The organism is Ruminiclostridium herbifermentans (assembly GCF_005473905.2).
Lineage (GTDB): Bacteria > Bacillota > Clostridia > Acetivibrionales > DSM-1351 > Ruminiclostridium > Ruminiclostridium herbifermentans.
The window spans coordinates 288,357-346,027 of sequence record NZ_CP061336.1 but is presented as its reverse complement, the minus strand read 5'-3'; the positions used below and the strand labels follow the sequence as shown (position 1 = coordinate 346,027).

Annotated in this window: 59 protein-coding genes, 2 tRNA genes and 1 pseudogene (1 of these 62 only partly in view); 10 read left to right on the top strand and 52 right to left on the bottom strand. The window is 33.5% G+C overall.

Annotation, left to right across the window (positions count from 1 at the left end; translation table 11 throughout):
• The 10 genes and pseudogenes from EHE19_RS01550 to EHE19_RS01505 form a co-directional block, all read right to left on the bottom strand.
• Positions 1-577, bottom strand: the 5' portion of a protein-coding gene (locus EHE19_RS01550; protein ID WP_244648309.1) for a prohead protease/major capsid protein fusion protein. 1,385 nt of this gene lie to the left of the window's left edge; the window shows 577 of its 1,962 coding nt (coding positions 1-577); its start codon is at positions 575-577; the stop codon falls past the left edge of the window.
• Positions 525-2,354 carry a phage portal protein gene (locus EHE19_RS01545; RefSeq protein WP_137699037.1) on the bottom strand — a complete coding sequence of 610 codons (1,830 nt, stop codon included), beginning with the start codon at positions 2,352-2,354 and terminating at the stop codon, positions 525-527. The genes EHE19_RS01550 and EHE19_RS01545 overlap by 53 nt, the downstream gene beginning before the upstream one ends.
• 29 nt (positions 2,355-2,383) lie before the next feature.
• Positions 2,384-2,584 (bottom strand): peptidylprolyl isomerase, encoded by a 201-nt coding sequence (locus tag EHE19_RS01540; RefSeq protein WP_137699038.1) that lies wholly within the window; start codon positions 2,582-2,584, stop codon positions 2,384-2,386.
• Complete coding sequence (locus tag EHE19_RS01535) at positions 2,581-4,461, bottom strand: phage terminase large subunit family protein (RefSeq protein WP_205314720.1); 1,881 nt, start codon at positions 4,459-4,461, stop codon at positions 2,581-2,583. The genes EHE19_RS01540 and EHE19_RS01535 overlap by 4 nt, the downstream gene beginning before the upstream one ends.
• Positions 4,394-4,939: a hypothetical protein gene (locus EHE19_RS19520; protein WP_205314719.1), complete on the bottom strand. Its 546-nt coding sequence runs from the start codon at positions 4,937-4,939 to the stop codon at positions 4,394-4,396. The genes EHE19_RS01535 and EHE19_RS19520 overlap by 68 nt, the downstream gene beginning before the upstream one ends.
• A gap of 752 nt (positions 4,940-5,691) precedes the next feature.
• Complete coding sequence (locus EHE19_RS01525; RefSeq protein WP_137699039.1) at positions 5,692-6,048, bottom strand: hypothetical protein; 357 nt, start codon at positions 6,046-6,048, stop codon at positions 5,692-5,694.
• A gap of 1 nt (position 6,049) precedes the next feature.
• Positions 6,050-6,619: a site-specific integrase gene (locus tag EHE19_RS01520; RefSeq protein WP_137699040.1), complete on the bottom strand. Its 570-nt coding sequence runs from the start codon at positions 6,617-6,619 to the stop codon at positions 6,050-6,052.
• On the bottom strand, positions 6,606-6,755 hold the full coding sequence (locus EHE19_RS01515) for a hypothetical protein (RefSeq protein ID WP_171003652.1): 150 nt from the start codon (positions 6,753-6,755) through the stop codon (positions 6,606-6,608). The genes EHE19_RS01520 and EHE19_RS01515 overlap by 14 nt, the downstream gene beginning before the upstream one ends.
• A 135-nt stretch (positions 6,756-6,890) precedes the next feature.
• The gene (locus tag EHE19_RS01510; RefSeq protein ID WP_137699041.1) at positions 6,891-7,328 is read right to left on the bottom strand and encodes a sigma factor-like helix-turn-helix DNA-binding protein; all 438 of its coding nucleotides are present in this window, start codon (positions 7,326-7,328) and stop codon (positions 6,891-6,893) included.
• Positions 7,329-7,346: 18 nt separating this feature from the next.
• A pseudogene (locus tag EHE19_RS01505) lies at positions 7,347-7,679 on the bottom strand (nucleotide modification associated domain-containing protein).
• Positions 7,680-7,903: 224 nt separating this feature from the next.
• Here EHE19_RS01505 and EHE19_RS01500 point away from each other — a divergent pair.
• Positions 7,904-8,119, top strand: coding sequence for a hypothetical protein (locus tag EHE19_RS01500; RefSeq protein WP_137699042.1), 216 nt, complete (start codon positions 7,904-7,906; stop codon positions 8,117-8,119).
• A 491-nt stretch (positions 8,120-8,610) separates the two neighbouring features.
• On the opposite strand, the gene EHE19_RS01495 is transcribed toward EHE19_RS01500, so the two are convergent.
• From EHE19_RS01495 to EHE19_RS01430, 14 genes are all read right to left on the bottom strand, one after another.
• Positions 8,611-9,720, bottom strand: coding sequence for a phosphoadenosine phosphosulfate reductase domain-containing protein (locus tag EHE19_RS01495; RefSeq protein WP_171003653.1), 1,110 nt, complete (start codon positions 9,718-9,720; stop codon positions 8,611-8,613).
• A 101-nt stretch (positions 9,721-9,821) separates the two neighbouring features.
• A complete protein-coding gene (locus tag EHE19_RS01490) occupies positions 9,822-10,661 on the bottom strand; it encodes a DUF7768 domain-containing protein (protein ID WP_190530451.1) in 840 nt (279 codons plus the stop codon).
• Complete coding sequence (locus EHE19_RS01485; protein WP_342343337.1) at positions 10,654-11,049, bottom strand: VRR-NUC domain-containing protein; 396 nt, start codon at positions 11,047-11,049, stop codon at positions 10,654-10,656. Before EHE19_RS01485 ends, EHE19_RS01490 begins: the two co-directional genes overlap by 8 nt.
• Positions 11,042-11,953, bottom strand: a complete 912-nt coding sequence (locus EHE19_RS01480; protein WP_190530449.1) for a rolling circle replication-associated protein — start codon at positions 11,951-11,953, stop codon at positions 11,042-11,044. Before EHE19_RS01480 ends, EHE19_RS01485 begins: the two co-directional genes overlap by 8 nt.
• Before the next feature lie 247 nt (positions 11,954-12,200).
• Entirely contained in the window at positions 12,201-12,440 is a 240-nt protein-coding gene (locus EHE19_RS01475) for a hypothetical protein (RefSeq protein ID WP_190530448.1), read from the bottom strand.
• A 2-nt stretch (positions 12,441-12,442) separates the two neighbouring features.
• Positions 12,443-12,865 carry a hypothetical protein gene (locus EHE19_RS01470; protein ID WP_137699294.1) on the bottom strand — a complete coding sequence of 141 codons (423 nt, stop codon included), beginning with the start codon at positions 12,863-12,865 and terminating at the stop codon, positions 12,443-12,445.
• Between the two features lie 26 nt (positions 12,866-12,891).
• A complete protein-coding gene (locus EHE19_RS01465) occupies positions 12,892-13,830 on the bottom strand; it encodes a hypothetical protein (protein WP_190530446.1) in 939 nt (312 codons plus the stop codon).
• Positions 13,831-13,840: 10 nt separating this feature from the next.
• On the bottom strand, positions 13,841-15,187 hold the full coding sequence (locus EHE19_RS01460; protein WP_190530444.1) for a ParB/RepB/Spo0J family partition protein: 1,347 nt from the start codon (positions 15,185-15,187) through the stop codon (positions 13,841-13,843).
• Positions 15,188-15,243: 56 nt separating this feature from the next.
• On the bottom strand, positions 15,244-15,435 hold the full coding sequence (locus EHE19_RS01455; RefSeq protein ID WP_190530442.1) for a hypothetical protein: 192 nt from the start codon (positions 15,433-15,435) through the stop codon (positions 15,244-15,246).
• Positions 15,407-15,742, bottom strand: coding sequence for a hypothetical protein (locus EHE19_RS01450; protein ID WP_137699298.1), 336 nt, complete (start codon positions 15,740-15,742; stop codon positions 15,407-15,409). Before EHE19_RS01450 ends, EHE19_RS01455 begins: the two co-directional genes overlap by 29 nt.
• A gap of 33 nt (positions 15,743-15,775) precedes the next feature.
• Positions 15,776-15,973 (bottom strand): hypothetical protein, encoded by a 198-nt coding sequence (locus EHE19_RS01445; protein ID WP_137699299.1) that lies wholly within the window; start codon positions 15,971-15,973, stop codon positions 15,776-15,778.
• 4 nt (positions 15,974-15,977) lie between these two features.
• Positions 15,978-16,229: an AbrB/MazE/SpoVT family DNA-binding domain-containing protein gene (locus EHE19_RS01440; protein ID WP_190530440.1), complete on the bottom strand. Its 252-nt coding sequence runs from the start codon at positions 16,227-16,229 to the stop codon at positions 15,978-15,980.
• A 28-nt stretch (positions 16,230-16,257) separates the two neighbouring features.
• Positions 16,258-16,443, bottom strand: a complete 186-nt coding sequence (locus EHE19_RS01435; protein WP_244648308.1) for a helix-turn-helix domain-containing protein — start codon at positions 16,441-16,443, stop codon at positions 16,258-16,260.
• A gap of 95 nt (positions 16,444-16,538) precedes the next feature.
• Positions 16,539-16,760, bottom strand: coding sequence for a helix-turn-helix domain-containing protein (locus tag EHE19_RS01430; protein WP_137697306.1), 222 nt, complete (start codon positions 16,758-16,760; stop codon positions 16,539-16,541).
• 193 nt (positions 16,761-16,953) lie between these two features.
• On the opposite strand from EHE19_RS01430, the gene EHE19_RS01425 reads away from it, so the two are divergent.
• From EHE19_RS01425 to EHE19_RS01415, 3 genes are all read left to right on the top strand, one after another.
• Positions 16,954-17,304: a helix-turn-helix domain-containing protein gene (locus tag EHE19_RS01425; RefSeq protein WP_137697305.1), complete on the top strand. Its 351-nt coding sequence runs from the start codon at positions 16,954-16,956 to the stop codon at positions 17,302-17,304.
• Positions 17,305-17,706: 402 nt separating this feature from the next.
• Complete coding sequence (locus tag EHE19_RS01420) at positions 17,707-18,438, top strand: LytR/AlgR family response regulator transcription factor (RefSeq protein ID WP_137697304.1); 732 nt, start codon at positions 17,707-17,709, stop codon at positions 18,436-18,438.
• Complete coding sequence (locus tag EHE19_RS01415) at positions 18,429-19,727, top strand: GHKL domain-containing protein (protein WP_137697303.1); 1,299 nt, start codon at positions 18,429-18,431, stop codon at positions 19,725-19,727. The genes EHE19_RS01420 and EHE19_RS01415 overlap by 10 nt, the downstream gene beginning before the upstream one ends.
• A 6-nt stretch (positions 19,728-19,733) precedes the next feature.
• On the opposite strand, the gene EHE19_RS01410 is transcribed toward EHE19_RS01415, so the two are convergent.
• Both EHE19_RS01410 and EHE19_RS01405 read right to left on the bottom strand, forming a co-directional pair.
• A complete protein-coding gene (locus EHE19_RS01410; RefSeq protein ID WP_137697302.1) occupies positions 19,734-19,874 on the bottom strand; it encodes an AgrD family cyclic lactone autoinducer peptide in 141 nt (46 codons plus the stop codon).
• Positions 19,875-19,885: 11 nt separating this feature from the next.
• Entirely contained in the window at positions 19,886-20,470 is a 585-nt protein-coding gene (locus EHE19_RS01405; RefSeq protein WP_137697301.1) for an accessory gene regulator ArgB-like protein, read from the bottom strand.
• A 98-nt stretch (positions 20,471-20,568) separates the two neighbouring features.
• On the opposite strand from EHE19_RS01405, the gene EHE19_RS01400 reads away from it, so the two are divergent.
• Positions 20,569-21,840: a tyrosine-type recombinase/integrase gene (locus tag EHE19_RS01400; protein WP_137697300.1), complete on the top strand. Its 1,272-nt coding sequence runs from the start codon at positions 20,569-20,571 to the stop codon at positions 21,838-21,840.
• A 124-nt stretch (positions 21,841-21,964) separates the two neighbouring features.
• Here the strand turns inward: EHE19_RS01400 and EHE19_RS01395 are convergent.
• From EHE19_RS01395 to EHE19_RS01340, 11 genes are all read right to left on the bottom strand, one after another.
• Positions 21,965-22,040: transfer RNA gene (locus EHE19_RS01395), tRNA-Thr, on the bottom strand.
• 3 nt (positions 22,041-22,043) lie between these two features.
• A tRNA-Gly gene (locus EHE19_RS01390) sits at positions 22,044-22,117 on the bottom strand.
• An 82-nt stretch (positions 22,118-22,199) separates the two neighbouring features.
• Positions 22,200-22,844 (bottom strand): RNA polymerase sporulation sigma factor SigH, encoded by a 645-nt coding sequence (gene sigH, locus EHE19_RS01385; protein ID WP_137697299.1) that lies wholly within the window; start codon positions 22,842-22,844, stop codon positions 22,200-22,202.
• Between the two features lie 583 nt (positions 22,845-23,427).
• Positions 23,428-24,240 (bottom strand): 23S rRNA (guanosine(2251)-2'-O)-methyltransferase RlmB, encoded by an 813-nt coding sequence (rlmB, locus tag EHE19_RS01380; protein WP_171003549.1) that lies wholly within the window; start codon positions 24,238-24,240, stop codon positions 23,428-23,430.
• Positions 24,241-24,638: 398 nt separating this feature from the next.
• Positions 24,639-25,061, bottom strand: coding sequence for a Mini-ribonuclease 3 (locus EHE19_RS01375; RefSeq protein ID WP_137697297.1), 423 nt, complete (start codon positions 25,059-25,061; stop codon positions 24,639-24,641).
• A gap of 582 nt (positions 25,062-25,643) precedes the next feature.
• Entirely contained in the window at positions 25,644-26,399 is a 756-nt protein-coding gene (locus EHE19_RS01370) for an exodeoxyribonuclease III (protein WP_137697296.1), read from the bottom strand.
• Between the two features lie 212 nt (positions 26,400-26,611).
• The gene (locus EHE19_RS01365; protein ID WP_244648306.1) at positions 26,612-27,457 is read right to left on the bottom strand and encodes an NlpC/P60 family protein; all 846 of its coding nucleotides are present in this window, start codon (positions 27,455-27,457) and stop codon (positions 26,612-26,614) included.
• A gap of 360 nt (positions 27,458-27,817) precedes the next feature.
• A complete protein-coding gene (cysS, locus tag EHE19_RS01360) occupies positions 27,818-29,203 on the bottom strand; it encodes a cysteine--tRNA ligase (protein ID WP_137697295.1) in 1,386 nt (461 codons plus the stop codon).
• A 127-nt stretch (positions 29,204-29,330) separates the two neighbouring features.
• On the bottom strand, positions 29,331-30,059 hold the full coding sequence (gene epsC, locus EHE19_RS01355) for a serine O-acetyltransferase EpsC (protein WP_137697294.1): 729 nt from the start codon (positions 30,057-30,059) through the stop codon (positions 29,331-29,333).
• 871 nt (positions 30,060-30,930) lie between these two features.
• Positions 30,931-31,185 (bottom strand): putative Se/S carrier protein, encoded by a 255-nt coding sequence (locus EHE19_RS01345; protein WP_137697293.1) that lies wholly within the window; start codon positions 31,183-31,185, stop codon positions 30,931-30,933.
• A 479-nt stretch (positions 31,186-31,664) separates the two neighbouring features.
• Positions 31,665-32,564 (bottom strand): DNA-3-methyladenine glycosylase family protein, encoded by a 900-nt coding sequence (locus EHE19_RS01340; protein ID WP_483313994.1) that lies wholly within the window; start codon positions 32,562-32,564, stop codon positions 31,665-31,667.
• Positions 32,565-33,447: 883 nt separating this feature from the next.
• Here EHE19_RS01340 and EHE19_RS01335 point away from each other — a divergent pair.
• Entirely contained in the window at positions 33,448-34,224 is a 777-nt protein-coding gene (locus tag EHE19_RS01335; protein WP_137697292.1) for a DUF6062 family protein, read from the top strand.
• A 186-nt stretch (positions 34,225-34,410) separates the two neighbouring features.
• On the opposite strand, the gene metA is transcribed toward EHE19_RS01335, so the two are convergent.
• Both metA and EHE19_RS01325 read right to left on the bottom strand, forming a co-directional pair.
• Positions 34,411-35,340, bottom strand: coding sequence for a homoserine O-acetyltransferase MetA (gene metA / locus EHE19_RS01330; RefSeq protein WP_137697291.1), 930 nt, complete (start codon positions 35,338-35,340; stop codon positions 34,411-34,413).
• Between the two features lie 289 nt (positions 35,341-35,629).
• Positions 35,630-36,910, bottom strand: a complete 1,281-nt coding sequence (locus tag EHE19_RS01325) for an O-acetylhomoserine aminocarboxypropyltransferase/cysteine synthase family protein (RefSeq protein ID WP_137697290.1) — start codon at positions 36,908-36,910, stop codon at positions 35,630-35,632.
• Between the two features lie 408 nt (positions 36,911-37,318).
• On the opposite strand from EHE19_RS01325, the gene EHE19_RS01320 reads away from it, so the two are divergent.
• From EHE19_RS01320 to EHE19_RS01305, 4 genes are all read left to right on the top strand, one after another.
• Positions 37,319-39,469 (top strand): glycoside hydrolase family 3 C-terminal domain-containing protein, encoded by a 2,151-nt coding sequence (locus EHE19_RS01320; RefSeq protein ID WP_137697289.1) that lies wholly within the window; start codon positions 37,319-37,321, stop codon positions 39,467-39,469.
• Positions 39,470-39,779: 310 nt separating this feature from the next.
• Positions 39,780-40,634: an AraC family transcriptional regulator gene (locus tag EHE19_RS01315; RefSeq protein ID WP_171003548.1), complete on the top strand. Its 855-nt coding sequence runs from the start codon at positions 39,780-39,782 to the stop codon at positions 40,632-40,634.
• A 442-nt stretch (positions 40,635-41,076) separates the two neighbouring features.
• Positions 41,077-41,766 carry a cytochrome c biogenesis CcdA family protein gene (locus EHE19_RS01310; protein WP_425314297.1) on the top strand — a complete coding sequence of 230 codons (690 nt, stop codon included), beginning with the start codon at positions 41,077-41,079 and terminating at the stop codon, positions 41,764-41,766.
• 154 nt (positions 41,767-41,920) lie between these two features.
• Positions 41,921-42,505: a peroxiredoxin family protein gene (locus EHE19_RS01305; RefSeq protein ID WP_137697287.1), complete on the top strand. Its 585-nt coding sequence runs from the start codon at positions 41,921-41,923 to the stop codon at positions 42,503-42,505.
• A 362-nt stretch (positions 42,506-42,867) separates the two neighbouring features.
• Here EHE19_RS01305 and EHE19_RS01300 read toward each other — a convergent pair whose 3' ends face one another.
• The 13 genes from EHE19_RS01300 to nifH form a co-directional block, all read right to left on the bottom strand.
• Positions 42,868-43,932, bottom strand: coding sequence for a sulfate/molybdate ABC transporter ATP-binding protein (locus EHE19_RS01300; protein WP_137697286.1), 1,065 nt, complete (start codon positions 43,930-43,932; stop codon positions 42,868-42,870).
• Complete coding sequence (gene modB, locus EHE19_RS01295; protein ID WP_137697285.1) at positions 43,932-44,609, bottom strand: molybdate ABC transporter permease subunit; 678 nt, start codon at positions 44,607-44,609, stop codon at positions 43,932-43,934. The genes EHE19_RS01300 and modB overlap by 1 nt, the downstream gene beginning before the upstream one ends.
• Positions 44,610-44,821: 212 nt before the next feature.
• Positions 44,822-45,676: a molybdate ABC transporter substrate-binding protein gene (modA, locus tag EHE19_RS01290; protein ID WP_205314718.1), complete on the bottom strand. Its 855-nt coding sequence runs from the start codon at positions 45,674-45,676 to the stop codon at positions 44,822-44,824.
• A gap of 36 nt (positions 45,677-45,712) precedes the next feature.
• Positions 45,713-46,519 carry a beta/alpha barrel domain-containing protein gene (locus EHE19_RS01285; protein WP_137697284.1) on the bottom strand — a complete coding sequence of 269 codons (807 nt, stop codon included), beginning with the start codon at positions 46,517-46,519 and terminating at the stop codon, positions 45,713-45,715.
• 237 nt (positions 46,520-46,756) lie between these two features.
• Positions 46,757-47,743, bottom strand: coding sequence for a homocitrate synthase/isopropylmalate synthase family protein (locus EHE19_RS01280; protein WP_137697283.1), 987 nt, complete (start codon positions 47,741-47,743; stop codon positions 46,757-46,759).
• 181 nt (positions 47,744-47,924) lie between these two features.
• Positions 47,925-48,233 (bottom strand): 2Fe-2S ferredoxin, encoded by a 309-nt coding sequence (locus tag EHE19_RS01275; RefSeq protein WP_137697282.1) that lies wholly within the window; start codon positions 48,231-48,233, stop codon positions 47,925-47,927.
• A 141-nt stretch (positions 48,234-48,374) separates the two neighbouring features.
• A complete protein-coding gene (locus tag EHE19_RS01270; protein WP_137697281.1) occupies positions 48,375-51,065 on the bottom strand; it encodes a nitrogenase component 1 in 2,691 nt (896 codons plus the stop codon).
• A 144-nt stretch (positions 51,066-51,209) separates the two neighbouring features.
• A complete protein-coding gene (gene nifE, locus EHE19_RS01265) occupies positions 51,210-52,565 on the bottom strand; it encodes a nitrogenase iron-molybdenum cofactor biosynthesis protein NifE (protein WP_137697280.1) in 1,356 nt (451 codons plus the stop codon).
• Positions 52,566-52,643: 78 nt separating this feature from the next.
• Complete coding sequence (locus tag EHE19_RS01260; RefSeq protein WP_137697279.1) at positions 52,644-54,008, bottom strand: nitrogenase component 1; 1,365 nt, start codon at positions 54,006-54,008, stop codon at positions 52,644-52,646.
• Entirely contained in the window at positions 54,008-55,600 is a 1,593-nt protein-coding gene (gene nifD / locus EHE19_RS01255) for a nitrogenase molybdenum-iron protein alpha chain (protein WP_137697278.1), read from the bottom strand. Before nifD ends, EHE19_RS01260 begins: the two co-directional genes overlap by 1 nt.
• Positions 55,601-55,619: 19 nt before the next feature.
• Positions 55,620-55,994: a P-II family nitrogen regulator gene (locus EHE19_RS01250; RefSeq protein WP_137697277.1), complete on the bottom strand. Its 375-nt coding sequence runs from the start codon at positions 55,992-55,994 to the stop codon at positions 55,620-55,622.
• A gap of 12 nt (positions 55,995-56,006) precedes the next feature.
• Positions 56,007-56,333 (bottom strand): P-II family nitrogen regulator, encoded by a 327-nt coding sequence (locus EHE19_RS01245; protein WP_137697276.1) that lies wholly within the window; start codon positions 56,331-56,333, stop codon positions 56,007-56,009.
• Positions 56,334-56,523: 190 nt separating this feature from the next.
• Positions 56,524-57,345 carry a nitrogenase iron protein gene (nifH, locus tag EHE19_RS01240; RefSeq protein WP_137697275.1) on the bottom strand — a complete coding sequence of 274 codons (822 nt, stop codon included), beginning with the start codon at positions 57,343-57,345 and terminating at the stop codon, positions 56,524-56,526.
• Positions 57,346-57,671: the final 326 nt, after the last annotated feature.

Sequence of the window (57,671 nt, the reverse complement as noted above, 5' to 3'; positions counted from 1 at the left end):
CATCCTCCATATTGGTATTATCATTACGGCCATAAGCCGATTCAGATTCAAAAAAATCTCTTCCTACACCTACAGAATCATCCGCAGGTACTGATACAATTGATATTTCATAAGGTGACCATCTAGTAGCCACTTCGCATGGACCAACAAACCTTCCATTACTTGATAATTTATTAGGTGCAACCTCTTCCCATACATCAACAGAGTAGCCTACTGAGACACCTTTAAGCGTTCCGCTTTTTACTTTCTGATAGATTCTTTCTGATTCCTCATCAGTATCGAAAATAATATCTGCATAAGTTTTCTTTTCAGCATCGTTACATACTGCATTTTCAATTCTACCTATTACAACGTCCTTGTTATGATTCCATAAAGCTACTCCGATTGTATTGATTCTAGTCATATCAATACTACCAGCATCATGACAAAGTATTTCTTGACCAAACCATCTACGTACTGGCTGTTCGCTTGAAAAAGATATTCTTACGCGCCTTTCTTCATCTTTTATTTCTCTAATGGCTATATCAACTGTCCTCTTCATTTGAAGCCCCGGTTTCGGTTTCTTCGTTTTTGGCACTGTTACCACCTCCATCTTTTTTGATTCCTAGAATTTCTTTTGCTTGTTCTTCTGTAAACGGAAATGAATAAACAATTAAAGCAACTGCAGAATCATAAGTTAATGTGTTATTATTTACAGCTTGTACAATTTCAAGTAAGCTACTAATTTGGGCTCCATTAAGAATAATCTCTTCTTTCTCAGTAGTTTCCTTGGGCTTGTCTTCGTTAGCTTCTTCTGTCTTTTCGCTCTCAATTTTGCTCTGAGAATTGCTTTTATTGTCATCTTCTTTAGCTAAATTTTTCTCTATTTTATTCTCTTTTTCTTTTTCACTCTCTGAATTATTGTCTGCATTTGATTGTTTTAGTGCCAGTTCTTTTTTATATGCCTCTTCTGCAGCTCTTTGTTTCAGAACGTCTCTCCAATCCTGTCCTCTCTCAGCACATATGCGTGCAAGAGTATCTTGTCCTGTATTAAGTGCCGTTTCATTTGCTTTAACCTCTTTTAGAGGATCTATCCAGCTCCATCCCGGAGATACCCACTCATGACGCATATATTTTTTCTTGTTCTGCCAAAAATCTTTAATATCTAACTGTTTAGAGAGTACTGCTGAAATAAGAAATTCAGTATAAACCTCGTCACATATATGGTCTATAATAAATTGCTGCCACATTGCATATGAGCGTTGGTCTTCAAGTAGTCCTTGTCTTGCACTGCTATAATTCACCTGTGACATATCTCTTGAAACTGCTTCATATGATAAACCCTGTCCTGAACCTGCAAGCCTTTGCTGTGTAGAAATAAAATCTTTAGCATTACTTGATTGTCCTGAAGGATTAACTGCAGATACAGTTTCACCAGGCTGTAATTCTTGAATCATACCAGGTGATATTGTTTTTGATTTATATCCGCTTTTAGAGTCAATACTGTTTGTCCCTCTTCCAATTCCCGTTCCTGGCGATACTTTAGTTATAAACACTGATAAACAGGCAAGTATACGTTCCTTTACTGAAATTGCTTCCACAAATTCATTAACATCCCTAACCCTACGAATAGTTTTAGACATTGATGATATTTCTCTTATTTGTGAAGGTCTTGTTTTTTTCCATGCATAAATAACATTTTTAGCCTCAATCCGCTCTGTCTCTCCGTTCCAAAAACCTTCAGGAGTATATTTTTTAAACCAGTATGCAACTGGCTTATTATATCTGTTTAGTTCAATTCCACTAATTATTTTATTACCACCTACGCCCGAAGCATTTGACATTGATGTATCAAGTTCATCAATTTCTCGTGCCTGTAAACTGAATGGAACTATACCATCAGATGTATAAGCCTTTATAAAAATAACAGCACCATCAACAATAAGCCTTCTAATGGCCATTTGTTGCATCTCTAAAAAAGTTTGAGTTCCTGTCACATCACAGTTTCTCGCTTTGCACCATTCTTTCCACAATTCCTCAATTTGCGTATTCAGTTCATCATTATCACTGCCATCTGGTTTAAGGACTTTAGCTTGAACTTGCATTCCAGTTCCAATAACATTTCTCTCAAATGCTCCGATTATGCTTTCAGAAATATCAGAGTTTCGCTCTAAATCTCTAGCTCTTGCCCGGATTATATCTCTACTGCCTTGGTCTGTCTGCTCAGCCATAGTATTTACAGCAGTCCATCCATGATTTAATCTGTCATTACTACCCGAATCATAAAATCTATGTTTAAGTGCTTCTCTCCATTCGCCTCTTTTATATGCCCAAGAAGGACTAAAAGCAGCTATTGTTTTATCAATAAAATTCAATCTTCTCACCCCCTTTCAGAAAGTGTTTATTATCTTCTATCGAATACTGCAACATATGTACTATTTTCATTTTGCTCATAAAGCTGTTGTGTCAACTTTCTTCTTTCTTGATATAGAGTATTTAAATCCGCGCGTCTTATTTGTTTAGATCCAATTCTATATTCCTGAGCTCCATTTTCTATTGCTGCTATTGCAGTATTAATTTGATTAAGCTGTTCATCTACTGTCACTTTATCCACCCGCCTTTGTCATTTATCCAGCTACTATTAGATTTAATAAACCCACCGGAATCCTCCTGTGGGTTTGATTTAACTTGTTGTGTTTCTGTTTCAAATTGTTGTTCCTGTAGATATCTAATATGGAGTAAATCAGCTGCACATCCTGCATAAACTTCACAATCTAAGTAGTGATTTGCAGTATGTGAACCTTTAGGTCTCCAAACCTCTACATCTCTTCCACCTTTTTTTTCAATTGTTTTTTCCTCTGAGCATATTTGCTCAGCATAATCAATATCACACCCTTCATATACCATCCAGCTTCCGTATCCGTTTTCCCTTTTAAGTCTTCCGGCTATCATATCTTTATATTGTCCACCATCTACTATATACAAACGCATTCCAAAAGCTTTGCTGTCAGACTTATCAATGGTACTTATCTTATATCTGGATACCAGCGGTGTAGATGAACCCTTCATCGGCACAGCCCATTCTTGATTGACTGCACAGAATTCATAAACCTCATCAGTCCTTGCACCTGAGTCTATTCCACATAAATTGACTTGATAAGTATTTCCATTGGTATCGTAAAATACAGAATTCATTATAGTTTCTATATCATCCCATGTTTCAGCTCGTCCATGTGCAATATTCCAGCTTGTCAATCGCTCTCCCCAAGCTCTAATAGTAAAATAGAAATAATCCTTCTGAACATCAACCCCACCTGTTAATAGAATAGTTCCTAAAGGTACTTCGTTTTCAGGTACTCCTGATTGTCTTTTCAAAACTATATCAGAATTCATTTTTACCTCTGTGTTTTCCCAAGGTTCTGCAAGCCATGAATTTACGAAGTTCATCAATAGTTCTGGAGTATCTTTAGAAGTCAAGAATGTATATACAACATCTCCAAACCTAACCCAGCGTGAATAAATCGCATTTATATGAAAAGCTGTTTTTTTTGTACCATTACTCTTTTCTGTTCTCCATTCACCAGCTCTTACCATCGCTTGTTTATGTGCATCAGTAATCACTCCTCTACATTTCTCACATTCATAATATGCAGAAGCTGCCGACTCTTCTGGTGAAGCTGACTTTTCCCATTTTATTTGTTTAAATCTAAATATTTGATAGTGTCCACAATAAGGGCATGGGACGTAAAATTTAAATTGACTATCAGCATTCTCCCACTCCTGCCATATAGCTCCAAACTTTTTTGTTGGGGTTGAAGTTTGAAATATCTTTTTATTATGAGCAAAAGTTTTTGTTCTCTCCCTTGCCAAACTTCTAGGTTCTGCCTCTTTTCCTGCACTCGCTGGAAACTTATCAACTTCATCCATCAGTAAATATCGTATTGGTCTTGATGCAAGAGAAGCTGGGCTATTTGCACCTGACAGAACAACATACATTCCATCAAATTGCAGTTCAAGCATTTTACTTTCTTGTTCTTGATACCTGTTTTTAATTTCTGGACATAAGTTAACCATTGGCTGTATTCGATTTTTACTTGTATATTCTGCAAGATCTAAAGTTGGATACACAATCAATGTTGGGCTTGGATCCTGAGCTATTATATATCCAATAATATTGTTTAGGCCTTCTGTTCCTCCTACCTGTGTAGGCTTAACAAAAATAATTTCTTCTATATCTGGATTATTGAACGCATCCATTACTCCTTGCAAATATGGTGTTTTTGATGTATCCCATTTACCAGGTTCTGCTGATGTTTTGGCATCTAGTATTCTATGCTTATCAGCCCACTGTGAAACAGTCAATCTTTCAGGAGGTTTTAATATTTTTAAAGCTTTATCAAGCCATTCTGACCACTCATGTTTTTTCTTTCTTTTTCTTCGTGGCCGTGTATACTCCATCAATTGATAATTGTTCAAGTGCATCTGATGTCAACTCCGTAATCATTTTTTCTATCCTCCTGGCTTCAATCGAATCAACAATACCTGATAATTCATTTGCAATTTTTCTACTAAATCCAAACATAGACCTTTTTAGAATAACAAAAAACCGCTGTAATTCAGCGGTCACATCTTCTTTTCTTATATACTCTCCTCTAATAACAGCATTAGCAAACTCTGCTTTTTCTGCCTGTTCTCTTTTGAGGTCCATTTCATACTTTAACTTTTTGGTTGCGATTGACATTCCAGCAACATCTTCTTCATCTTTAATTCCATTGCCTATCAATCCCCTCCATTTAAGAATTTCCCATAATGGCCACCAGCCTCTAGCTGATTTTGGACAACCTTTTGATTCCCACTCAGTTAATGTCTTTCTGGCAATACCCAGTTTTTCACAAATCTCCTGAGTACAAACACAAATCTGTCCATCAATTTCTTTGTAAGAATCGTTTAAATTTTTCATGCTTTTCTCCTACTTGTTACCCTGAAAAAAGTTTTTATACTGGGTGATATTCCGGGGTTCGCTAGACCCGCACCTCCCCACCCCCATAGGAAGGACCCAAATAATAATTTATTAATAATATAATATTTTAACACTTTTAGCGAAAATAAAAAATCCTGTATCAATTGATATCACTGCATTTCAGCTTGCATTATTCTTTTCAATGTGATATTATGTATTAAACAATGTAAAATTGTTTGATACGTATGTAAACTTATATAGCTATATTTGTTTACCGCCATACAGGAGGTGAACAATAATGAAAAGAGACAAATTATTTCTTTATGTCATAATACTATTACTAATCTCAGTAATTATTATGTTTGAGATCATTTTATTACGTAAGTAGCTAAACCTAAACATTCCTTTAGTCGTCAATATATATTGGCGACATCCACAACTGATAATAATATAATTTATTACAAATATAATATCAGTAAATTCCAATAAAATATCTCTTAAAAATCCATTAACTTTTATAACAAATCCCAATTTCAATAGGGTTTCAAGATTTTAAATGTTACCTTCTTGCTAGAAGTATGTTTTTACCCCTCAACTTTTGACATAAACACCTCTACATTTGACACATTGTTATATGTATGATTGTGTCAATGTCATTTTAAAAAGTTTCTTCTAATAATGCACAAAAAAATATATACATCAGTTGGACATTTCTCTGATATGTCAACGTCAGTATATATTTAAGTTAGAATCTATACTTTTTTTAGTCTGCTAATAAGACCTTTAATCTTATATTTGCTTTTATTAAAATCAAAAAATATCTTTGCAACTTTAAAAATATAACCAGCATTGTTTTTATTTTCAATAATATCTCTGATATCATTTGAAGTGTATTTTCTTTCACCTGAAGCTGACTTTATTCTAAACCCTTTTTCATTTGCAAAAGATGCTACTTCAGTTATACTTTGAATTTCTATAAATTTTTGAACAATAATACCTTCAGCAGTTACAGGCTTTTCTTTTATACATTTGATAACAACATCTCTTACTAAAGTTAAATCTTCAATTTGAGTGTTTAATTCATTAAGTGTTAATGCTTTAGAATACATATCACTTTTTCCCCTTTGTCAAATTTAGTATTCTCAATTTTTTAACCGCTTGGTCTTTAGTTTCCTGAATTACCCCAATATATCTTAATGTTGTCCCTATATCAGAATGATTAAATAACTCTTTGACAATTACAATGTCTTTTGTTTGCTGATATAAAAGAAATCCAAATGTTTTTCTCATGGAATGAGTTCCAAGAGAATCAATGTTATATTGTTTAGCAACTTCTTTTAGTATATCATATGCTCTAGCTCTGCTAATCGGTTTGTTTGTTCCTTGACGAGAAGCAAATAAATATTCATAATCTTTCATATTTTCAGTATATTTTTTTATTTCTGGCTTAATATCTGGATGAATTAGGAATCTTTTTTCTTTGCCTGTTTTTTGCTCATAAAGTGTAATATATTCTTTATTTCTAACATCTTTTACTCTAAGTTTCAATATATCAGATATTCGTAGTCCACTATATATCCCAAATAAAAACATTATGTAATCCCTAATATTTTTTTCTTTAAGATCATTTGCAATCTGACGTATAAGTTCTATATCTCTAATAGGCTCAACTGTTCTCATCAGATTCCACCTTCTTTGCTTCAGATAACCTTTCACAATTATTACACTTTTTACAGCTTTCTCTCTCTGAAATTAATAATTTTCGCTTTTTTTCTGGAGCTGATTTAAAATCAAAAATGCAGCTCCTACAGTCCACAGAATGTATCCACCTAATTGTTTGTATAAATATCAGCTCCTTTTTGCATAAATAAAAACGAGGCAGGTGTCTTTCTCCCTGTCTCGTTTCGTGTGTTCAAAATTAAAAGATATTTTTCTATTATACTATTATACTTTACTTTTTCGCGACATTCACCGACAAACTGTCACTCCACTTCTTAAGCCTTCTTTCAATTGTTCTGCTTGTCCATCCCATTTCTTCTGCAATCTCTCTAGTCTTTTTTCCATTTATATATTTATATATAAGTATCTGCCTTAATTCACTATCAGTAATATCATTGTATATGTACTCAGTAATTTTATCTTTAGTATCTAAAAGCTCATTGAGCTTTGTATTAAGCCTATTTTCTATCCTTCTAATTTTTCGAAAATAGCTATTATAATCATATCCCTCAATTTTTATTTGATGTGCAATGTATGGATATGTTGGTTGTGAGCCTGTTACAGAATCTTTTGTATATTCCGGCTCTAATTTCTTAATTTCATTCTTTATTTGCTCTATCTCACTCTCGATTTTTGTAAATCGTGTTAATTCTTCTTTAGTCATACTCATAAGTTCAAACCTCCATTCCTATTTTGACATGCACCTGTGAAATATTTGTTTTTTATGCTGTTCTGAAAGTGAAGCATATTCTTGTATTTCAATTTCTATCAAGGTCATTAAGCAGTAATTAGCCATGTCTTTAAGTGTATCTCTTAGGCTCTCATCTTTGACTTTATTTTCTGCTCCTGTTGCAAGTGCTTTAATTCTATTCCATTTGTCTGACATTCTTGTAACTGCAGAAATCAGTCCAAGTTCATTAAAAGTTTTTCAAAATGAATCCCCATAAGCTACATTTTTAGATTTATAAATCTCGTTTAATTCCTCACATAATATTTTGTGCTTAATGTGCTTTTCTTTCATTATCATCATCCTTCCTCATTTATATGAATTTTTCTGTAAACTTTGTTTTATTATACTTTTACCTTCTGCAAAAGTATATAGATATTTCACGTTTTGTAAAAAACATTCAACAATTCTTAACCTTGGTTTTCTATCTTTGATTATTGCGTTTAAAAAACATTATCCATTTATATACCTTCTTTCATTTTTATGGTATAATTTTCTTCAAGATGGAGGTGATGTTTATGGCGATAGATTTACAAAATTTAACTAAAATCGATTTATATTGTCCTTTTAGACATGATTACTGTGTAATGGAATGTGCTTTATTCCATAAAGAGTCTGCATTTTCTGGTCATTGTTCTATATTTAACACTAAAGATTTATTAATCATTCAAAGAAAAACTTATGATTTGTTAGAATGCATCAATGATAATTTGCAGAATATTAATAATAGCTAATTACAGTAACTTAGTTCAATCTTAGGTTTGAGTTAGATTTGTATTCTAACTCAAACTTTGGACGAGCCGACCAAATCTATTTTTTTATTTGTAAATCGTGTTAATTCTTCACTAGTCATGCTCATAGTTGCAACGCCTCCTTTCTTCACGCTTTAAAGGTTGCTATTTAAATATTTTCATTTTTTGCCTTTCTCAAGTTATACCAACTTTTGACAAATAGTTTTCTATGTAGTACAATAGATAAATAAAAGTACCTTGAGCGAGGACTAACAGCACCCCCTGTTGTTTATCCTCACCACTCTCCGAGAGGGGTAGAGAAGATAAATCCATGCAAGGAAATATTATAAAGGGGGTATGCCATATGATGCTAAATAAAGTTGGTAATTTCTTTAAATCATTTAGTTTTAAGGGTTTGTCTCTAAATTTTGGTATTATTAAGCTAGATCTTGCATGGTGTTCTCGCTGAGGGTGCTTTTTATTTTTATTGCGAATTAAATCAGATTCATTTGCTCTGACAAAATAAGATTTTTCTCTTCGGTGTTCCTTTTTTTCTTATAATCGTTATACTGCTGACGATACCTGTAGCTGTCTCCAAAAACTTTCCATGCAGCCTTTACTAGATTTGGTTCAAAAGGACGTATTTTTTCTAAGTCCTCTATCGCCTTAGCAGAAATAGAACAACCACAACAACCTGTTCGTTTCAGCCCATACACCTCATATGCATCTGAATATTTAATTTTGTGAAAGTCCTTGTACCACTGCTTGTCTGCGTCCGACACATAGTATAAGGGTCTTAATCTATATTGACCTCCTGCCGTTTCTGAGAAGCACATAGATGTATTGTCTTTGCGTGGAACAGACCTCATGCCTCCTTCATCTCTGCTCTCACCTGTGATTACCATGTCAAAGTCCTTTTGCACTGCGTGGGCTACATGTTTTTTGCAGTAGTCACAGCACTTGTTGCTTACTTTAAAAGGGATTGGATTTTCTTTAATAAAGTCAAGCATATATTTTGAGGAGTTTATGACAAGTTGGATGTCAGGTCGTGGCTCTCCTGCGGAATTACATCCGCACAAAAAGTTAATTGTTGTTTCACACCCAGGGTATCTTGCTTTTAGTTCTGCCCGCTTAGCTGCTTTATCTTCTGCATTTGCGTATTCATCAGCTATTGTCAACGGAATGTTTTTCTTTTGCACCCCCTCCAACCCAGCCGACATAATCTTTGAAACGAACGGTAGCCCATGTTCCCTTGTAGCCAGAACGATATTTTTTTTAGGTCTGTGTTCGGTGATTGTTATACCGTAAAGCTTTTCCATGTTACGAACATGGCGCTTAATTGCCTCCATTTCAAGCCCTGTGTTAAAAAAGCAGTATTGGACAGGTGGAAGATTAAATGTTTGACGTACTGTCTCAATCAAGTGAAGCATGATGTCACTATCGCTGCCTCCTGAATAAGAACATATTGCATTCGGATGCTCTATCAGCCTTTTTGCTATGATGCTTTTAATTGCCTCAAATTTGCGCGGTGATTCAAAATCTGCATATGTAGGTCTGTCGGTGTATACTTTGCTTTTGTATTCAATCTTCTTGTTTGTTTTCATAGTCATAAGTCCTCTCTCGTCAGAGAGGCGGCGCGCCTTTAAAAGCTTACCTATGACGTTTAAAATTTATTTTTTAGTTCACATTTATTTAAATGGTGAAACTATTCTTCCCAATATGATATTTCAGTTTCTATTGTTTCATTTAGCTCATCAATAGTCTTTATGTCTGGGTTTTCTTGATCAAATATATTAAACTCTTCTTCGAGCATTCCAGTCTCTTGCAAAATCTGTATGTTATACAAAAGCCTTAAAAGACTACTCATTTTATTCTTATCTTTCCATTTATAAGCCTTGCATAATACTCTAAAATCAGTTGCTAACGCCCATACTGTTTTACCCTTAATATCAGTAATTACATTGTCTTTCTTTATCCCTAAGAAGGTATTTTCTATCGGATAAACGCTGTCAATCCATACTTTTGTACCATTCGATAAACCCTGTACTTCCTCAAAAATTTTTAGTTTATGGGTTATTTTATGTTCTGGCTTTATGGTGTCCGTTTCGGACACTTCTTTACTTAACATTGCTGTTTCTGCAGCTCTTTCTGCTTCAACTGTTGCTTGCAGTGCTCTTACTGTTGCATGTTCCGCTTTCTTTACCGCCTGCTCTACCTCCTCCGTTCCATCAGTATGTAAAACTGACTTTACTGGTATACCTATTTGTTTTGCTAATTCTATCTCTCCCTGCATTCCTTCGCTTATGACATTTCCAAATACCCATACTTCATCACAATGTTTCACAAGCTCAAGCCCTAAAGCTAATGCTGTTTCCCTCTCCTGCTGTACTTTATCGTTAAGTATCCCGTTGAATGTAACGTGTGGAGCTATTGGAATATACCCCATTATTAAAACAGTCTTGCAATACTCTTTTGCTCTTGTTATATTTTCTTCTATATCTCCCTTAACTGGAGAACATACATAAACTAACTTTTTATTAAACATTTTCTCTGCTACCTCCATTTTTCAAGTAATTTGTAATAACCTTTGAGGCTTCCTCCCAGCCGTAACATACTGCTGTAAAATATCCGTTATTATCTAATGCCTCTAACCATTCGTTTTGTTTTCGTGTCGTTTTATTCTCGCCTGCCTTTAGTTCTATATATAGTCCATGATATACACCCCTAGGTACTGGTAAGCATATATCCGGTACACCTGCTTTTACTCCTTCCGCTTTGAGTCTCTTCGCTGTAGCAATATCCCTCTTTCCACCATTAGGTATATGGTACATTAGATCAAGCTCTGGCATAGCACCAGATGATAATGTAGCCCATCTAAACAAATATATTTGCTCTACGCTCTCACTTGCTGTTGGAATTTTGCTTTTAGGCAATCTCTAAACCTCCTTTGCTTTTCCGATTCTTTTCCCTCATATGAGGCTTATCCCTCTGCCGCATCCTTACATACAGATAAGCCCCACTCACAAATTTGCTATACTTTATATCAATGTCATTAAATATGTATCCCTCATATAACTTTTCGAATATGTCACTTGCTAAATTCTGATCTCTGGCTATCCTCTCCGCTTTCCTTTTTGTCATTTTGCTATCTGCTATAGTAATTTTAGGTTTTTCTAAATTTCTGCTTGTTGTATATCTCTTTGAATTTTTAGAATCTTTTGTTATGTATCTGGCTAGTCCTTCCAGACCATAATCATCAGTCTGCAATCGTCTACTGTGTGTCCTACCTCCCTTATCCCAAATTTTTTCCGCTGCATCTCTATCTCGGAAATTCATTACTATGTGATGGTGTACCCTTTTTTTACCTTTCTTCTCATCCTCTTCATACTCGGTTACATAAATGTATTTAAGAGCAGGAAGTTTATTTTTTCTTACATATCTGTTTAAACGTCTAATGTAATTTTGCATATCCTTTTTGGCCTGCTCCGGACTGCCCGGTAAATGTTTACTATCGTATGTAAATGTAGCCCATATATCCTCATTAGTGAAATTTGTATTTATTAACCTTATAATTTTTTTCTTTGTGTTTTTGTCATTCAAATTTTTTTGCACTTCTCTACTAGGCTTTTTTTTCTTCATCCTGATATCTTTATTACCTGTTTTCCATATAGGATATATTTCACATTCCAGCATTTGACCGCTCTTTATTGTTTTTACTCTATATTTCTTAATATTTTTATCTCTCAGAGCTTCTATTTTTTCCTCTATGCTATCTTCATATTGAATGTCATATATGACCTCATAATTTTCTAGGGTATAGCTGTTACTATACGGCACATATTTAACCCCCTTTATGTTAATAATTTTTGTGTCATATTAATTAACTAATAATGGTAATTTCTTGTTTATGGTTGTTAAGTTAATACCTATTACGAGCCCGTAAACGCCTATCAGCGTTGACTTTGACTTATGCCGTTAAGTATGCTATACTGTTATTGTATTTGTTTGGCAATTAGTCAAATTTAAGGTTACGCCTTGTGTACTACTGGAATAGCATACAAGGCGTTTTTTTCTGTTTTCTTTATCATTTATGTAGCTCACCTACCGACCTTTTAACATAGCGGTTTTTCCTCTCCCTTTGTCTTTCACTTGTACAATATGGGCAAATATAGCCTCTCTTTGTAACTTTTTTATACCTGCTTATATTCCACGTCTTCCCGCAATCATTACATATTGCAAAATAGGCTATATACGTATGATCTAGCATAGAGGATAAATCAGTACCTGTATTAAACAAAGGCATAACCTTATTTAATAATCTCATTGCTATACCTCCTGTTTAAATACCGCTGCATCTGACCTCATAAAAGTTAACTTCCCTTTTGTTGATTTAGAAATTTTCACTTTTAGACAAGAAGTAATATTAACTGATACATCTTTTAATAAGCCGTCATAAATCATTATTGCTGAGTTTAAAATAAGCTCTTTTATAATGTTCTCTACTGGTAGCAATCCATATGAAGCTGAGCCACCACCAAATAAATTTTCTATTTGCTCCTCTGCTCGCTTTATTGCTTGTCGCCTATTCTCTTCCGCTTTCTTTTGAAACTGATACTTTGTAGCTTCAGCACAATTACAATGAAGCGTTGCACATTCATTAGCCTGTTCTATTGTTTCAAAATCTTCCTTATCATGCAGGCTGTTTTGTCCGCAGAATCGGCAACTGCCAAAAGATATAACTTTCTTCATAGCTTTTCTCCTTTCATAATTTTGTTTTATGTCCTCTTGTTTAATACAGCCCATTTTTTCTGATATTGTTTCTTCCTAGCTTTTTTGCATAAATCGCAAATGTCTTGAATCTGTCTGCTATAAAATGTACCTCCGCAACGCTTACAGTATTGTGGCTTCATTCTTATAAAGCTGCTACATTCGTCACAGTTTATTTCTCCAGAAGTACAGCCCTTGACTGGATTCCATTTCATACATATATCTTTCTGCCAAAATCCATCCCAGTTAAGCTGATTAAATCTTGTCTTCAATGTTGCAATTAACCTAGCTTCAAGTGCTTTGTGTTCAAAAGCTCTTCTATTCTTTTTCCGTTCATTTTGACGATTGTTGCCAATGTAAGCACCCGAACCCCAAACATCCAGCCGAGCTACTCTGTGTTCTACTCCTGAAAGTGACCTACCTAATTTATCAGCAATATCCTTTATCTTTTCTCCTTGTCGATATAGATAAATAAGCTTTGCATCTTCTTGCGGTGTCCACTTAATGCAACCTTTAGGCTTATTAGCAGAATCATTTTTTCTCTTTTGTTTTAGCCATTCTGGCTCACTTCCAAAAGCATATAATTCTACTCTACGGCTATCCCATCTATCAGGATTATTTTTAAGCCAGGTAATGAGTGACGATATTCTGATGTAAGTAAACTCTTTTTTACCTCTTGGAGCTATATGTTTGAATGGAAGACCTAGTCTGGGAATCCAGTAGTCTGTGATAGTGTGTATGTCTATTCCTAAAAGTTTTGATACTTGGAGCGCCGGTATATATTCACTATGATCTTTGAAAGCACCAAGCCCAATCCTTTTGGATTTTACTGTTATGGCGTTTTGACTTCTACCCATGATTTTAGCTATCTGAGGAATTGTTTTTGAACCCCATAAGTCACGAAGCAGTTCTATTTCACTCTGAGTCCAGTTTTTTTTGCATCCCATTGCTATTCCCTCAACACTCGCTATTTGAAAATAGTTTATGCGTTCCGTCTCGAAGTGCTTTTTCCTCTTCTGACATTTCATATCCTAGCTTTGTTAAAAAATCATAGACTAAGTTTGAATCTTCATCATTTTCATATTCTCCATTCCAGTTATAATAGCGGTTTTGAGTTGATTCAAGTGATAGATATACCATCGCAAATAAACTAAGTTCCGGCTGTTTTGCAATATCATCTGCTATGTCGTCATATTTTAATTCCTCTTCATCATCTCCATCAACCTCTATATTGAAATATTCTTTTATAGAATTAAGATCAATGCCAAAATCAAAATATTCGGCTGTTCCTTTACGTAGTAAGTACTCAACTATTGTTCTAATATTTTTTTTAGCCTTAGTGCTAGTTATTTGTTTTGCAAAGCTAAGTCTTAGATTATAAGCTTGATGTGTCAGTTCTCTTAATTCAACTAGCTTTTTTTCTCTGTCTTGTCGCATTCTTTGCGCTTCGTCATCTTCATTGTCTCTCTCATTAATTTCATCTTGTCTTCTGCATAGTTGAATTGCTCCCCAACCAGTTTCATAGTAGAAGTATTCTGTGTCTTGAGCATCGTCGGGTACTTCAATTTTCTGATCGTATTCAGATGGGAAGTAGTTTTTTATAGTGATAAGATCTGCTGTATCTTCTGTCTTTTTTGCAAATTTCTGAAGCTCAGAAATAATAAATGTCCTCTGTTTTTCCTTTTTTTCTTTTTCGATAGCACTCTGCAGCTCCCATTTAAAATTAGGTGTACCTATTTTGTCTAATACACTGTTTCTTAGTGATATATCATGAATCTTATCTAGTTCCATGTAGTCTAGAAGTGAAGCACCACGCTCTACTGATTTTTTTAATTTATCGCTATCAAGTTCTAGTAACTTTACTCTTCGCCTTACTGTTGATTCTGAGAATCCGGTCTTTTCTGATATGTTGTTTATTGACTCTCCAAGGTCGAGCATCATTTGAAAACCTTGCGCCTGCTCGTATATATTTAAATCGCTACGTTGCATATTTTCAAGCAGCATTGTTGCTAACTGTGTCTTGTAATCCATATCTGATACTATACAAGGTAATTCTGTTAGCCCTGCAAGTTTTGCAGCTGCAAGACGTCTATTCCCAATTACAACGAAATACCCCATTTCCTCTTGTACCTTTGGGTCATCTGCTCCGACACCTGTATCAAAGCAGAACCAAGGCACTACCGTCAAGTTTTGTAAAACTCCCCTAGTTTTAATACTTTCTGCAAGCTCCGTCAAATCCCCAAGTTCTTTTCGTGGATTTTTTGGGTGATTTCTCAGCTTATTTATATCAATGTTTTGTAACATACTTTTTACTCCTTCCTCATAGTTGCCTAGCAATTCAAGATTTTGAATTTCCTCTCCTACTTAATACACAAAGGGCAGCTCCAATCATAACAACTACCTATCTTTTGTCCCTCTTCTGTGACTATTTCCTCCTGCTCAGGATGCCTGCAATTATACCCGCTGTTAACCAAAATACCATGCTCTAAATATGCACTATAGAAATAACTACAATTCCGATATTTAATTTCTTTTTGGCGTAGTTCTGGCATATGAATCATCCCTTTCTGCTACAGCACTAATTTTTTTATTAGCTTGCTGCCTTTGCCTTTCGCAATCCGCTTCGTATTTCTTAAATCTTTTAAGCACTCCGCTTTCACTCAGCCCAAATAACTCACCTATGTACTTCCACGATAATCCGTTGTTTTTATGTTCTCTTATCCCTTCAAAATCTTCTTTGCTTAATTTTATTGCAGGCTTCTTTTTGCGATTATTTCCAAATTCAAAAATCACTACAGCTTGCTCCGGCGTACAGTCCGTTAAAATACTAATTGCTAGACAGCACCAGTTTTCTTCCATTGTCCTCCCTCCCGCTTTTGTATATTTGCAGATTTAATTTTGATAAATTGTATTAGCTATTTTCTTACTATAAATTTCGAATTCTTCGTGACTAATCACACCACACTGGCTGTATGCAAGTAGCATACCTAGATAAATTCCGTAGCTTAGGCTCTTCCCGCCATCACTTTTAGTTTCTTTGTATTCGATAAGTTTTTCAGCGAGATTTTTTAGTGCTGTTTGCTTGTCCATTCTGTTAACTTCCCCTCTTTAATTCACTTATGCAGTTACAGCAGATATTCTTTCCCTTGTATGCTTCAACGTTTTTTGCTTCATTGCAGAAGATACATGCAGGCTCGTATTTCTTCAAAATAATTGTTTCTTCATCAACATAAATTTCTAAAGCGTCCTTCTCCTCAATTCCAAACGTTCTACGAAGCTCAATTGGCAATACTACTCTTCCTAAGTCATCTACTTTTCTAACTACTCCTGTTGCTTTTCTAGTCATAAATAAATCCTCCTTAAATTTTAATTTTTTAATTATTTTCAACTCCAAGCCATTTTAGAAATCTTGGCTTTGGGATTATGTATTTCCCTTTACCTGACCGTTCTGCAGGAAACTTTTTACTTCTAAATAGCCTATAAACTTGATCATGGGATATATCAAGATATTCCTTTACATCTTTAGGTGTCAGTAACATTGGTAGTTCATCATTTTTCAATTACTATCCCTCCTTTTGATAAACAAAACTTACTTTTTTATATTTTTAATAATCAAATCTGGAATTTTGATAAAGATATATCGGTTTTGACGATATTATGCTATAATTTCATTAGATTCATCTAAATTGTTTTTTATTAATTTGGATACAGGGATGTTTAATTTTAGTGATAGTTGTTCTAGCTTATCTCCGCTTGGGAAACTCTTTCCGTTTTCCAGTTCGCAGAGATAATTTTGTGAAATTCCTAACATTTCTGCAAATTGTGATTGAGTTAGTCTTTTTCTTTTGCGGATTTGTTTTAAGTTTAGTTTTAACATTAAATCGTCTCCTTTACGTTTGATGATTTAATGTTATCGCAATATGCGATTATTTTCAAACAATAAGTATCGCTATATGCAATATTGGCAAATAAATGTACTGATAATCCTTTATTTTAGTAACTTTTTCTTTATCATACTAATTATTTCAAATTTATTTTATCGCTTTTAGCGATACTAGAGGTTATACGCTATGAAAATTGGTGAACAGATTAAAAAAATAAGAAAAGAAAAGCAGCTTTCTCAGAAAGAAGTATCTAAGAGGGCTAATATATCTCAAAACTTTCTCAGTGAAATAGAAAATGGCAAATCATGTGGAATATCTACTATTGAAAGTATTTGCTCTGCTTTAGGAATAACATTGTCGTTCCTCTTTAAAGAAGAATATGAAGATATGAATTATAGTATAACTACTGATATTTCATCTGAGTTACAAGAAATCGGCATTGAATATATAGCACTAGCCAAAGAATTTAAAGATAAAAACATACCACCTGAGGTGGTTAAAAAAATACTTGATGCATTTTCTTCATATGATAAATAATGAAAATATATCATCGCTCCATGGATAATCTAAGTTTATAAATAATATACCTTTAATTGATATAAAAGGTATATTATTTATACCAAGTCTAATAGTATGTAACATAAGTCCATCCTTTATTGTCTTTTTTTATTTCCATTATACTATTAATTGTATTATATTCCATAGTAAAATAATTACATTTAAATCCAATTAATATCAATATGTGCCATATATCATCATTTTGTTACAATCATATTATAACTCTTACTTAATATGTAATTGGTTGAATTTTGAAGCAATCTAGACAAAATTTCAAATACTCACGCTTTATTATCGTAATAAGCGATATTTAACCATTGCATATTATCGCTTAAAATAATAACATATACTTAGAAATTATTAGTGTTGGGGGATTTGAAAATGATTAATTTAGCAATATTAGATGATGAACTAAGAGTTCTTGGGGAATATGAAAAAAAATTCTCGAAAAGCTGGTTTGAAAAAAATGATGTTGATGGTGAAATACTCTTGGTAACATCATCACCAAATGAATTTATATCAACAGTATTAAAAGGGTTAGTTAATGTATGCATTATTGATGTTAATTTAAATAGTAATACAAATGGCATGTCTCTAGCTAAGCATTTAAGAAAATTGGGGTATAGTTGCGAAATTATTTTTATGACAGGTTGCCTAGAATATATTCAGCAAGCTTTTGAAGTACAGGCATATAACTTTATTCCAAAACCAGGATGGTCAATGCTTGAAAAAACCTTAATAAATCTCTCAAAAGAAAATAAAACTACTAAGAGGAATATTATAGATATTAAATGTAACCACGAAATATTTTTTATTCCCATTGAAGACATAACTCATATTGAGAGAGTTCAAACAAAAACAAATGTTTATACACAATCAAATAGTAGTATATATTCAACATATGAAGGATTAGAACAACTAGTAAACAGGATGAATGACTCCCGTTTTAAGCGATGCCACCGTTCAACATTTGTAAATGTTGAATTCGTATTTAGTTTAGATCAAAAAAGAAAAGTTTTGACATTAACAAATGGGGAATACTGCGATATTGGCCCCAAATATTATGATAATTTTAAAACACAACAAAATTGGAGGAATTTCTTATGTTTGTAATTGCAAATATAGTGTTCACTACATTAAGTGCTTTACTTATTTATTTATTTCTTCATAACGCATATGATTTGAAAGTTACTCCTAAGAGAAGACTATTCTTTATAACCATATTTTCTGTAACTAATACGTTATTATCTTCATCTACATTTCAAATTATTAACAGTAATTTTATATTAAGAATAACAGATACTATTCTTCTATTTGTGTTAAGTACTTTAATTATAAAATATTCGTTAAATACTACATATTTAGAATCCATTTTTTCTTTCTGCATTATGGGTATTGGACTTGGCTTTGGAAACGCAATATCAATATTGATTTTTAGTTTGTTTAACTTTAAATTAACCATAACTCAGACAGCATCAAATATATCTTTATATATTGCTGTTAATTTTGCAATTTATGCTGTTGCAGGAATATTTGTATCACTTGTTTTGCTATTCAAGAAAAAAACTGCTATTTCAAACAAAACCATATATTACATGGTATGCCTAGTCTTTCTAATATTTTGTATTTATATAGGTATATATTTCTTTCAGAATTCATTTGAAATTAGAAATTTTATAATAATGTTGGTAATCGCATTAATCTTTTGTATGTTTACTATATGGTATATTCTATCCTTAAATGAGAATGAGAAACAAAAAATAGACCTTCAACACCAAAAATTTTATAATGAATCTTTAGGTAATGCTCTACAGGATCTAAGACGTTTTAAACACGACCAAGTAAATCATCTATCTGTAATTAATACTTTACTTCATACTAATAAGTATACTGAAGCTACAGGCTATTTGGATGAGATTATAGGTACTGCTCAAGGGCTTACAACCACAGCAATATATAATATTAAAAATGCTGCTCTTTTTGGAATTATATACTCTAAAATGAATAGTGCTAATAAATTAGGTATAACATTTGATTTACAAGTAGTTGGAGTGGTAGAGTCAATCCCTAATATAAAGATATCAGAACTTTGTGAAATAATTGGAATACATTTAGATAATGCAATTGAAGCTACTCAAAATAGTAATGATAAGATAATCGAAATGTTTATTTTAGGAACAGATACTGATATACAATTTACAATTAAGAATAGTTGTAGTATTAAGCCTATTATGAGTAAAATCAAAGAAGATGGCTACTCTACAAAAGGAAATGATAGAGGTCATGGTTTGGCAATTGTAGAAAATATCCTCAGGAAATATTCAAATGTAGTTAACATCATACAATTTGACAATGATGATTCTAAATTTGTTCAAATAATAAAAATTAAAAAAGGCATATAGCCTTTTTTAATCTCGTTTAATTAATGTTTTAGGGCACTCCTTTTGGTGAAATCCAAAGAGCCAACAGGCATTCGCTGATGTGTACGCGGTAAAGGTTCCCAAAGCTACTAAAGCTGTCAGAACTAATAGCTTTATATTTTTTTTCATATAACCCTCCTTTACAATAAACAATTACTTAATGTATTTTTAGTTAATTTATATGCTGCAGGAGTAATAAGTATAGTAACAACAAAAGAATTAATACAAATTATATTAGAATAAACCTTAGGAACAAAAAATGATATAGTAAACAATATAATAAGTTCTATCATACCAAATAATTTTAGCTTTTTATATTGTTTTTTAGAAAGTATAGGTTTACTAGGTAAATCTGCTGGAGAATATAAAAAAGCAATAACTATTGATACTGGTAATAATACTACATTTAAAAAGTCATATGTCACTAATATTGATAAGATACAATTGCCGTAAATTATAAAAAAGTATGCAGATAAACATCCTAATTGTGTTTTTGAGTGAATACCACCTAAAAACATACGAAGTAAACCAAAAGTAAAAATTGCTGTCAATACTTCCAAAAATAAGCCAAATGGTAAAGAAACTATTATTATAGTTAACGCCTTTAAAATATCAGAAAAAGCCATATAGAGACCGTAATCAATTTCCATAGCTTTTTCTGTGGTTATATTAGGGAAATTCAAAACAATCTGGTTTGTAATCTTCTTAGTAATTAAGTCTAACATAAATCACCTATACTATTTTATAAAGTTCAATTAATGTTATTTAAATTATACATTAATTGAAAAGTAATAGATACTATAATTATGAAAGGAAATAAAATATGGAAGATATTAATAAGAAAAGAAAGCGACGTAGTAGAAATGAAGGTATGATTCGTTGGATAGAATCAAAACAACTTTGGGAGGCAAGATATCCAGTTGGTACAAAAGAATATACTGGAAAGGATGGTAAGCAACGCTCTAAAACAGAATACAAAAGCATATATGGAAAGAAAAACGAAAAAGGTCTTCTAGTAAAAAAAATGAGAGAAGCCCTTACTGCTCTAGGAAAGGGTGAGTATGTTGAGCCATCAGATAAAACATTAATTAAGTGGTGTCAAGAGTGGTTTGAAACGCATAAAAAGCCATCTATAAGAACCAATACTAGAGAAAAGTATTTAACATCCATTGCAAGATTAAAGAGATATGACATTGCTAAGATGCCATTGAAAACTCTTAATTTAGAATTAATTCAAAAATTTTATAATTCATTATCAGATGAAGGTTTTAGCCAAGAAACTATTAAGGCTACACATAGTCTCATAAATGGAGCTTTGGAAAAAGCAGAAGAATTGAAAATGGTTATTAAAAATGAAGCTCGAAAAACTATTATTCCTAAAAACGATATTTTACTTTTTGATGAAGATGAGGCAGAAAAAAAAGCTCTCACAGAAGAGCAAGAAAAGGCTTTTCTTTACCAATTAGGACGGCGGACAAAACATTTTATGTATGCTTTATTCATGGATAATACAGGTTTGCGCCCTGGAGAAGCTCTGGCATTAAACAGATCCGATATAGATACGAAGAAAAGAACTGTTAAGGTTACTAAAACATATCTGGAAAAGCAAAAGAAAATCCAAAACGCAACTAAAACAGAATCAAGTAGGAGAACTATCCCTATTCCAGCTGACATTATAAAACTACTTGATGAATACATGCTAAAGCAGCCTAATAAAAAACCTAATGACCCTCTATTTCAAACAGAAAAGGGTAAGAGGCCAACAATGAGTTATTTGAGAAAGCGTTTTAAATACGCAGGTAAGGCTATCGGCTGTGAATGGGTAACCCTTCACACAATGCGCCATACGTATGCTTCAAAACTTTTTAGAGAAAAGGTAGACATTAAAGTTATAAGTAAATTGCTTGGACATAAAGACGTGAGCACAACTTACGATATTTATGTACATTTTATTGACAATGTTGTAGAAGATTCTGTTCAAGTTCTTAATAATGGATTACCTGAAGCACTACCAGAAAAAAGTCGTAAAGGTGAACAAAAGATTAAGAAAAATAATAACAAGATTATTGAATTGAAAAAAGTTAGTACCAATTAAGTACCACTTACAAAACAAAAAAATACAATAAATCACCCTAAAAAACCAAACAAACAAATAAATTTAATAATAATAAAAATCCTTCAAATACCTGTATTATCACGTATTTAAAGGACTTTCAATGTGGAGCTCCCATCCAGATTCGAACTGGAGACCTCATCCTTACCATGGATGCGCTCTGCCGCCTGAGCTATGGGAGCATGTGGAGCGGGTGATGGGAATCGAACCCACGCAGTCAGCTTGGGAAGCTGATATTCTACCATTGAATTACACCCGCGAAGCATCCGATTGTCTCAACTCATGTAGTATAGCACGGACGTAAAACTAAGTCTAGCATAATAAAAACCAATAATTACAAATTAGCTTTTTTGTTCTTCTAAATATTTCTCTAATTTACGTTTTACTCTTTGTAGCGCATTATCGATTGATTTAACATGTCTATCCAACTCTTCTGCAATCTCTTGGTAGGATTTACCTTCCAAATACAAAGTTAAAACTTCCCATTCAAGTGAACTAAGTATTTCACTCATTTTATTCTCAATTCCAAGAAACTCTTCTCTATTAATAACTAATTCCTCCGGATCACTTATACATTCTTCGCTTATAATATCCATAAGAGTTCTATCCGATTCCTCATCAAAAATAGGCTTATTAAGTGAAATATAAGAATTTAAAGGTATGTGCTTTTGTCTAGTTGCTGTTTTGATGGCTGTGATAATCTGACGAGTTATACAAAGCTCAGCAAATGCTCTAAATGAAGAAAGCTTGTCCCCCTTATAATCCCTAATAGCCTTAAATAACCCAATCATGCCTTCTTGAATTATATCTTCGCGATCAGCTCCGATGAGGAAATAAGTCCTTGCTTTTGCACGTACGAAACTCTTGTATTTGTTTATAATATACTCAAGTGCTTGTTCATTACCAACTTTTGCATCAAGTATTATATCTTCGTCAACCATATCACAATATGTTTGAGAAACATTGACCACTAAGTTCGTTTTCAATACTGTTGCCCCCAGTTTTTTGCATGTAAAAGAGTGGAAAATCAGAATATAGACCTATTTAAATTATAAGCAAAAAGCCCCTATGTGTCAAGTTTTACTTACCCTTTCGAATCTTATCCAGTTTTTCAAATATATCTGAAGACATATTTGACATAAGAATATTACTCTTAATAAGGGGCTTAAAATTAAGTTCTTTAACCCTCTTCAAACTCTGCTTGTATTTTAATTTTCAGTTCTCTCAGATACATTCTGATACAACAAGAAATCATCGTTATTATCTGTATCTGTTCAAAGAGAACTGAAGTAATAACTCTTACCAAATTGGAATTGCAATTTAACAGTCTCTAAATAAAATTATTGGCTGTTTCTCTATTTTGTAAAAAATACATTTATATCAACTTCTGAATTATATCCTGCTTCATTTTTTAAAGATATGCATCAAATACCACTATAATTGTTTTTTATCGTCCTAATAGTTTGATAGCATATTCAAAACGATAATCTTATAAAAACTTATTGTCAAATCAAAATATCAGTCCATTGACTATCTATAAATTACAAAGCACTTCAATTCCTTTAAAACTTAACTCTTACCTCTTTGCTTTAAAATCTCATACATAACTATTGCAGCTGCTACTGACGCATTTAATGAACTTATCTCACCTTGCATTGGAATATTAACTACAAAATCGCATTTCTCACGAACCAGCTTGCCCATACCCTCGCCTTCACTTCCAACAACAAGAGCAATTGCTCCTTTCAAATCGCTATCGTAAAAGGCTTTCTCTCCTGTGGAATCTGTACCTACAACCCAAACATTATTTTTCTTTAGATATTCAATTGTCTGTGCAATATTTGTTACTCTAGCAACTGGAACATACTCTATCGCACCAGCAGACGCCTTTGATACAGCTGAAGTTAATCCTATTGCTCTCCTCTTTGGAATAATTACTCCGTGTGCTCCTACAGCATTAGCAGTTCTAAGAATTGCACCAAAATTGTGTGGGTCTGCTATTTCATCAAGAATTATTATAAATGGAGGCTGTCCTTTATCTTGTGCTATCATCAATATGTCATCAACCTCAACATACTCTTTGACAGCGACAAAAGCTATTATCCCCTGATGTGCCTTAGTGGATGCCATACTCTCAATAACATTATGGTCAACCTCAGTTATAATAATCTTCTTTTCTCTTGCCATTGCAATTATTTGACGTATTGAGCCTTCTCGTTCTCCCTTTGACACAAATATTTTATTTATCGTCCTGTTAGCTTTAAGAGCTTCCATTATTGGATTTCTTCCCTCAATCTTGTCTATTTCTCCAACAACTTCCTCCTGCGCTGCCAAATCAGGTTTATAATCATATTTCAGTTCTCCAGAATATAAACTCTGCATGTCTTTATTAAACTTATTCTCTCTTTTACTGCCAAAGGTCTTTTTGCCTGCATTAACCTTTTTATTATTGTTATCATTAAATGACTTTTTCCCGCCATCCCCATAAGACTTCCTCTTATCGGAATGAGATTTAAATCCACTCTTACTTTCATTGCTCGTCCTATTACCAAATCTATTTCTTCCTTCAGCCATTACGTAAACCTACTCTTTCGCTATTATTATTTTTTTTTATCCGTTAAACCTTCTAGTGTATTTTTGATGGCTGGAACCATGAGTTAACATATTATTCACAGTAACTATAAACTCTTTTATAGCCTATTTACATAATGAATGTTTTTCGTCCAGCTGCACTTTTTTAGTAGAAAAGTTGAAAGTTCTATTTTTACAAGGATATATATTTACTCTTCTTCAACCGACAACCTCAATATATACTTAAGCCTTTCCATATCATTTGTAAGATATAAATAGCCTATTAATGCCTCATATCCAGTAGAATGTCTATAGTCAGTTATTTCTGCATGTTTTGGAGCTGTAGCTGATTTAGCATTTCTGCCTCTCCTGACTACATCCTGCTCATCTTGAGTAAGCTTGTCCTTTATTCTATGAATAATATCTGACTGTGCTTTTGCATTAACATATTTTATTGACATCTTATGAAGCATATTCACGTTGGTCTTCTTATTTATCACAAGCATAGTGCGAATATATACTTCATAAACTGCATCACCTATATATGCCAAAACCAATGGATGAAGCTTTAATACCTCCATTGGCGCTATATCAAAATCCTTACGCATATTGCTAACAATTTCTTCAAACATTATTTTCTCCAACTCTATTGCTCATTCTGCCTTAATAATACAAGCCTGCATTTGGCCTTGTAACAAAATTAATCCATAAGCCCTGTAATGTCTCAATCCTCTAGTCTAAATAACCAAATTAGGACAGGCAACGGCTTTCAAACTGTAATTTAATAGGATAATGTAGCAAAATGCAAACTAAGTATAATTATACACTAAACTTCTATTTGATAAAACAATTTTATATTGCCAAATTTTTATGTATCCATCTTAGCCATATATTATTCACAAGCTTGAGACGCAGTTACTTAGAAATAATTGCATAGATTATTTACTAAGAAAAGCTTACTTCCATGCATTGATAAAATTTGTATAGTTAAGCTTTCAATGTTGAAAAGTTGATTTACTAATCTATTTTATGTGAATGAATAAAAATTATCCACAGCTTAAATCATAAATTATCCCTTTAGAACATTGATTTTTTAATAATTGCTGAATTTGTCCACAATTTTTCCCCTTTGTGGACATGATTTCTGTGGATAATGTGGACTAAACTGTGTATATATTAAAAATAGGCTTATCCACCCTGTGAATAAAATAATATTATTTTAAAACTAAACCCACAGGGCAATGGTCAGAACCCATAACATCGCTATATATTTCAGCCGACTCTATTCTGTCCTTTAAACACTCAGATACACAAAAATAGTCAATTCTCCAACCAGCATTTTTGGCTCTGGCATTAAACATATAAGACCACCATGTATATGCGTCTGTTTTATCAGGATATAAGCTTCTATAGGTATCTATAAAGCCTTGAGATAGAAGTTCTGTAAACTTGTTTCTCTCCTGAATAGTAAAGCCGGCACTATTTCTGTTAGTTTTGGGATTTTTTAAATCTATATCATTATGTGCAACATTCATATCCCCACAAATAATTACAGGCTTCTTTTCCTCTAACTTCTTTAGATAAGACCTGAAATCATCCTCCCACTTCATTCTATATTCCAGCCTTTCAAGTTCACGCTTTGAATTTGGCGTATAGACATTCACTAAAAAGTATTCTTCAAATTCCAGTGTAATAACGCGTCCTTCAGTATCGTGCTCCTCAATCCCTATTCCGCAGAATGCCGAGATAGGCTTAATTTTTGTAAAAACAGCCGTTCCTGAATAGCCCTTTTTTGAAGCATAATTCCAAAATTGCTCATACCCATCTAATTCAAGCTGTAATTGTCCTTCCTGCAGCTTGCTTTCCTGAATACAAAATATATCTGCATTTACTTCATTAAAAAAATCTAGAAACCCTTTTCCTATACACGCTCTTAGCCCGTTAACATTCCATGATACAAGCTTTGTCATATGTTTTCCCCCACTTTATCTTAAAAATAATCAACATATATATTTCTATAACTTTAGCTATTATATTAAGTATAGCATACTCACAGTTACATAACTTTAAATAGAGTCTTTTCCAAAATTAAATTTAATATATGCATCACCTTTAATTTCTAAATGTCACAAAATGTAATTTGTATACTTCAACAAAATTCGAATATTTTCTATTTTATTCTTTACAAATTAGCACCAAAGCCCTTTGCTATCTTTACAAAGCAAACATCCAGCCATTTGAGATCTTTCGCATGATTATACCAGTATTCTTTGCTGATTCCTGATTTAGCACTTATAAATTCAAGAGCTTCAAGTAGTTCATCATAATCAATAAGTGTTGAAATTGGCACATATCCTTTTTTATTGTTTATACCTACCAAATACCAGTTGTTATCAGTCTTTCCCTCAACAGTCACCAACTTACCTTTTGCAAGTTTTCCAATACTAGCTGATTTATCGTATGGTTGTTCATATACATTAGTATCATTTACAACCTTTTTTACCTCATTTATAAATATAATCTTAAAATTTGGAACTACATTTTCAAAAAACTTTAATCTTCCGAATAAGTTAAAGGAGCTAAATAGTTCAGTATTTACAACTCCATAATAAGTGCCTCTTGCATGGGTCACTCTATTATTGTCCATATATACTCCTACATGTACTATACCCGAATTAGTTTTCTGAAAACATAAATCTCCAGCTCTTAGTTCACTTTTTGGTATCTTCTTGCAAAGCTTAACATATATATCGTTTGATGTATAGTCAAAATTAGTGGGTACAAGTCCTATTTTTTGTAAAGCATACACAATAAGCCCCGAACAATCGTAATATTCTTTTCCCAACCATCTTTCTGCCGAGTAATTACTAAAATAATAATGCTCTCTGCCATACATTTTAACAAGCTTATTTAAGGCTTCCATGGTAAGAGGTGTACTATTTTGTCCACCATACACATATCCCGAACCTATTTTAGAGTTTATTATAGCTATAAATTCTTGAAGCTTATTCATAAAGTACCTATTCATAAATTATAATCCTATTTACATAATATGGATAAACTGAACTTCATGTGCAATTTATAAATTCCACAAAAAAGAGTTGGCAGGAGCAATCTCTTGTTCCACCAACTCTTTTGCAGACTTATTAATATCTGTATAGTTATAAGCATATCTTACTTGAATATATTATTTCAAAATATATTTTCAACTCTTACAGTTAAAATTATACTTGTAGGAGCGCTTATCAAATGAAAATTAAATAAATGCTCTAAAAACAAGTACCTACCTGTCAACAAACAAAACATTGATAAGTTTGAAAACTAATAGCCTAAGCTGATTAAACAGGCTGAATAGTAACTATTACTATGTGCAAAAGCTGATTATATTTTATATATACTTAATTTTTGCTCCGTTAGGAGTATCTTCTATCAAAATGCCTAATGCCTTGAGTTCATCTCTGATTTCGTCTGAACGTTTCCAGTTTTTATCCTTACGAGCTTGTTGTCTTTCATCTATAAGGGCCTGTATTTCTGGAGAAACCTCAGGCTGGCTATCTTCAGCTTTCTTTTTATCTAATTCAAATCCAAATATTCTGTTCATCTTAGTAATAAGTTCATATAATTGCTTAGATTTCTTTCCATACCTTACTACATTCCAAGCAACCCCTAATGCCTTTGGAATGTTTAAATCATCATTTATAGCCTCCTCAAAGTCATTGAGGAATTCAATTATAACAGCACTGTCTACATTATCTGTTCCTTCTTTATGTGCCTGACAGCCTTCTATAAATCTATCATAGGATACCTGCGCAGACTGCATTACTTCCCATGTGAAATTAAACTTATTTCTGTAGTGTGCATTTAAGCACATATACCTGAATGCAAGGGGATCATATCCCTTTTCTCTTAAATTTTCAATTGTATAGGTGTTTCCAAGGCTCTTGGACATTTTGCCATTATTAACCATCATGAATTCACTATGCATCCAATAGTTAACAGCTGGCTTCCCAAGAAGAGCCTCTGACTGAGCAATTTCATTTTCATGATGAACTGGAATATGGTCTACACCACCAGTGTGGATGTCAAATACATCCCCAAGATATTTTCTTCCCATTGCAGAGCACTCAATATGCCAGCCTGGATATCCCATCCCCCACGGACTTTGCCACTGCATAATGTGTTCTTTTGGTGCCTTTTTCCATATAGCAAAATCAGCAGGATGCCTCTTTTCTTGATTTACCTCAACTCTTGCTCCTGCTATTTGTTCATCTAAATTAGCTCTAGATAACTTTCCATATCCGTCAAACTTTTTAATATCAAAATATATTCCATCACTAGTTTCATATCCAAAGCCTTTTTCAATCAGTCCCTGAACAAATTCAATCATTTCAGGAATATGCTCTGTGGCCTTTGGAACAATTTCAGGAACCTCTATATTAAGAGCCTTAATATCCTTCATAAAAGCATCTGTATAGAATTCCGCTATCTGCCAAGGTGTCTTTTTTTGTTCTCTAGCACCTTTAAGCATCTTGTCCTCTCCGTCATCCTCATCTGAAACAAGATGGCCTACATCAGTTATATTCATTACATGCTTAAGAGTGTACCCATTATATTCAAGTACACGCCTTAACATATCCATAAATATATAGGTTCTCAAATTACCAATATGTGCATAATTATAAACTGTTGGTCCACATGAATAAATACGGACCTCTTTATCGCTAATAGGCTTAAATTCCTCTTTTTGCCTTGAAAGCGTATTGTAAACTTTCATTTCCTTCTCCTTTCGAAAACTTGATTCTATATTAAAAATAATAATTATCTAATATCTGAATAAAATAGTATCAGATTTTATAACTTTTGCGTACTAACCCTTAATCATTGAGGATTATAACTTAAAATCAATCCTCATCATTTTCACCATTATTTTCGTCATTACTTTCATTTGCATATAAATCAGAATACTTTTTTATTTTACATGGTCCATTACTTTTGCCAATAACCTGTCTTTCCAGTTCTTCAAGTCTTGATGTCAATCTGCACAACTCCTGCGCTATAGGATCTGGCAAATGTATTTGGTCAAGTTCCTCAGATGGTGAGTCAACTTTTTGATTACGTTTTTTAACAACTCTACCCTTTGTACCTACAACTGTAGAATAGGGCTCAACATCAAAAGATACAAATGTATTAGCGCCTATAAGTGAATTATCTCCTATCGTACATGGTCCGAGCACCTTAGCTCCTGCACCAATAAGTACATTATTTCCGATGGTAGGGTGACGCTTCTTTCCCTTTTCTTTGCCAGTACCACCTAAGGTTACTCCATGATATATAGTACAATTATCTCCAATTACTGCAGATTCACCAATGACTATACCCATACCATGGTCAATAAATAGACCCTTTCCAATTGTCGCACCAGGATGTATCTCTATTCCCGTAAAAAATCTACCAATCTGGGAAATTAATCTGGCAATAAAAAATCTTCTTTTTTTATAAAACCAATGTGCAAATTTATGATATATAAGCACATGGAAGCCTGGATATAATAAAATTACTTCTAATACATTCTTAGCTGCCGGATCTCGGCTAGCTATTAATTTAGCATCATTTATAAGTTCACTTTTCATAATCTAACCCTCAATAAACATAATCATTATCATTTTTTTCGAAATGGACTGTAAATTTGTACAAAAATTCAACAATTCAATATTAATATATTCTTTTATAATAGTATGTAATGCTAATAAACTCAACTTTCCCACATTAAGTGAATAGACTCTCAAACCTCAATGATTTTTTAACAAATAATTAGTGATTTTTACGAACTAAGTCATCAATTATTTATAGTAAAGCCATTAGTTATACGATTCTACTATTTTCAGCTAGAAATTTGAGTATTAATATTTTAGTAAATAACTCTTTGATTAATCTACTGCAAAATAAAAAAACTACTTATTAATAATAGTAATTTTAACAGTTTTAATTTTTCCTGTAAACAAATATTATGAATATGTACGTGAAGCGGAAATAAATCCAATAAAAGACTGGAAATCAAAATATTCTTATTCAAAATTTTTTCATAAATAAAAGGGCATCTCTGCCCTTTTTTGCTAATTTAATCCCAAAATGGCGTCTCCTTGTATTTTGACACCTAGCCCTAGCTAGGTGGGTGTCCCGGAGATATCAGCAATCGTCCTCCGCCGTTGCACAACGTTCATGCCGTGTGTCGGAGTTACCAAGGCCTGACATTTGATATCAAACAGCAGACTCCCTTATTTCAAATGTAGGTTCAAAATAAAAGGCTTGCGCTCATTTCAGGAAAAATAAATTCTTTTTATAAAACTCAATTAATAAAACTCTAATTGGCTGAAATGCCATCAACTCCTGCTTTATAGCCTTATTATAGCACCTTAAAACTATAAAGTAAATAAAGCTAAGATTTATTTATCTACGTATATCTTCATCAATCTGCAAATTCCTTTGTTTAAGTATTTTTCCCTATAACCTTTTATACTTATTCTTTGTAATATTTGGTATGATTCTATACACCTCTTTAATTGGTGTATTGCATGCTACCGATTCGTCTATAACTACTTGGAGATATTCTTCTGGGAACTTTAAGCATAAACCACATCCACCTTTTGCAATATGACATGGAGTCGATACAACTTCAAAATGAAAGCCCCTTTTTTTTAGTTCAGCATCTAACTTATATACAAGGTTCCCTGAATCTAATACAGCAATACACTTCATAAAACCACTCCAATTTTTTATACTTATTTTCATTTAAAATGTGTAAAATTACATTTTAAATGACCACATTTGCAGTTATAGAGTTCATTTCGCAAGGGTTGATAATTACTAACATTTTGAATTTAATTACATCGTGTCGTGACTGTAAGCTAAGTTCACAATGATTGTTATTTACTAAACTCCCACCTCCATTTCGACAACAACAAAAAAACTATCGTAAGGAGGTACACAGATTTTATCTGCTTAACCACTTATATCTAGCTATGGTTCTCTGCATATGCAGTCTGCTTAGTAAGCAGTGCTAATAAAATTATATTTTAGAAACTAAATAGTATTATATAAATCGCTCATTTAAATAAATTAATAAAAAGTTAATACTAATCCATTTATTTAATCTACATTACATAATATTATATTAATAATCAAAAAGTTCCCACCAAGGTCGGTAATATCAACTAAACTTTTAGTTGTAAATAGCCCTATTTACCCATCCCAATTCTGTTTAATCTTGCATGGTAAAATAAGTATTGCTGTGCATAGCCAGTCAAATTCCCAAACTGGTTTTTAGCGAAGCTTTGTATCTCGTTTAGCTTAGATTCTTTCTTTAAATAAAGTTCTTCCATAACACGTTTCACCCATACATCAGTGGGAAACACATCAAATTTAATACCACTGAAAAGTAATATGCAATCCGCAACCTTCGGGCCTACTCCTGGAAGTTTCATCAACTCTTTTCTAGCCATATCAGTGTCTAAGGATTGAAGCATCTCTTTGGTTATAGCCTCTTGATACATAAGCTTAGAAGTTTGATGAATATATTTACACCTAAACCCCGCTTTGCACTGTTGAATCTCTTCTAAAGTAGCATTAGCGAGGTCATGAATTTCAGGAAATCTATATGCATTATAGTTGGCTTCTATACATCCGCCTTTTAACACAGAAAGAGTATCTACAGTTTTCATTATTCTTGGTATCATATTATTTGCGGATATAATAAAGGAAATAAGCATTTCCCAGAAATCCTGTCTGAGCAATCTGATACCATAGCCTGTTTTGATAGCCTCCTTCATAATTTCATCCTTCTCAAGCACAGACTTAATTTTTGAGTAATCCGTTCCCAAATCAAAATATTCATACCAGATATCTATAAAATTCTGTTCTTCCGCATTTCTAATATATAAAATCCCATTGCTTAAGCTTACGTTTACAAACTTATCCTTAACAATTCCATTATAACTTCCATCCTGCTGCCTAATCCATCTAAAGCACTGTCCGCACTCAAATATATGTGTCAAGTTAAAATCCTTAACGCCCTCTATTGCCATAATTCCATTCTTACAATTGATTGAATAGCCTTTATACTCCATATTTTTATCCATGCCCATAGCTCTTAACTCTATTAACCCCTTGGCATGGAACTCCCCCCCTTATGAAATTTCAACATCTTCATAATACCCAAATTATAAGTGTTAAATCAATGTATATATTTATCATTTCAATAGAACCCGCTATACTTGCAGACATAAATATATTAGAAATAGTTTCTAACAACTTCTATGCAAAGCCATTCTGTATAAATTGAAATGAATATTGAGACTCAAAAACTCGAAAGTGCACCATGTAAACACCTACAATCCTTTTGGGTTATTTTGTCATAAAACTATTAATAAATTTGAGAACTAATATACTAAGCCAATTTAATAGCCTAAATAGTAATATAATTTTGCAAAATGGAATTATAAGGTTTATTACTATTTTGCAAAACTCAATTAAGTGATATAATTCATTTTGTCGTACATTAATTATCAACTCGAAAATTTTGTTAGTGCTAACATAGTGCTTTTTCGAACTTCTAAATACATGTGGTTTTTAACCGTGTTGAGGTCCAGCTTAAAATAATGTGGAGAATTTACAAAAACATTTTTCCTACCTCCACATATTTAACATAAATTTTATTTGCCTATAGTTGGCGTGGAGGTTAGCTTAAAATAATATGGAGAATTTACAAAAACATTTTTCCTACCTCCACACATTTAACATAAATATCATTTGCCTATAGTTGGCGTGGAGGTTAGCTTAAAATAATGTGGAGAATTTACAAAAAAATTTTGCGTACCTCCACACATTTAACATAAATATCATTTGCCTATAGTTGGCGTGGAGGTTAGCTTAAAATAATGTGGAGAATTTACAAAAACTTTTTGCGTACCTCCACACATTTAACATAAATATCATTTGCCTATAGTTGGCGTGGAGGTTATTATGAAGGAAAAGATATACACTATTCCAGTTACAGATGCTTTCTCTATAGATTGTGAGTGTCCCCTATGCATGTTAGAAAAAAAGCTTGAGGAAGAGGCAATAGAATACGCATTAGGTGCCTCCTTAATGGAACCAGATCATCGCAAAACAACTAATGAACTTGGCTTTTGCAGAACACATTTTGAAGCAATGTACAATAGTCAGGCTAATAGACTTGGTCTAGCACTAATGATAGATACCTTTCTGCAAGAAAAGAACTCACGGCTAAAGCAGATTTTTGAAAGTAAACTAAACCTTTTAGAACAAGATTCAGAAGCAGGCTTAGTCAAAAATATTTCAAAAAAGCTATCTTCCAAGCAAACCAATACAGATATGCTTTTATCGGAACTTGTCAGTGAATTAGACAAGATACAAAACAGTTGCGCTATCTGCAGCAAATTAGAGCATACCATGGACAGATATATTGACGTTATATTTTATTTGTATTTTAAAGAGCCTGATTTCAGAGAAGTCTTTCACTCCAAGAAGGGCTTTTGCTTAAAGCATTTAAAACTGCTTTTAAGTTCAGTTTCAAAGTATTTAAACATATCTCAAGCTGCAATCTTTACAAAAAATGTTATGGAAATGCAGCTTAGCAACCTTGATAGAGTAGAAAAGGAAGTTGACTGGTTTACAAAGAAATTTGACTATAGATATAATGATGCCCCTTGGGGAAATTCAAAAGATGCCGTAATAAGAAGTATTCAAAAAATAAGGGGAAATTGTGAATTAAAATAGTAACATTTTATATAAAAAATAATATTATGTAAAGTAGATAGATATTTTTCTATCAACCTATGAGCACCTTTATAACTGCCACCAGTCCTGTACCGGTCCTCCCCCTGGAACAGAAATTGCAGAAGGCGAATTGTATAAAACAATCACAAGTATCTCAGTACTCAGGTGCTCGTAGGTCTGTAAATGCTACTTCTTTCGCTTTGTTATATTTGCTAAATCATAAGGTGTTTCTTGGTATACATAATAGTTGAGCCAATTCAAAAATAATAGGTGCCCATGCCCTCTCCACTTAACAATAGGTTCATTGTTAGGATCATCATTCAAAAAATAATTCTTTGGAATAGCTATATCCAACCCTTTATCAATATCTCTCTCATACTCTGTCTTCAATGTGAGAGGGTCATATTCTGAATGACCAGTAGCAAATATGTGTCTTCCATCTTTAGACGCTACTAGATATACACCTGCTTCTTCGGATTCTGATAGTATTTCCAATTCATCAACTTTTTCAATGTCCTCTTTTCTCACCTCAGTATGCCTTGAGTGGGGCACATAAAAAACATCATCAAAGCCTCTAAGCAGCTTGACATACTCCTTGGTTTTTGAATGAGCAAATATCCCGAATAGTTTATTTGGAATATCATATTTCGGAATACCATAGTGATAATATAGTCCTGCTTGAGCCCCCCAGCAAATATGAAGAGTAGAGTAAACATTGGTTAAACTCCATTCCATTATTTGAGTTAATTCTTCCCAATATTTAACCTGCTCAAAAGGCATTTGTTCAACTGGCGCCCCAGTAATAATCAAGCCATCAAATCGCTCTTCTTTAATCTCTTCAAAGGTTTTATAAAATGCCTCTAAGTGTTCCTCAGGAGTATTTTTAGGTACATGGGATGCCGGATATAATAGAATAGGCTCAATTTGAAGAGGAGTGTTTCCAAGCAACCTAAGCAACTGAGTTTCTGTGGTTATCTTAGTTGGCATTATATTTAAAATTACGATTTTAAGGGGCCTAATATCTTGGTGATAAGCTCTGTCTTCATACATGACAAATATATTCTCACTATTTAAAATTTCGCCTGCTGGCAAATTGTCAGGTATTCTAATTGGCATGCTTTTATCCTCCACGAGCTATAGTTTATTAACCTGTTTATATGGCAACTAGTCTATTGCTATGTAAAATGGTTTAATATTAATTATAGTCTTATGAAAATATAAAAGTCAACTACTGTCTTAAGGGTAAAATATTAGCTATTATTATGAATTGCTATTCAGCCTCTGACAACACAATATACAGAATAGTAAACTTCTTAAAACATATTTATTAAATAAGCTTTCCCTGCTTATAGATATTAGTTATCTATATAATCAAGGAAAGCTAAGTTAGTAATAATCTTATAAATTATTGGCTTTTTTCCAGTGCTTGATCTATATCGTAAATTAAGTCCTCCACATCCTCGATACCTATTGAAAGACGAATTGTATTAGGTTTAATACCAGCTTTTAAAATATCCTCTTCTGCCAGTTGAGAGTGTGTCGTACTTGCTGGATGTATAACCAAGGATTTTGCATCTGCAACATTAGCCAGCAATGAGAATAATTCTAAATTGTCAATAAACCTCTTTGCCGCTTCAAAACCACCCTTTATCCCAAATGTAAATATCGAGCCTGCTCCTATGGGAACATATTTTTGAGCTAAATTATAATATTTATTCCCTTTTAAACTAGGATAATTTACATACTCTACCAGTGGGTGTATCTCCAAATGCTCTGCTATTTTTTTTGAATTACTTACATGCCTCTCAACTCTAAGTGACAATGTTTCTAAACCTTGAATAAATAAAAATGAATTGAATGGACTTATTGATGCTCCTGTATCTCTTAGAAGCTGAACTCTAGCCTTTGTAACAAAAGCAGTTGCGCCAAGCTGTGAATATACAAGACCATGATAGCTTTCATCAGGCTGAGTAAAGCCTGGAAATTTTCCACTTGCTGCATAGTCAAATTTACCGCCATCAACTATAACTCCACCTAAAGAAGAGCCATGCCCTCCGATGAATTTTGTTGCAGAGTGTACAACAACGTCAGCCCCATATTCTATAGGCCTTATGAGATATGGTGTTCCAAATGTGTTATCAATAATAAGCGGAATTCCATTTCTATGTGCAATATTTGCTACAGCCTCAATGTCAATTATATTAGCATTGGGATTACCAATACTTTCAATAAAAATTGCCTTTGTCTTTTCGTTAATAGCCTTTTCAAAGTTTGTAACATCATCAGGGTCTACGAACTTTGTATTTACTCCATATCTAGGAAGAGTAGCTGCAAATAAATTATATGTACCTCCATACAATGTGTTAGCAGCCACAATTTCATCTCCAGCACCTGCAATATTAAGTATTGCATATGTAATGGCTGCAGAACCAGAAGCCACTGCTAGTGCAGCTGTACCACCCTCTAATGCTGCAATTCTCTTTTCAAATACATCATTTGTTGGGTTAACAAATCTTGAGTAGGAATATGCCGAATCACGAAGTGCAAATACATCTGCAGCGTGATTTGCATCCTTAAAAACATAAGATGTTGTCTGATAAATGGGCACTGCCCTAGAACCTGTTGATTTATCTATCTCTTGACCAGCGTGTACCTGCAAAGTATCAAAACTTAATTTTCTGCTCATAAATGTGCCCTCCTTTTATTTTCATAATAACTATATAGAATTTATTAATTATAATATATAGAAAAATTTTATTCATGTCAATAGAATTTTTTTATAATTAAATTTTTGTTATGTTCTATTTTTAGAATTTTATAAATCAATTATAAAAATTTTCAGAATATTATTAATTTATCACAAATACAATAGACACCACCCCCAACATCCAATAATATTTCATAATTCTTTTAATTTTTATCCATTTTACTACTTTTTGATTTAACTTAAGTGTGCATTGATTAATTCAGGCAAATAAGCGCATAAACTGATTAACAATGAGCAAAATACGACATGAATTAGTTCTTTTAATAAGGTATTATAATTACTATCTAAAATACTATACTGGCAACACTGCTATTTTTAGGAGGTTTTATGGACACAATACCCGCATATAAGAATGAAACCTTAAGTTTTGAAGAACGTGTAAAAGATTTAGTTTCCCGAATGACCCTTGAAGAAAAAACAATGCAAATGTTACATGATGCTCCGGCCATTCCTCGTTTAGGAATACCTTCTTACAACTGGTGGAACGAGGCTCTTCATGGTGTCGCAAGAGCTGGAGTAGCAACAGTATTTCCGCAGGCAATTGGTTTGGCTGCTACCTTCGACGAAGATCTTCTTTATAAAATTGCAGACGTTATTTCTACTGAAGGCAGAGCTAAATACCATGAATTTCAGAAAAAAAACGATCATGATATATATAAAGGTCTTACTTTCTGGTCACCTAATATTAATATCTTCAGAGATCCTCGCTGGGGCCGTGGTCATGAAACCTACGGTGAGGATACATATTTGACAAGCAGGCTAGGAATTAGATTTGTTGAAGGTCTCCAAGGTAATGACGGCAAATATATGAAGGTAGCGGCTTGCGCAAAACACTTTGCTGTTCATAGCGGCCCAGAAGCAGAAAGACACAGCTTTAATGCTATTGCTTCTAAAAAAGACATGTACGAAACTTATTTACCAGCTTTTAAAAAATTAGTTCAAGAGGCGAAAGTAGAAGCTGTAATGGGTGCATATAACAGAACAAACGGAGAACCCTGCTGTGGCAGTAAAACCTTATTAAAAGATATTTTAAGAGACGAATGGGGTTTTAAAGGTCATGTTACATCAGACTGCTGGGCAATCAAAGATTTTCACGAAAATCATATGGTTACAAAGACTGCACCAGAATCTGTCGCACTGGCAGTAAACAATGGCTGTGACGTAAATTGCGGAAACATGTACCTAAATCTGCAAATAGCTTATAATGAAGGCTTAGTAGATGAAAAAACAATTGATGAATCAGTATCAAGACTTATGATGACTCGCATGAAGCTTGGTATGTTTGATAGTGATGAAAATGTACCTTATTCATCAATTCCATATGAGGTTGTGGATTGTAAGGAACATAATAAGCTTTCACTTGACGCAGCAAAGGATTCTTTAGTTTTATTAAAAAACAAGGACAATTTTCTTCCACTTGACAAAAATAGTTTGAAATCTATAGCAGTTATTGGCCCAAATGCAAACAGCAGAGATGCACTTATAGGTAATTATTTTGGTACTGCTTCTCAATATATTACTGCTTTAGATGGAATCCGTGAAGCGTTACCTGATTCAGTTAGAATTTACTATTCTGATGGCTGCCATTTGTATAAGGACAGGACACAGGGATTAGCTAGACCAAACGATAGAATTGCAGAGGCAATAACTGTAGCTGAAAAATCTGATGTCGTTATTATGTGTCTTGGTTTAGATGCAAGTATCGAAGGAGAAGAAGGAGACGCAGGAAATGAATTTGCATCAGGAGACAAAATCGATTTAAATCTTCCCGGATTACAGCAGCAATTATTAGAAGCTGTCTATGCTACAGGGAAACCAATAATACTAGTGCTTTTATCAGGCAGTGCCTTATCTGTAACATGGGCTGATGCTAATGTACCTGCTATTATACAAGCATGGTATCCGGGTGCACAGGGAGGCCGAGCTATAGCTTCCTTGCTTTTTGGTGAATATAGTCCTTCAGGAAGATTGCCTGTAACCTTCTACAAAACCACTGAGGAATTACCTGATTTCAGTGATTACTCTATGAAAAACAGAACCTACAAATATATGGAAAATGAAGCCCTTTATCCCTTTGGATATGGTCTCAGCTATTCTAAATTTGAATACAGTGATTTAACAATATCTAGTCAAAAAATAAAAGCAGGAGATAGCATAAGCTGTTCTGTCAAGGTTAAAAACATTGGCAGCTACGAGTCAAAAGAAGTTGTGCAGCTTTATTTAAAGGATGTTGAAACAAGCGTAGTTGCACCAAAATGGCAGCTTAGAGGTATAAAGAAAATCAATTTACTCCCAAATGAGCAAGTAGAAGTTAGCTTTAACCTGTCACCAGAGGATATGATGCTAGTTAATGATGAAGGTGAGTCAGTGCTTGAATCTGGAAGCTTTGAAATATATGTAGGCGGAAGTCAGCCTGACGCAAGAAGTATATCTTTAACAGGCAGTAATGTGTTAAAGGCTTCATTTGTATTGGAATGAGTTTAAAATATAAATTTTAAATTATATATGTAGAATTTGTACTATTAAATCCATATAAAAAATAACATTGCCTCCATATAAAAATATTATATAATATTCCTATATGGAGGCTTTAGCTTTTAATGAGGCTTAAAAAATACTTAGAAATCCATGACTCCTTATGAACTAATTCAAGCTAACCTTCATTTTATATGTATAGCTGCTCCACAAATTGAGCAATGAATTAGCTTTCTATATTTGATATAAAGGGGGTACTGAGTCCATGCCTGTCATTAACTAAGCAAGCAAAATACAGGATATGGATATATATATGTACGTTGATGGGTTACACGAAAAAGGAATTTTTGCTGATGGCTTTCCATTTAGACTAGAAATAAATACTCTTGATAATTTTGACTATCCAGTCCATTGGCATGCAGTTATAGAAATTTTGTATATAGAAAAAAACCATTTTAATATAAATGTTAACAATAAAGAATTCAAACTAGATGAAGGTGATATCCTTTTTATTGCAAGCGGTGATACTCATGGTTTTTCAAACCGCAATAATATTGGCAAGAGAATTTTTATACAATTCGACTCCTCTTCACTAAGTACCTTTGGTAATAATAATATTATTAAGGCTTTAATTTCAAGTACTTTTAAGATATCAATAAAGGATGTTCCATTTCACGAAAGTATTAAAGAGCATATTTTAAGTATTGTAGAAAAATATTCAAAAAAAGATTTTGGTTTTGAGCTTTTCATCAGCGCTAGAATTCATGATATTTTTGCAATTATATCAAAATTTCTAGCTGACAAAATTAATTTGGAAAATAGCACTGGTAACATCAGAAAAATGCAGGGAATGGATAAGCTAGCTGAAGCATTTAAGTTTATTGAAGCTAATTATATGAATGATATATCCCTGTCAGATGTAGCAAAAGCAGTGGGCTTTAGCGAATCCTATTTTTCAAGAATGTTTAAGGATATTACAGAGAAAAATTTTATCCTATACTTAAATGAATATAGAATAAAACAAGCTGAACTTTTTCTCACTTCGTCAAATATGTCTATATCAGATATAGCCTATGCTGTTGGATTTAATAGCATAGTAACCTTTAATAGATCCTTTAAAAGTATAAAGGGTTGTTCGCCTTCATTATACAAAAAAATTGGGTTGTAGATTGGTATAAAATAATTAAAATAACTTTCCTACCACAAAAATTTGTAGGTGTTCAAACATATCATTAGGTGGTGCCAAAACAACTTGGAAGTTAAATTTGAACTTCTTTAAATTTACTATAGGAAAGTAAATAAGGATTGTTTTATTATATAAATCCTGGGTATATTAATTATTATTCTCGCGCTTTATAACATTAAAATATTAAAAACAACAAATTTTTATATTGCTAATCATTTTATTAGCCTTGCATGGTATAATAGTATTGGTTTCCTTGTATTTTTACGTCTAAACCAATTTAATGTGTTACTACTAATATCTCATTTAAGTTGTATTGGTACCAGTATAAGCAGCAAGTAGTTCACCTGCAAGTTCAGTTAAAATAAATTAGAACAGCAAGTTATTTTATTAAATAAAACAAAAGCTTTTATCAGGGGGTTTTACATTGTCAAACATATCATATTTCATGACATTTCTTGAAGGTATTCTAACCTTTATATCTCCTTGTATATTACCTATGCTTCCTATTTACTTTGTATATTTAGCAGGAGAATCCCAAAAAAGCGAAAAATCTAAGCCATCAAGCAAAAACCGATTGCTGATAAACTCTATTGGATTTGTTATTGGCTTTACAATAGTATTCACTGTTTTAGGTGCTACTGTCACATCATTGGGCCAATTTTTAGCAAATAACAAAAGCCTGCTTGAAAAAATAAGCGGTTTAGTAATGATTGTTTTTGGGCTTAATTTCGCAGGAATACTAAAAATTAACCTTTTAAACAAGGAAAAAAGATTTGATTTTAATTTTGATAGCCTTAGATTTTTAAGTTCAATTGTATTCGGTATGGTTTTTAGCTTTGGCTGGACACCTTGCTTAGGTGCATTTTTAGGTTCAGCGCTCGCACTTGCCAGTAATTCAGACACTATTATTCAAGGAATGCTTTTATTATTCATATATTCTATAGGTCTTGGTATACCTTTTATTTTGACATCAATTTTATTTGATAAAGTAAAAGGTGCTTTCCGTCATATACAGAAGCATACAAGGACAATAAGCATTATATCAGGTATTCTGTTGATTATTGCTGGTGTACTAGTATTTACCGGAACTTTGAAGTATTTGAACTTTTTTTGAGCAGAGCTGCACTTTTAATCAGAAAGTTATTAAGAATATTAAATTTTAATTCAACTAAAAAATTGAGTTTTTAAAAGGTTAGTTATAAGTATTTAAGTGTATAGATTACAATGTTATAGCAAGTTCTAAATATAATGCAAGGAGGAATATTAATATGCAGAAAAAAATTAATATTATTATATGGGTGGTTGCAATATGTGCTATTATGGCGGCAGCATATATCCTCTATTCAAAAAACAAGTCGGAAATAATAATTCAGCCCCCATCACAGCAAACTCAAGAATTGAGTCAATCAACACAAAACGCTAACCCTGTAGCTCCAGACTTTACACTTAAAGATTTAGATGGAAATGATGTAAAGTTGTCAGACTTTAAGGGGAAAATTGTAATTCTTAACTTCTGGGCAGTCTGGTGCAAATACTGTCTGCTTGAAATGCCTGATTTCAACGAGCTTAATAACGAATTGGGAAAAGAAAATGATGTTGTCATATTAGCTATCAACTCTCAGGAATCACCTGACAAGGTTAAGGAGTATTTAACCTCCAATAATATAGATTTAAAGGTCTTATTAGATCAAGATGGTGCAGTTACTCAAACCTATGGTATTACTGGTTTCCCAACTACATTTTTTATTAATAAAGACGGTAATTTATTTACCTATATACCTCAAATGACCGACAAAAAAACATTATTAGAAGTTATTGATATGATGAAAAGCCAAGAGTCAGCTCAGAAATAACAATAATAAGTGTTATCTCGTTAAGCATATTCGAATGAAAACAAACAGTACTTGATATAATTTTTTCAGATGAAATTTTTCGGTGTGGGAGACTATTCAAAAACATTTATAAGCCCCACACCGATAAAATTTATATATGTAAAAGTCCACTTCATTATAATAAAATGAACTTAATTTTTACTATGCTATAGCCCTTTTGTAAAAGCTGTAAAATTGTTTTTTACCAGCCAACATCTATTTTTCAAAACAAAAGGACAAAGAATGGGGTTAATTAGCTACTATGTTTGTACAATTCTATTTTTCATACATCTTAGGCTGTAATCCTACATACCATAATAAAAATTTACTGTTTGAAGTATATTTTACACAAGCAGCAATAAATCTTCCTCTTTGAAAACAATTTTTATGGGTCCGCCTTTTTTTGAAATTTCTCTCCAATTATGCTTGTCAGTCTCCCATCTTATTAGTGCATTTCCATCATCTTTACTCCGGTTTTTATTTTTAAGCATAATAATAAAAGAAAACGGATTTTCAATCACTTTAACTACATCACAATTCATTACATTATGTGAGTCTTCTTTTTCGGTATATTCTAAATAATGCGCTCGTATACCTACATACTTTATATCCTCAGATATTGAACTACTGGTATGTAAAATCAAATCCCAATCAAGAGCTTTCAAAGTATGTTCTGAAACTCTTTTAGCTCTTGAAATATTTTTACAGCCCGATATAAGTGCCGCCGATAGTTTTTTTGGATCAGAAAACAAGCTTTTCTTTTCACTTACCACCTCAATTTTACCATTTGAAATAACAGCAATAGTGCTTGCAAAACGGTAAACTTCATTTCTATTATGTGATACAAAAAGAACAGTACCTTGAAAGCTACTTAGCGAATCTATAATTTTCTGTTCAAGCTGCCATTTTAAATAGCTATCCAAAGCACAAAAAGGTTCGTCCAACATAATAATGTCCGGCTCTGAAGCCATAATTCTTGCAAGTGCAACTCTTTGCTGCTGACCACCTGAAAGCTGATGAGGTCGTTTCTTTTCTAACCCCTCCAAATAGAATGCTTTCATTTTTTCTCTTACAATTCTTTTGCGCTCATTTTTACTTGCAGATACGCCTATTCCAATGTTCTCTTCAACCGTCATATTTGGGAATAATGCGTAACTTTGAAATAAGTACCCCACTTTCCTTTTCTGTGGTGATAAATTAATTTTCCTTTTTGAATCAAATAACACTTTTCCATCTAAAACAATGGTACCTTCATCAGGCTCTTCTATACCTGCGATACATTTTAGAGTCATGCTCTTACCACAGCCAGATGCACCTAATAGAGCAGTTATTTCATTATGTGCAGAAAATTCAACGTCAAGTGTAAAATTATTATCTATAACCTTTTTAATATTAACGTATAGTGACATCAAATATCACCTCTTTTTGCTGTACTCTTACTTTGACGACTATTCCAAAAATTTATTAGCATTATTGATGTAAAGGACATGATACAAATAATTAAAACCCAATTAAATGCTTTTGCTCTGTCTCCAGCCTGTACTGCCGTATATACAGATATAGCCATTGTTTGTGTTCTGCCTGGAATATTACCCGCAAGCATTATTGTTGCACCAAATTCACCTAGCGCTCTGGCAAAGGAAAGGACTGTTCCTGCTACTATACTTGGTAACACATTTGGAATTACAATTTTATAAAACAATTTAAATTCTGATATACCAAGAGTTCTTGCAGAGTAAATCATATTTATGTCAAATTGTTCAAAGGCACCCCTTACAGTTCTATACATCAGAGGAAAGGCCACTACTATTGCTGCAATTACTGCCCCTATCCACGTAAATACAATTCTAATATTAAACTGTAATAAAAAACTCCCCAATAAACTATTTTTCCCAAAAATAACTAGCAGAAAAAATCCAACCACTGTAGGAGGCAAAACCATCGGCAAAGTAAATATACCATCAATAAGGCCCTTAAATCTCTTAGCCTTAAATACATACCAGGCTGCCAAAATTCCTAAAAAAACTGTAACTATTGTAGCTGTAAATGCTACTTTAAGTGATATGTAAAGCGGCGATAAATCCATAAGTTCTACCCCCATTTTTATTCATTTATTAAACTTTTGCAGTTGAATCTATCACTAAAAGGCTAGTAATATAAGGTGTGGCAGCATTATCAAATGAAAAGTAAATAATTTCAAAAACTAAGATAGTTTGTTTCACAACAAGTAATTGGTAATTTTGAGTATGGTTATACTTTTAATTCGAAAGTTTGGTTAGAAATAATCACATGAATTATTTACTCAACTTCAAAGCCATATTTTTTAAATATATTTTCAATTTCTGGTGTTGATAAATAGCTTAAAAATTCTTCAGCTTCCCCAGAGTGCTTACTGCTTTTTAGAACCACAGCAGGATATATTACTGGTTTATGACTGTTTACTGGTGCTTCACACACTACCTTTACTTTATCAGCTAAAGCAGCATCAGTTGCATAAACTACTCCACAATCAACATCTCCATTTTCTACCCATGTAAGAACTTGTCTTACATCACTTCCATAGTTTGCTTTTGGTTTAACTTTATCTAATATTCTAAGATAAGAGAATATCTCTTCTGAATACTGTCCAACTGGTACACTGCTCGGTTCTCCTAAAGCTATGGTAGATATCTTGTCAGTTGAGAGTTCCTCAAAGCTTGTAATATTCTTTTCATTGTCAGCAGGTGTTATTAATACAACTTTATTTATAAGAAGTTCTTTTTTTGTTCCTTCTTTTACTAAACCCTTTTCCTCAAGGGTAGTAACCTGCTTTTTTGACGCTGATATAAAAATATCTGCTGGTGCACCCTCTTCAATCTGTGTTTGCAGCGTTCCTGAAGAGCTAAAGGTACAGATTATATTAACATTTGGCTTAACGCTTTTATAAAGTCTTATAATTTCAGTTGTTACATCTGTTAAGCTTGCTGCAGCTGCTAGAAAAAGTTCTGTTTTTTCTGTTGACCTGCCAGCCTTAGTCTTCCTTACTTCAGTAACTGTGTTATTTGAAGTTCCAGATGGATAATTTTGTGAGGTTGCTGTTTCCGTATTACAAACTACTTGTATTAAAAAGCTTATAATTAATAGTAAAATTATTTTTTTTATTACAACTTTCATAAAACACACCTCCATCTCCACTTCTTAATATTTTTACTAATTATCTTTAAATAGAATTTCTCTAGCACTCTCTATTAAATCATTAATACATGAATAACTAGGTTTTATGTCAAAAAGCTTATCTGCTGCCCATATAAATTGACTAATATCACAATTTCCAGCACGTTCACCTATTCCAAAAAGAGTTGTATCTATAAAGCTTGCTCCAGCCTTTGCAGCTTCTAATGAATTAGCCACTGCCATCCCTAAATCATTGTGTGCATGAATACCTACTGAAATGCCAGTATTGCTAATAATATCGCGTATGGTTTGATATGTTCTCGACGGTGTCAAAACCCCTACTGTATCAGCAAATCGTATGCTTGCAACTCCCAAATCCTTTAATAAATTAGCAATACTAATAATAAATGTTATATCAGCCCGAGAAGCATCCTCTAATCCTACTGTAACTGTATAACCTTTATCCAATGCATAACTAACGCACTCCTGTAAATTTTTTTGCAGCCAAATCTTGTTTTTCTTAAGCTTAGAATAAATATGTACATAGGATATCGGTGCACTTATATGGATAATATCAGGACGACAATCAAAGGAATGCTCTATATCTTCTTTTTTCATCCTATTCCAAGTTGATATCTTTGCATTTATTCTCTTATCTATAATTTCACAAATGGCAGTTTTTTCGTACTTTCCCATTGCCGGAACTCCAGCCTCAATTTGATATATACCTGCTTTATCCATTAGCTGAGCAAGCATTACTTTTTCATCTATGTTAAATGCAAAGCCTGGGCTTTGTTCTCCGTCACGAAGGGTTGTATCTATCAGATATTTTTTTTCCTTCATAGCGAGTCCAACCTCCGCAAAATGTATTTATTGACTTCGTCGATACTAAATATTATATTATTCAGCAAGCTTTTCTCATACAACTAATTCCTACAATTATTTCTAACCCAACCTAGAATAGCAAGTCCAACTATGTTCAAATTTACTAATGGCTTTCTATCAGTAAACTAACTTATTTTATAAAATTAATTTAACTTTTCATTTTGATAATGCAACCATACCTGATATAGCTAAGACTTAAGCAGTATATTCACTGCAATGCTTGAGTTTATTGAAATTTTCTGCAATTGCTACGAATTCCTGGTCAGATATACTTCTTTTTAATCGAATGCTCTCTAGTTGTACAATCTCTAATAGTTCTGTAATCTTATCTTGCGGAAATGCTATATTATACTCATTTAATTTTATTTCAATTGCTGTACTGCCTGAATGTTTTCCAATGACGATTTTTCTGTTCATACCTACAATCGATGGTTCAAAGGGTTCATAGTTTGAACCGTTTTTATAAATGCCATCAACATGAATTCCCGATTCAACCTCAAAAATACCACTGCCTATTACAGCCTTATTCTTATAAATTCTTTTACCAGTTATTTGTTCATATAAGCTTTTTATTTGTACAAGCACAGACAAATCTAAATTGGGCTTATGGCGTTTAGTAATACGAAGTGCCATTATAACCTCTTCTAATGCGGCAAAGCCTCCGCTTCCAGCAAAACTAACTGCAATATTATTCCCTCCATTTAGTATCCATTCAATAGCTAAAGCAGTAGCACAATAACAGCTATTTTGAGGACATAGTTCAATCATTTCGGATTTCAACTTTTTTATTTTATTGAAAGCAGATAAATAATCATGCTGCATTAAATCATCTAGTCCAACAATTCTAATATTGCTATATTCAGAGAATTTGCTCATCATATTAATTTCTCTGACATCATTTATTTGAATTTCAGAAATTGTATCAGATTGTGTAAAGAGTCCACTATGCCTGCAAATATATTTTTTAAAGCCCGGATAATACTTTACCTCTGTAGGGTCCTGAACTCTCAAAACAGTCATGCTTTTGTCTACTTTTTCTTTTAGCCTTTCAAATAAAGGAACATTAATTTCTATAAAATTTATACCTGTTTTACATAGCAATAGGTATAACTCTATAACCTTATCATCTTGATAAGCCTCATTGTCCAGAGTACATAGGGTAATATCTGTAATTTTTATCATACTAATCCCCCCCAGTTTAGGTATAAATTTTATATTAATGCAACATCTTAATTCTCATGCTTTTCAAGCTTTTCGAGTTAATGACCTCCACATAAACCTTCGGCAGAAAATTATAGCGATACTATCGTGGAAGACAAACCTCTTCTTATGAGAGATATGCAACATAGACATATAAAATTACTCATATAAGTAACTCTTTTACCTTTTCTCCTCCAACTAAATGACTTTCTACTATAGTCTCAACATCATCCTCTGTTACATTTCCATACCAAGTACCCTCAGGATATATAACAACAACAGGACCTTTGTCACAGATGCCGAAGCAACCTGTATTAGTGACCATTACTTCACCGGATAAATCTTTATCATCAATTTCTTCCATAAATCTTTGTACTAAATCCACGCTCCCCTTTGAATGGCAAAAGCCTTTTTGGGTTCCATTTATTCTGCAACTTGTACAGACGAATACATGATATTTTGGGTTCACCATAATTTCTACTCTCCTTTATATTTTAATTTTTTATATGTATGCTGCTGCCATCATCCACTTTCTATAAATATGGGATAAACAATGTCACCATTCTTAATGTCAATTTTGTGGGGAATGATGAGAACAGTTAAATAAATTTAATTAAACAAAAAGCTTTTCAGCTGCCTGTTTAACTGCTTCCTCTATTCTGTCATAAGTAGTGAAGGTCTCTATAGACTTTTCCTTTAGCTTTTGCTTAGGTGCTTCACCAATTCTCATAGCCAAAACTCCATTGCAGTCCTTTACTGTGTCAAGAATAGCCTCCATTTTACCTTCTTTATTACCGCCGCCCATTCCATCACAGCCTTCGGAGCCATCACAGTACTTAGTGACACTTCTCCTTTCTTTAAAGCGTATGCTTTTATTCTTGTACTCATATATGTAAAAGTCACTTGCATGACCGAAATGTTGGTCAACCAGTACCCCACTTTTCGATGAAACTGCAAATAATAAGGTATTTTCTTCTTTTGCAGGTTCTTCTGCCACCTTATTTTTATTTCCAGTGCATCCTCTGAAGTTAATAGATTGGTCGTTGTCAAGTGTTCCAATCGCATCAGCTCTGCATTGATGGCAATGATACATTTGTTTCAGCGTAGACTCACAGCGTTTTCTCATACTCATAATTTCTCTATTACTTACTAATGGAATATTTTCAAATTCGCTTCCTTCCACAGGAATTAGCTGCATAATATTTGTAATTTCACAGCCTAGTTCTTTTGCCTTTTCTACAACAACAGGGATATGATACTCATTAATTCCCTTTAGCATTACTATATTTACCTTGCAGATGACTCCAAGCGAAGTCAATCTCTTAATTCCTGCCAGCTGATTTGCCATAAGAATAGCTGCTCCAACTTCCCCGAAATATCTGTGTCCCATGTAATCAACATGCTTATATATCTTTGCTCCAATAGTAGTGTTTACTGCATTCATTGTAACTGTAACATGTGATACTCCTAAGTCTGCCAATTCATCTGCATACAGCGGAAGCAACAGTCCGTTTGTTGATATACAAAAAGTTATGCTTGGATCTTCTTTTTTAATTAAGCTTAAAGTTTTCTTTGTGTTTTCAAAATCAGCTAACGAGTCTCCCGGGCCTGCAATTCCAACCACCTTGATGTTAGGCAGTTTTTCCTTAACTAGCTTAAACTTTTCACAAGCTTCCTCTGGAGTCAAAACTTCTGTTGTAACTCCTGGCCTGCTTTCATTAGGGCAGTCGTACTTCCTGACACAATAATTGCATTGTATATTACATTTTGGTGCTACAGGCAGGTGCATTCTTGCATATTTGCTGCCGCAGCCATTAAAACAAGGATGTGTTTGAGTCTTTTTTTCATTAGCTGCTCTATTATCTACTTTATTCATAATCACAACATCCCTTTCAGTATTATTTATCTTTGCTTCATCAATAAGATTTTGATTTTTCTCTGTATAATAATTGTTGTACATTTTACTTCTAAAGCTGTGCTCTTTTTGGCTTAGCAAATTATTTGTAAGCCTATCTAGTAATACTAGTGAACCATCATATCCCAGCGTTCTTACCCGTTGGCCTCCAACCTGATCATGAATTGGGAATGCACATCTAACAAGTGGAATCTTTAGCTTTTCCTCAAGTCTTCTTCCGTCTGAACTGCCAATCATTAAATTGGCTTTTAATTCAACTGCATATTTTTCAATAGTATCAAAATCACAATTATCTAAAATTTCAAATCTATCCAAATAGAGAAAATCTGCAATCGCTTGTATTTCCGGTTCCAGTCTATCTTTTAAGCTGCTGCATTTTGCACCTGTTGCTGCTAGAACTGGCATAATGCCATTTTCAACACATAAACGAGTTATAGAATATACAAAATCAGGTTCTCCATAAATAATGGCTCTTCCCTCTGCATTATATTTATGGGAATCAATCATAGCATCCATGTATCGGCCACGTTCTTTAATCATTTCCTCCGATTTAACTCCGCCAGCCTTTACCAATACATTTATTAAAGCATCGGTATCACGTAGTCCAACTGGTAAATTGCATCTAACAAAAGGCACCCCATAAACCTCATATAAATACTGTGCTGGAGAATTATGCTTACTTGTAAAGGTTGAAAGTTCAATTGTAAGCTTTGCTCCACCCATCATTGATATATCTTCAAGGGATGTTCCGCCCTCCGGCAATCTATTATAAAATTCTGTATGCTGACCATCCAAATTATCCGAAATATCAGGGAGCAATATGTAATCAATCTTCATTGAATCCAGCAATGCTTTTAAATATCTTGTGTCTGCAGGTGATATCATACCTGTAATAATATTTACCTTATTGTTTTTTTCCGGCAACATTTCTACACTCTCTACAATAGCTCTCAACGCTATAAAAAATCCTTCATACTGGGTTTCTGAATAGCCCATAGAAACTACAGGTATAAATTTTACAGTGTTGTCAGGATGGAGTTTATTAAAATTATTGAGTATTCTTGGTACATCCTCACCAATTGTTTCTGCAAGGCAAGTAGTTGCTATTCCAATTACTTCAGGCTTATATAATTCAATTAAATTTTCTAAACCCTTTATTAAATTGCTCTCACCACCAAAAACAGTGCCATTCTCTGTCAAGGATGAAGAAGCGATATCTACAGGCTCATTATAGTGTGTAGCCATGTGACGTCTGATATATGTGCTGCAGCCCTGTGAGCCGTGAAGTATTGACATACAATTTTTTATACCATAAAAGGCGCTTACAATCCCCATTGGCATGCACATTTTGCAGGGATTTACACTTAAATTAACTAAATTTTTACTCATGTTAACCTCCTCCCTAATCTGAGCACAAACATTCTCTGCAACCATCATCAGATTAATCTCCCTATGCTTTTGTCTGTCTTATTTATAATTGCTGCCAGATCCTATACATAGTGTTTACAGTATGCCTGTACATTCGATTTTTCATTATTTTTGAGTTTTCACATATTCCCATACTGGACTGTTTAAAGAGAGATTGATTTCCTTTGTAAAGTTTATTACTCCATCATATCCTGCAAGTGCATGCTTTCTTTCGTGATTATGATCACAAAAAGCTATTCCCAGCTTATATGCTAAAGGTCTCTCTTTAACTCCCCCCACCAATATGTTTGCACCCTTCGCCTTCATAAAGGTTTCCAGTTCAGCCGGATTAGTATCATCTAAAATCACCGTATTTTCTCCAACCAAGCTTGCAATTATCTCGTAATCTTCTTTTTTTCCTGTTTGGGTTCCTACAACTACTGTTTCAATCCCCAATTCATTAAATTGTCTAATAAGAGAAATGGCTTTAAAGCCTCCTCCAACATAAATCGCAGCTTTTTTACCTTCAAAATTCTTTCTATATTTATCTAAAAAACCTTTCAGTTTATTTGTTTCAGTACTAGTAAATTGCTTAGCCTTTTCAATATTTTCCTCAGTGCCAATAGCTTCTGCTATACGTATCAAGGATGCAGAGGTATCTTCTACACCAAAGAAGCTGACCTTGATAAAAGGAATACCCATTTCTTCTTCCATTTTTTTTGCTAAGTAAGTCATTGAACCAGCACACTGTACCAAATTTAATTGTGCAGCCGGTGCTTTAATCAAGGTCTCATAACATGCATCTCCTGTAATGGTTGATACTACAGGAATGCCAATTTGCTTTAAATAATTTTTTAATATCCACATCTCTCCAGCAAGGTTGAAATCTCCCAGAATATTTACACCTCTAACCTTTGCTTGATTTTTATGAGGCTCTATAAGCTGTAATAATGCATTACAAGCCATTTTATAGCCATATGATTTATTGCCCGAAAATCCTGGAGATTTTACAGAAATAACCCTAGTACCATGTTTTTTCTCTGCCTGCTTACAGACTGCATCCACATCATCACCTATAACTCCTACAATGCAAGTAGAATATATAAATATTAATTTAGGATTATGTTTTTCTATGACCTCTTCAATTGCTGCTGCTAGCTTCTTTTCTCCGCCAAAAACAATATCTTTGTCACTTAAATCTGTTGAAAAGCTATTTCTGTATAAATCACTTCCACTAGTTAAACTACCACGAATATCCCAAGTATAGCTTGCACATCCAATAGGGCCATGAACAATATGGAAGGCATCTGTAATGGGATTTAGCACAACTCTTGCTCCACAATATACACAGGCTCTTTGGCTTACCGTACCCGATAGGCTATCACTATCACATTTGATGCCTATTGCAGCAGAACTACTGCTTTTTTCTCTTCCCCCATTAATAATAAAAGCCTTTCTTTCATCTAAAATTGTTGCTCCCATCTTCTTAGCCCCCTTTAAGCAAAAAGCTGTAACACAGAAATCCCTGTGCTACAGCTTCATTGCTGATAATCTATTACTCTACATAACCATTTCAAAATCTTCATCTGAACAAGTCCTATCTTGTCTTTCCATTAATGCCTCTGAAATCTTCTCTACTAATCTCAATGCCCCTTTGTAGCCTACTATTGGAAAATACGAATGTGCATATCTATCCAATATAGGGAAACCTACTCGAACAAAAGGAATATCTTCAACTCTTGCAATTGATTTTCCATAAGATGTTCCTATCATTAAATCAACCTTTTCATTCTTAATCCATTGATGCAATTCAAACAGGTCTCCTGCTGCTTTTGCAGTACAGCCTTCAACTCCGTACTGTTCGAATATTTTTTCTGCTAGCCTTACAAAATTATCTCCTGGTGTTCCTGTTAAAACGTACTTAGGAATCATACCCATTTCAAGCACCATTCGAGTTAATCCAAGTACAGTATCAGGATCTCCGAATATTGCTACTGTTTTATTGTAAAAGTAAGCATGAGCATCAAGCATTATATCTACCAACTGTCCACGTTCTTCTTCTAGTTCATAAGGAACCTCTTCATTTGATAATTGAGCTAATTCCATAACAAACCTATCTGTAGCTTCTATTCCAATAGGAAGTGGAAGCAGTGTATAAGGCACCTTACATTTTCTTTCTAAAAGGCTGGCAGGTTCTTCACTTGTAAGTTCACCCAACGCTAAAACCATTTTGCAATCTCCTAATCCAACAATTTCAGGAATACGAGTACCACCCTTTGGATACATTGAATAATCACCTGTCATTGGGACATCCATTACTCCGCTCTGATCAGGGAACATTGTAAATGGAACCTTCATATAATTTGCAATTTTCTTCAATTCTTTAATATCTCCTGGGTTAACAAATCCAGGAAAGATTGCAGTTTTACCATTAGACTTACCTGTAGATTTAGAAAGATAATTAATAAAGCCTGCCATCATATTGTAAAAACCAAATATATGAGAACCTACGTAACTAGGTGTATTTGCATGTATTACCAGCTTACCCTCAGGAACATCCATTTCTTGAATATATGCATTTAAGTCGTCTCCAATGGTTTCACTAAGGCATGTGGTGTGTACAGCAATAATGTCTGGATTATATATATCAAAAACATTCTTTACACCTGTTCTAAGGTTACTGCCTCCACCAAATACTGATGCTCCCTCTGTAAATGAACTTGTAGAAGCAATTGCTGGCTCCTTGAAATGTCTTGTCAAAAAGGTTCTATGATATGAAACGCAGCCTTGTGAACCATGACTATGAGGCATACATTTGTGTACTCCAAGTGCTGCATATATTGCACCAACAGGCTGACAAGTTTTACATGGGTTTACTCTAAGTGCACTACGTTCTGAAATCTCTTTTTTAGTTAAATTCAGCATTATTCCTCACCTCCTACTAATTTAGCCTTAAGTGTTGATTTATTTTTCCAGGGTGGTGTTACCAATCCCCATGCTGGAGTATAAAGTCCCATCGTTACATCTCTGGCAAAATTAATTGCTCCGTTGAATCCTGCATATGGCCCACTATAATCATAGGAGTGCAACTGTTTTGAATATACCCCTGCTTTTTGAAGAACATATTTGTCCTTGATACCTGAGAAAAACATATCTGGTTTAAGCAGTTTGACAAACTCTTCAGTTTCAAAGTGGTTCAAGTCGTCTACAACTATACTGTTATCATCCATTGTTTTAATCATTCCGCCATATTGCTCTAAAGGTATCTTTGTCTTTAATTCCTCGTATTGCTCCTCTGTCAGATATGCATGGTACTTCTGCTCATCCTTAGTAACCTCAAGATGTTCAATATTCTTACTATCAGCATCTTCCTTTATTGTTGGAATAACCTCTCTGCCCTCATAATCATCTCTATGAGCAAACTCATACCCTGCAAGTACTGTTTTAACCCCAAAATCTGCCAACAAATTTTGATAATGATGTGAACGGGAACCACCAACATAAATTGCAGCTGTTTTGCCTTTTAATTTAGAGTAATAATATTCTTTTTCCTCTGCTATATTTGCAAGTTCATCAGCTATAACCGCTTCTGTTCTTTCCATAAGCTCCTTATCACCGAAATATGTTGCCATATCCCTTAGAGATTGTTTAATTGCATCTAGACCTATAAAGTTTACTTTTATCCAGTCAACTCCATATTTCGTTTTCATCATCTCAGCTATGTAGTTAATTGAACGATGACATTGTACTATATTCAAATTTGCCATATGGGCATTTTTCATTGTTTCATAGCTTCCGTTACCGGTAAAAATAGTTATTATTTCATATCCAATTCTCTTTAGAATTCTTTCAACTTCCCATCCATCTCCGCCGATGTTATATTCTCCAAGAATATTAATAGTAAACTTTTTGGTAGGTTCTGCATCTCCTGTACCAATAACTTTTTTCATTAAAGTATTGTTAGCAATATGATGGCCACCACTCTGGCTTACTCCCTTATATCCTTCACAACTGAACGCCATACAGGATATACCATATTCCCTTTCCGTCTCAGCAGCCACTGCATGAATATCATCACCTATTAGACCAACAGGACAAGTAGAGCAAATCATTATACATTTTGGATTAAATATCTCTATTGCCTCTTTTATTGCTTGCCTTAGCTTTTTCTCTCCGCCAAATACAATATCTGACTCCTGTAAATCTGTTGAAAAACAGTACTCAATAAAGTTTCTGCCATCCTGAGGTTTTGCCTTATTTCTTCTGGTTCCCCAAGAGTAAAAGCCACAGCCAATAGGTCCATGCGTTAGTACTAAAACGTCCTTCAGGGGGCCGAGTACAACACCCTTACATCCTGCATAGCAGCATCCTCTATTAGTCATAATTCCGGGAATACTTCTGGTGTTTGCAGCAATTGGCTGCTGCTTAGTTTCTTCATTAATCTCTATAATATGCTCTTTTCGATTTTTATAAACCTTTGCCCCATATTTATCCAATACAATATTTCTTACATTCATTTGTCTCACCCCCAATATTTTATAGTATGTTCTCACCGGTTCTAACCTTGTAGGTTTCTTCTATTGGAAGAACAAATATTTTTCCGTCACCTGGATTACCTGTTTGGTTTGCTTTAAATATGGTTTTAATAGCCATATCTACTTGTTCATCCTCAATTACTAAAGTCAAAATTCTTTTTGGAATAAGTCTTGCAGTTTCTGTAAATGCTTCACCAACTTTAGATACAGGTAGTTCTCCTGTCTCTAAAATATAGTTTAAAACTGTCGCATCAAGACTTTTCTTCCCTCTTCCCAGACAAGGTCTGCAGCAAAATGCTGGAAAGCCTGCATTTCCAAGAGCCTCTTTAGTTTTATTAACCTTATCTGTACGAATAATGGCCATAATCTCTTTCATAAGCTTTCCCCCCTACAGTCCTTGTTTAGCTGTACTGATGGTATAAGCATCCTCTACTTTGCTGATAAAGATTCTACCATCTCCAAAATTACCCTTTTCACCTGTCCTTGCATTTCTCATTATTACTTTAACCACGTCATCCTTGTCTTCATCATTTACAACAAGCAACAGCATTTCTTTGGGTATTTCATTATACTGAACGTCTCCTATGACTATACCCTTTTGCTTACCTCTACCATAAACATCCATTTTCGTTACCGCAGGAAAACCAGCTGATAATAGTTCAGATAGTACAATATTGGTTCTCTCTGGCCTAATAATTGCTCTTATTAGTAACATATTTTATCCACCTTTCTTAAGTTAAGTTATTATTTGTTTAAAATGTTAAATCACATTTTAAATAGCCGAATACGGCGTTAGGGCAAGGCCCTCAAATGTTGTTCAATACTATGAGCCACTGCTTATGCAGTACACCGCGTAAGCGGTGATTTAAAATATGCAATTTCTATATTTTAAATGCGATATAGTATTATATATCCATAATTCCGTGTTCCATCAGCAGCGCTTCCAGTCTATCCTGAGTAAGTGGCTTTGGAACTACAAACATCTTGTTCTCATCAATCTTTTTCGCAAGAGCCCTGTATTCATCTGCCTGGTTACAATTTGGATCAAAATCAATAACTGTTTTCTTATGTATTTCTGCCCTTTGAACCATATTGTCTCTAGGAACAAAATGAATCATTTGTGAACCAAGTTCCTTTGCAAATGCTTCAACAAGTGCTGCCTCACCGTCAACCTTACGGCTGTTGCAAATAATACCTCCCAGTCTACAACCACCAGTACTTGAATATTTCAAGATACCCTTTGAAATATTGTTAGCTGCATATAGAGCCATCATTTCTCCACTTGCAACAATATAAATTTCCTGTGCCTTTCCTTCTCGTATTGGCATTGCAAAACCTCCACAAACAACGTCACCCAATACATCATAGAAAACATAATCTAAATCATCCTCATATGCACCAAGTCTTTCCAAAAGTCCAATGGAAGTAATAATACCACGACCTGCACAGCCAACACCTGGTTCAGGACCTCCTGACTCTACGCATTTGATATTTGCAAAACCCTCTTTCATAACCAATTCCAAGTCTATATCTTCACCTTCTTCTCTGAGGGTATCCAAAACAGTCTGTTGTGCAAGTCCCCCAAGTATAAGTCTTGTGGAGTCTGCTTTAGGGTCACAGCCTACAATCATAATTTTTTTGCCCATTTCGCCTAAACCAGCTGTTAAGTTTTGTGTTGTTGTAGATTTCCCAATACCACCTTTACCATAAATAGCTACCTGTCTCATAATAATACCTCCCTTGCCCTCTCTGGGCTGATTTTTTTAATTTCGTTGTACATTCCAATTACTAAAAGTTTGCTTTAAAAAGCTTATAAACTACCTCTAATATTCTCTATTATTTAAAACTTCTTAGTTTCAATAAGAAGTCCGATCGGCCATCCATGTGGTACTACAATTCAAGCTTAGAATTACCAATGTTCTTTTGAACTCTTACACAGTTAATTCCTATATATAGAACAAAGGGCCCTCAAACATAACATATCGTTTGTGTTTGAAGACCTCTTCGTCTATTGATAAATTTTAAACTACTATACAAAAACAACTTCTGCCGA

What these genes read in the sequence shown, in the direction of transcription:
- EHE19_RS01500 (WP_137699042.1), top strand. Translation starts at nt 7,904, where the DNA reads ATGGCGATAGATTTACAAAATTTAACTAAAATCGATTTATATTGTCCT.
- EHE19_RS01270 (WP_137697281.1), bottom strand. Translation starts at nt 51,065, where the DNA reads ATGAGTAAAAATTTAGTTAATTTAAGTGTAAATCCCTGCAAAATGTGC.
- nifE (WP_137697280.1), bottom strand. Translation starts at nt 52,565, where the DNA reads ATGGGAGCAACAATTTTAGATGAAAGAAAGGCTTTTATTATTAATGGG.
- EHE19_RS01420 (WP_137697304.1), top strand. Translation starts at nt 17,707, where the DNA reads ATGATTAATTTAGCAATATTAGATGATGAACTAAGAGTTCTTGGGGAA.
- EHE19_RS01415 (WP_137697303.1), top strand. Translation starts at nt 18,429, where the DNA reads ATGTTTGTAATTGCAAATATAGTGTTCACTACATTAAGTGCTTTACTT.
- EHE19_RS01405 (WP_137697301.1), bottom strand. Translation starts at nt 20,470, where the DNA reads ATGTTAGACTTAATTACTAAGAAGATTACAAACCAGATTGTTTTGAAT.
- EHE19_RS01475 (WP_190530448.1), bottom strand. Translation starts at nt 12,440, where the DNA reads ATGAGATTATTAAATAAGGTTATGCCTTTGTTTAATACAGGTACTGAT.
- EHE19_RS01280 (WP_137697283.1), bottom strand. Translation starts at nt 47,743, where the DNA reads ATGATAAAAATTACAGATATTACCCTATGTACTCTGGACAATGAGGCT.
- EHE19_RS01325 (WP_137697290.1), bottom strand. Translation starts at nt 36,910, where the DNA reads ATGAGCAGAAAATTAAGTTTTGATACTTTGCAGGTACACGCTGGTCAA.
- EHE19_RS01245 (WP_137697276.1), bottom strand. Translation starts at nt 56,333, where the DNA reads ATGTTACTAATAAGAGCAATTATTAGGCCAGAGAGAACCAATATTGTA.
- EHE19_RS01335 (WP_137697292.1), top strand. Translation starts at nt 33,448, where the DNA reads ATGAAGGAAAAGATATACACTATTCCAGTTACAGATGCTTTCTCTATA.
- modA (WP_205314718.1), bottom strand. Translation starts at nt 45,676, where the DNA reads ATGAAAGTTGTAATAAAAAAAATAATTTTACTATTAATTATAAGCTTT.
- EHE19_RS01445 (WP_137699299.1), bottom strand. Translation starts at nt 15,973, where the DNA reads ATGGACAAGCAAACAGCACTAAAAAATCTCGCTGAAAAACTTATCGAA.
- epsC (WP_137697294.1), bottom strand. Translation starts at nt 30,059, where the DNA reads ATGAAAAGTGAACTTATAAATGATGCTAAATTAATAGCTAGCCGAGAT.
- EHE19_RS01285 (WP_137697284.1), bottom strand. Translation starts at nt 46,519, where the DNA reads ATGAAGGAAAAAAAATATCTGATAGATACAACCCTTCGTGACGGAGAA.
- EHE19_RS01375 (WP_137697297.1), bottom strand. Translation starts at nt 25,061, where the DNA reads ATGTTTGAAGAAATTGTTAGCAATATGCGTAAGGATTTTGATATAGCG.
- metA (WP_137697291.1), bottom strand. Translation starts at nt 35,340, where the DNA reads ATGCCAATTAGAATACCTGACAATTTGCCAGCAGGCGAAATTTTAAAT.
- EHE19_RS01510 (WP_137699041.1), bottom strand. Translation starts at nt 7,328, where the DNA reads ATGAGTATGACTAAAGAAGAATTAACACGATTTACAAAAATCGAGAGT.
- EHE19_RS01450 (WP_137699298.1), bottom strand. Translation starts at nt 15,742, where the DNA reads ATGGAAGAAAACTGGTGCTGTCTAGCAATTAGTATTTTAACGGACTGT.
- EHE19_RS01315 (WP_171003548.1), top strand. Translation starts at nt 39,780, where the DNA reads ATGTACGTTGATGGGTTACACGAAAAAGGAATTTTTGCTGATGGCTTT.
- EHE19_RS01400 (WP_137697300.1), top strand. Translation starts at nt 20,569, where the DNA reads ATGGAAGATATTAATAAGAAAAGAAAGCGACGTAGTAGAAATGAAGGT.
- EHE19_RS01470 (WP_137699294.1), bottom strand. Translation starts at nt 12,865, where the DNA reads ATGAAGAAAGTTATATCTTTTGGCAGTTGCCGATTCTGCGGACAAAAC.
- nifD (WP_137697278.1), bottom strand. Translation starts at nt 55,600, where the DNA reads ATGAATGTAAGAAATATTGTATTGGATAAATATGGGGCAAAGGTTTAT.
- EHE19_RS01320 (WP_137697289.1), top strand. Translation starts at nt 37,319, where the DNA reads ATGGACACAATACCCGCATATAAGAATGAAACCTTAAGTTTTGAAGAA.
- EHE19_RS01525 (WP_137699039.1), bottom strand. Translation starts at nt 6,048, where the DNA reads ATGTATTCTAAAGCATTAACACTTAATGAATTAAACACTCAAATTGAA.
- EHE19_RS19520 (WP_205314719.1), bottom strand. Translation starts at nt 4,939, where the DNA reads ATGAAAAATTTAAACGATTCTTACAAAGAAATTGATGGACAGATTTGT.
- modB (WP_137697285.1), bottom strand. Translation starts at nt 44,609, where the DNA reads ATGGATTTATCGCCGCTTTACATATCACTTAAAGTAGCATTTACAGCT.
- rlmB (WP_171003549.1), bottom strand. Translation starts at nt 24,240, where the DNA reads ATGCAGAGTTTATATTCTGGAGAACTGAAATATGATTATAAACCTGAT.
- EHE19_RS01495 (WP_171003653.1), bottom strand. Translation starts at nt 9,720, where the DNA reads ATGAAAACAAACAAGAAGATTGAATACAAAAGCAAAGTATACACCGAC.
- EHE19_RS01520 (WP_137699040.1), bottom strand. Translation starts at nt 6,619, where the DNA reads ATGAGAACAGTTGAGCCTATTAGAGATATAGAACTTATACGTCAGATT.
- EHE19_RS01490 (WP_190530451.1), bottom strand. Translation starts at nt 10,661, where the DNA reads ATGTTTAATAAAAAGTTAGTTTATGTATGTTCTCCAGTTAAGGGAGAT.
- EHE19_RS01425 (WP_137697305.1), top strand. Translation starts at nt 16,954, where the DNA reads ATGAAAATTGGTGAACAGATTAAAAAAATAAGAAAAGAAAAGCAGCTT.
- EHE19_RS01305 (WP_137697287.1), top strand. Translation starts at nt 41,921, where the DNA reads ATGCAGAAAAAAATTAATATTATTATATGGGTGGTTGCAATATGTGCT.
- EHE19_RS01275 (WP_137697282.1), bottom strand. Translation starts at nt 48,233, where the DNA reads ATGGTGAACCCAAAATATCATGTATTCGTCTGTACAAGTTGCAGAATA.
- EHE19_RS01535 (WP_205314720.1), bottom strand. Translation starts at nt 4,461, where the DNA reads ATGCACTTGAACAATTATCAATTGATGGAGTATACACGGCCACGAAGA.
- EHE19_RS01440 (WP_190530440.1), bottom strand. Translation starts at nt 16,229, where the DNA reads ATGACTAGAAAAGCAACAGGAGTAGTTAGAAAAGTAGATGACTTAGGA.
- EHE19_RS01300 (WP_137697286.1), bottom strand. Translation starts at nt 43,932, where the DNA reads ATGTCACTATACGTTAATATTAAAAAGGTTATAGATAATAATTTTACA.
- EHE19_RS01250 (WP_137697277.1), bottom strand. Translation starts at nt 55,994, where the DNA reads ATGAAAGAGATTATGGCCATTATTCGTACAGATAAGGTTAATAAAACT.
- cysS (WP_137697295.1), bottom strand. Translation starts at nt 29,203, where the DNA reads ATGAAAGTTTACAATACGCTTTCAAGGCAAAAAGAGGAATTTAAGCCT.
- EHE19_RS01460 (WP_190530444.1), bottom strand. Translation starts at nt 15,187, where the DNA reads ATGTTACAAAACATTGATATAAATAAGCTGAGAAATCACCCAAAAAAT.
- EHE19_RS01340 (WP_483313994.1), bottom strand. Translation starts at nt 32,564, where the DNA reads ATGGATAAAAATATGGAGTATAAAGGCTATTCAATCAATTGTAAGAAT.
- EHE19_RS01410 (WP_137697302.1), bottom strand. Translation starts at nt 19,874, where the DNA reads ATGAAAAAAAATATAAAGCTATTAGTTCTGACAGCTTTAGTAGCTTTG.
- EHE19_RS01430 (WP_137697306.1), bottom strand. Translation starts at nt 16,760, where the DNA reads ATGTTAAAACTAAACTTAAAACAAATCCGCAAAAGAAAAAGACTAACT.
- EHE19_RS01455 (WP_190530442.1), bottom strand. Translation starts at nt 15,435, where the DNA reads ATGCCAGAACTACGCCAAAAAGAAATTAAATATCGGAATTGTAGTTAT.
- EHE19_RS01260 (WP_137697279.1), bottom strand. Translation starts at nt 54,008, where the DNA reads ATGCTGAATTTAACTAAAAAAGAGATTTCAGAACGTAGTGCACTTAGA.
- EHE19_RS01465 (WP_190530446.1), bottom strand. Translation starts at nt 13,830, where the DNA reads ATGGGATGCAAAAAAAACTGGACTCAGAGTGAAATAGAACTGCTTCGT.
- EHE19_RS01365 (WP_244648306.1), bottom strand. Translation starts at nt 27,457, where the DNA reads ATGAATAGGTACTTTATGAATAAGCTTCAAGAATTTATAGCTATAATA.
- EHE19_RS01370 (WP_137697296.1), bottom strand. Translation starts at nt 26,399, where the DNA reads ATGACAAAGCTTGTATCATGGAATGTTAACGGGCTAAGAGCGTGTATA.
- nifH (WP_137697275.1), bottom strand. Translation starts at nt 57,345, where the DNA reads ATGAGACAGGTAGCTATTTATGGTAAAGGTGGTATTGGGAAATCTACA.
- EHE19_RS01345 (WP_137697293.1), bottom strand. Translation starts at nt 31,185, where the DNA reads ATGAAGTGTATTGCTGTATTAGATTCAGGGAACCTTGTATATAAGTTA.